This is a genomic window from Glycomyces harbinensis, from assembly GCF_900101745.1.
GTDB classification, from domain to species: Bacteria; Actinomycetota; Actinomycetes; order Mycobacteriales; family Micromonosporaceae; genus Glycomyces; species Glycomyces harbinensis.
Genome location: NZ_FNAD01000015.1, coordinates 1 through 57,671, shown reverse-complemented (window position 1 = coordinate 57,671; position 57,671 = coordinate 1). Strand labels below are relative to the sequence as shown.

The 57,671-nt window shown below is 67.8% G+C and carries 44 protein-coding genes, 2 tRNA genes, 1 rRNA gene and 2 pseudogenes (1 of these 49 running past the window's edge); 23 read left to right on the top strand and 26 right to left on the bottom strand.

Annotation, left to right across the window (positions count from 1 at the left end; all coding sequences use genetic code 11):
- The 6 genes and pseudogenes from BLQ63_RS20885 to BLQ63_RS29990 form a co-directional block, all read right to left on the bottom strand.
- Positions 1-834, bottom strand: the 5' portion of a protein-coding gene (locus tag BLQ63_RS20885; protein ID WP_091039467.1) for a hypothetical protein. It extends 693 nt beyond the left edge of the window; the window shows 834 of its 1,527 coding nt (coding positions 1-834); its start codon is at positions 832-834; the stop codon falls past the left edge of the window.
- Positions 812-4,138: a DEAD/DEAH box helicase gene (locus BLQ63_RS20880; RefSeq protein WP_143015019.1), complete on the bottom strand. Its 3,327-nt coding sequence runs from the start codon at positions 4,136-4,138 to the stop codon at positions 812-814. Before BLQ63_RS20880 ends, BLQ63_RS20885 begins: the two co-directional genes overlap by 23 nt.
- Before the next feature lie 6 nt (positions 4,139-4,144).
- Positions 4,145-5,572 (bottom strand): protein kinase domain-containing protein, encoded by a 1,428-nt coding sequence (locus BLQ63_RS20875; RefSeq protein ID WP_143015018.1) that lies wholly within the window; start codon positions 5,570-5,572, stop codon positions 4,145-4,147.
- The gene (locus tag BLQ63_RS28000) at positions 5,569-6,180 is read right to left on the bottom strand and encodes a vWA domain-containing protein (RefSeq protein WP_177155039.1); all 612 of its coding nucleotides are present in this window, start codon (positions 6,178-6,180) and stop codon (positions 5,569-5,571) included. The genes BLQ63_RS20875 and BLQ63_RS28000 overlap by 4 nt, the downstream gene beginning before the upstream one ends.
- A 207-nt stretch (positions 6,181-6,387) precedes the next feature.
- Entirely contained in the window at positions 6,388-6,897 is a 510-nt protein-coding gene (locus tag BLQ63_RS29380; RefSeq protein ID WP_245681032.1) for a hypothetical protein, read from the bottom strand.
- A gap of 53 nt (positions 6,898-6,950) precedes the next feature.
- Positions 6,951-7,184 (bottom strand): annotated as a pseudogene (locus tag BLQ63_RS29990) (IS4 family transposase); the annotation flags it as partial.
- Between the two features lie 858 nt (positions 7,185-8,042).
- Between BLQ63_RS29990 and drmD the strand changes: the two are divergent.
- From drmD to BLQ63_RS20835, 6 genes are read left to right on the top strand one after another with little or no spacing between them, the layout of a single operon-like run.
- Positions 8,043-11,264: a DISARM system SNF2-like helicase DrmD gene (drmD, locus tag BLQ63_RS20860; RefSeq protein ID WP_091039463.1), complete on the top strand. Its 3,222-nt coding sequence runs from the start codon at positions 8,043-8,045 to the stop codon at positions 11,262-11,264.
- Positions 11,261-15,298, top strand: coding sequence for an Eco57I restriction-modification methylase domain-containing protein (locus tag BLQ63_RS20855; protein WP_091039462.1), 4,038 nt, complete (start codon positions 11,261-11,263; stop codon positions 15,296-15,298). The genes drmD and BLQ63_RS20855 overlap by 4 nt, the downstream gene beginning before the upstream one ends.
- Positions 15,295-19,080 carry a DISARM system helicase DrmA gene (gene drmA / locus BLQ63_RS20850; RefSeq protein WP_091039461.1) on the top strand — a complete coding sequence of 1,262 codons (3,786 nt, stop codon included), beginning with the start codon at positions 15,295-15,297 and terminating at the stop codon, positions 19,078-19,080. Before BLQ63_RS20855 ends, drmA begins: the two co-directional genes overlap by 4 nt.
- Positions 19,077-21,110, top strand: coding sequence for a DUF1998 domain-containing protein (gene drmB / locus BLQ63_RS20845; protein ID WP_091039562.1), 2,034 nt, complete (start codon positions 19,077-19,079; stop codon positions 21,108-21,110). The genes drmA and drmB overlap by 4 nt, the downstream gene beginning before the upstream one ends.
- Positions 21,085-21,699: a DUF4365 domain-containing protein gene (locus tag BLQ63_RS20840; protein WP_091039460.1), complete on the top strand. Its 615-nt coding sequence runs from the start codon at positions 21,085-21,087 to the stop codon at positions 21,697-21,699. Before drmB ends, BLQ63_RS20840 begins: the two co-directional genes overlap by 26 nt.
- Entirely contained in the window at positions 21,699-22,826 is a 1,128-nt protein-coding gene (locus BLQ63_RS20835; RefSeq protein ID WP_091039459.1) for a hypothetical protein, read from the top strand. Before BLQ63_RS20840 ends, BLQ63_RS20835 begins: the two co-directional genes overlap by 1 nt.
- 47 nt (positions 22,827-22,873) lie before the next feature.
- Here BLQ63_RS20835 and BLQ63_RS20830 read toward each other — a convergent pair whose 3' ends face one another.
- The 6 genes and pseudogenes from BLQ63_RS20830 to BLQ63_RS20810 form a co-directional block, all read right to left on the bottom strand.
- Positions 22,874-23,146 carry a hypothetical protein gene (locus tag BLQ63_RS20830; protein WP_091039458.1) on the bottom strand — a complete coding sequence of 91 codons (273 nt, stop codon included), beginning with the start codon at positions 23,144-23,146 and terminating at the stop codon, positions 22,874-22,876.
- A 429-nt stretch (positions 23,147-23,575) separates the two neighbouring features.
- Positions 23,576-23,752, bottom strand: a complete 177-nt coding sequence (locus tag BLQ63_RS28565) for a hypothetical protein (RefSeq protein ID WP_177155037.1) — start codon at positions 23,750-23,752, stop codon at positions 23,576-23,578.
- A gap of 63 nt (positions 23,753-23,815) precedes the next feature.
- Positions 23,816-23,888: transfer RNA gene (locus BLQ63_RS20825), tRNA-Trp, on the bottom strand.
- Between the two features lie 81 nt (positions 23,889-23,969).
- Positions 23,970-24,803, bottom strand: coding sequence for a MetQ/NlpA family ABC transporter substrate-binding protein (locus BLQ63_RS20820; protein ID WP_091039457.1), 834 nt, complete (start codon positions 24,801-24,803; stop codon positions 23,970-23,972).
- Between the two features lie 33 nt (positions 24,804-24,836).
- Complete coding sequence (locus tag BLQ63_RS20815) at positions 24,837-25,490, bottom strand: methionine ABC transporter permease (RefSeq protein WP_091039456.1); 654 nt, start codon at positions 25,488-25,490, stop codon at positions 24,837-24,839.
- A gap of 57 nt (positions 25,491-25,547) precedes the next feature.
- Positions 25,548-26,290, bottom strand: a pseudogene (locus tag BLQ63_RS20810) (methionine ABC transporter ATP-binding protein); the annotation flags it as partial.
- Positions 26,291-26,527: 237 nt separating this feature from the next.
- Here BLQ63_RS20810 and BLQ63_RS20805 point away from each other — a divergent pair.
- From BLQ63_RS20805 to nudC, 3 genes are read left to right on the top strand one after another with little or no spacing between them, the layout of a single operon-like run.
- Positions 26,528-27,829, top strand: a complete 1,302-nt coding sequence (locus BLQ63_RS20805) for a M16 family metallopeptidase (RefSeq protein WP_091039454.1) — start codon at positions 26,528-26,530, stop codon at positions 27,827-27,829.
- Positions 27,826-29,136: a M16 family metallopeptidase gene (locus tag BLQ63_RS20800; RefSeq protein WP_091039453.1), complete on the top strand. Its 1,311-nt coding sequence runs from the start codon at positions 27,826-27,828 to the stop codon at positions 29,134-29,136. The genes BLQ63_RS20805 and BLQ63_RS20800 overlap by 4 nt, the downstream gene beginning before the upstream one ends.
- Complete coding sequence (gene nudC / locus BLQ63_RS20795) at positions 29,133-30,011, top strand: NAD(+) diphosphatase (RefSeq protein WP_091039452.1); 879 nt, start codon at positions 29,133-29,135, stop codon at positions 30,009-30,011. Before BLQ63_RS20800 ends, nudC begins: the two co-directional genes overlap by 4 nt.
- Before the next feature lie 4 nt (positions 30,012-30,015).
- Here the strand turns inward: nudC and BLQ63_RS20790 are convergent, their stop codons facing one another.
- Positions 30,016-30,972 (bottom strand): EamA family transporter, encoded by a 957-nt coding sequence (locus tag BLQ63_RS20790; RefSeq protein WP_177155036.1) that lies wholly within the window; start codon positions 30,970-30,972, stop codon positions 30,016-30,018.
- Positions 30,973-31,252: 280 nt separating this feature from the next.
- Positions 31,253-31,486, bottom strand: a complete 234-nt coding sequence (locus BLQ63_RS20785; protein WP_091039450.1) for a mycoredoxin — start codon at positions 31,484-31,486, stop codon at positions 31,253-31,255.
- 310 nt (positions 31,487-31,796) lie between these two features.
- Between BLQ63_RS20785 and BLQ63_RS20780 the strand changes: the two genes are divergently transcribed.
- From BLQ63_RS20780 to BLQ63_RS20770, 4 genes are all read left to right on the top strand, one after another.
- Positions 31,797-33,944: an ATP-dependent DNA helicase UvrD2 gene (locus tag BLQ63_RS20780; RefSeq protein ID WP_091039449.1), complete on the top strand. Its 2,148-nt coding sequence runs from the start codon at positions 31,797-31,799 to the stop codon at positions 33,942-33,944.
- Between the two features lie 173 nt (positions 33,945-34,117).
- Complete coding sequence (locus tag BLQ63_RS27990; protein ID WP_143015015.1) at positions 34,118-34,516, top strand: hypothetical protein; 399 nt, start codon at positions 34,118-34,120, stop codon at positions 34,514-34,516.
- Between the two features lie 100 nt (positions 34,517-34,616).
- A complete protein-coding gene (locus BLQ63_RS29685) occupies positions 34,617-34,976 on the top strand; it encodes a WhiB family transcriptional regulator (protein ID WP_091039561.1) in 360 nt (119 codons plus the stop codon).
- On the top strand, positions 34,973-35,194 hold the full coding sequence (locus BLQ63_RS20770; RefSeq protein ID WP_091039448.1) for a hypothetical protein: 222 nt from the start codon (positions 34,973-34,975) through the stop codon (positions 35,192-35,194). The genes BLQ63_RS29685 and BLQ63_RS20770 overlap by 4 nt, the downstream gene beginning before the upstream one ends.
- A gap of 73 nt (positions 35,195-35,267) precedes the next feature.
- Here BLQ63_RS20770 and BLQ63_RS20765 read toward each other — a convergent pair whose 3' ends face one another.
- On the bottom strand, positions 35,268-36,572 hold the full coding sequence (locus BLQ63_RS20765) for an ABC1 kinase family protein (RefSeq protein ID WP_091039447.1): 1,305 nt from the start codon (positions 36,570-36,572) through the stop codon (positions 35,268-35,270).
- 301 nt (positions 36,573-36,873) lie between these two features.
- On the opposite strand from BLQ63_RS20765, the gene BLQ63_RS28560 reads away from it, so the two are divergent.
- Together BLQ63_RS28560 and BLQ63_RS20760 are read left to right on the top strand one after the other, a co-directional pair.
- Positions 36,874-37,038 (top strand): DUF5679 domain-containing protein, encoded by a 165-nt coding sequence (locus BLQ63_RS28560; RefSeq protein ID WP_166659568.1) that lies wholly within the window; start codon positions 36,874-36,876, stop codon positions 37,036-37,038.
- 142 nt (positions 37,039-37,180) lie between these two features.
- Positions 37,181-37,711 carry a YgjP-like metallopeptidase domain-containing protein gene (locus BLQ63_RS20760; RefSeq protein WP_091039446.1) on the top strand — a complete coding sequence of 177 codons (531 nt, stop codon included), beginning with the start codon at positions 37,181-37,183 and terminating at the stop codon, positions 37,709-37,711.
- 69 nt (positions 37,712-37,780) lie between these two features.
- On the opposite strand, the gene BLQ63_RS20755 is transcribed toward BLQ63_RS20760, so the two are convergent.
- Positions 37,781-39,145, bottom strand: coding sequence for a zinc-dependent metalloprotease (locus tag BLQ63_RS20755; protein WP_245681030.1), 1,365 nt, complete (start codon positions 39,143-39,145; stop codon positions 37,781-37,783).
- Between the two features lie 46 nt (positions 39,146-39,191).
- On the opposite strand from BLQ63_RS20755, the gene BLQ63_RS20750 reads away from it, so the two are divergent.
- Together BLQ63_RS20750 and BLQ63_RS20745 are read left to right on the top strand one after the other, a co-directional pair.
- Positions 39,192-40,163: a YlbL family protein gene (locus BLQ63_RS20750; RefSeq protein WP_091039445.1), complete on the top strand. Its 972-nt coding sequence runs from the start codon at positions 39,192-39,194 to the stop codon at positions 40,161-40,163.
- Positions 40,164-40,230: 67 nt separating this feature from the next.
- Entirely contained in the window at positions 40,231-43,206 is a 2,976-nt protein-coding gene (locus BLQ63_RS20745; RefSeq protein WP_091039444.1) for a UPF0182 family membrane protein, read from the top strand.
- Positions 43,207-43,399: 193 nt separating this feature from the next.
- Here the strand turns inward: BLQ63_RS20745 and BLQ63_RS20740 are convergent, their stop codons facing one another.
- Both BLQ63_RS20740 and BLQ63_RS20735 read right to left on the bottom strand, forming a co-directional pair.
- Complete coding sequence (locus BLQ63_RS20740; protein ID WP_091039443.1) at positions 43,400-45,109, bottom strand: serine/threonine protein kinase; 1,710 nt, start codon at positions 45,107-45,109, stop codon at positions 43,400-43,402.
- A gap of 177 nt (positions 45,110-45,286) precedes the next feature.
- Positions 45,287-45,538, bottom strand: coding sequence for a hypothetical protein (locus BLQ63_RS20735; RefSeq protein ID WP_143015014.1), 252 nt, complete (start codon positions 45,536-45,538; stop codon positions 45,287-45,289).
- A gap of 367 nt (positions 45,539-45,905) precedes the next feature.
- Here BLQ63_RS20735 and BLQ63_RS20730 point away from each other — a divergent pair, with 367 nt between their 5' ends.
- The gene (locus tag BLQ63_RS20730; protein ID WP_177155035.1) at positions 45,906-46,844 is read left to right on the top strand and encodes a helix-turn-helix domain-containing protein; all 939 of its coding nucleotides are present in this window, start codon (positions 45,906-45,908) and stop codon (positions 46,842-46,844) included.
- 56 nt (positions 46,845-46,900) lie between these two features.
- Here BLQ63_RS20730 and BLQ63_RS20725 read toward each other — a convergent pair whose 3' ends face one another.
- Positions 46,901-47,074, bottom strand: coding sequence for a DUF397 domain-containing protein (locus tag BLQ63_RS20725; protein WP_091039440.1), 174 nt, complete (start codon positions 47,072-47,074; stop codon positions 46,901-46,903).
- Positions 47,075-47,196: 122 nt separating this feature from the next.
- A complete protein-coding gene (locus BLQ63_RS20720; RefSeq protein WP_091039439.1) occupies positions 47,197-48,108 on the bottom strand; it encodes a cation diffusion facilitator family transporter in 912 nt (303 codons plus the stop codon).
- A gap of 319 nt (positions 48,109-48,427) precedes the next feature.
- Here BLQ63_RS20720 and BLQ63_RS20715 point away from each other — a divergent pair, with 319 nt between their 5' ends.
- The gene (locus tag BLQ63_RS20715; RefSeq protein WP_091039438.1) at positions 48,428-48,898 is read left to right on the top strand and encodes a hypothetical protein; all 471 of its coding nucleotides are present in this window, start codon (positions 48,428-48,430) and stop codon (positions 48,896-48,898) included.
- Positions 48,899-48,962: 64 nt separating this feature from the next.
- On the opposite strand, the gene BLQ63_RS20710 is transcribed toward BLQ63_RS20715, so the two are convergent.
- A complete protein-coding gene (locus tag BLQ63_RS20710; protein WP_091039437.1) occupies positions 48,963-49,349 on the bottom strand; it encodes a phage holin family protein in 387 nt (128 codons plus the stop codon).
- Positions 49,350-49,541: 192 nt separating this feature from the next.
- Here BLQ63_RS20710 and pstB point away from each other — a divergent pair, with 192 nt between their 5' ends.
- Positions 49,542-50,426: a phosphate ABC transporter ATP-binding protein PstB gene (pstB, locus tag BLQ63_RS20705; RefSeq protein WP_091039436.1), complete on the top strand. Its 885-nt coding sequence runs from the start codon at positions 49,542-49,544 to the stop codon at positions 50,424-50,426.
- A gap of 122 nt (positions 50,427-50,548) precedes the next feature.
- On the opposite strand, the gene pstA is transcribed toward pstB, so the two are convergent.
- From pstA to phoU, 4 genes are all read right to left on the bottom strand, one after another.
- Complete coding sequence (gene pstA, locus BLQ63_RS20700) at positions 50,549-51,451, bottom strand: phosphate ABC transporter permease PstA (RefSeq protein WP_091039435.1); 903 nt, start codon at positions 51,449-51,451, stop codon at positions 50,549-50,551.
- A complete protein-coding gene (pstC, locus tag BLQ63_RS20695) occupies positions 51,448-52,431 on the bottom strand; it encodes a phosphate ABC transporter permease subunit PstC (RefSeq protein ID WP_245681029.1) in 984 nt (327 codons plus the stop codon). Before pstC ends, pstA begins: the two co-directional genes overlap by 4 nt.
- Before the next feature lie 84 nt (positions 52,432-52,515).
- Entirely contained in the window at positions 52,516-53,568 is a 1,053-nt protein-coding gene (gene pstS / locus BLQ63_RS20690; RefSeq protein ID WP_091039559.1) for a phosphate ABC transporter substrate-binding protein PstS, read from the bottom strand.
- Between the two features lie 208 nt (positions 53,569-53,776).
- On the bottom strand, positions 53,777-54,424 hold the full coding sequence (phoU, locus tag BLQ63_RS20685) for a phosphate signaling complex protein PhoU (protein ID WP_091039433.1): 648 nt from the start codon (positions 54,422-54,424) through the stop codon (positions 53,777-53,779).
- Positions 54,425-54,600: 176 nt separating this feature from the next.
- On the opposite strand from phoU, the gene BLQ63_RS20680 reads away from it, so the two are divergent.
- On the top strand, positions 54,601-55,311 hold the full coding sequence (locus BLQ63_RS20680) for a hypothetical protein (protein WP_091039432.1): 711 nt from the start codon (positions 54,601-54,603) through the stop codon (positions 55,309-55,311).
- A 102-nt stretch (positions 55,312-55,413) separates the two neighbouring features.
- Here the strand turns inward: BLQ63_RS20680 and BLQ63_RS20675 are convergent.
- A tRNA-Lys gene (locus BLQ63_RS20675) sits at positions 55,414-55,489 on the bottom strand.
- A gap of 114 nt (positions 55,490-55,603) precedes the next feature.
- Here BLQ63_RS20675 and obgE point away from each other — a divergent pair.
- Positions 55,604-57,067, top strand: a complete 1,464-nt coding sequence (gene obgE / locus BLQ63_RS20670; RefSeq protein ID WP_091039431.1) for a GTPase ObgE — start codon at positions 55,604-55,606, stop codon at positions 57,065-57,067.
- Between the two features lie 492 nt (positions 57,068-57,559).
- Positions 57,560-57,671: ribosomal RNA gene (locus BLQ63_RS20665) — 16S ribosomal RNA — on the top strand; the annotation flags it as partial.

Sequence of the window (57,671 nt, the reverse complement as noted above, 5' to 3'; positions counted from 1 at the left end):
CGTGCGCCGAAGTGGGGCGAACTCGTCGCCGCGGGAGACGATCAGGTGCCGCAGCATCTGACTCGACTTGCCGCTGAAGGGGCTGAAGGCCAACCAGGTCGAAGCGCCGGCGTCCCCGCCATCGTCCTTGCCCGACACCAGCACCACCGCGACCGGTGCGTAGACCGGTTGCCCGGTGGTGACCAGGGAGACGCGGGAGGCGACCCGTTGCGGCGCCCTCCGGTGCCACTGGCCTTCTCCTGTTCCGCGTGTGGCCGTCCGGCTGCCGAGTGATACGGCCTCGATGATCTCCTCGGCCGACGGTGTCTCGAATACCGTGCCCGGCGGCACCGGCACCGCGATCGGCGTGATCGGCGTCGACCTGCCGGCGCTCGCCAGTTCCACTTCGGCGCGTTCCCGCGATACCCATCTCGCGCCGACCAGGAGCGGTGACGGTACTGCCGCGGGCCACAGCACGCCGGTGAAAGGATCCTGGTAGACGTGGGTGACGACCACTCGTTGTGGATCGAGGAACCCGTCGTCGAGTGCTGCCAAGCCCTTCGGGGTGATCCCCCCGTGCTCGTCGAGGTAGCGCAGGGTCCTGAGCTCGTCTTTCACCAGCAGGGCGAATTCCGGTTCGAGGGCCAGGTGCGACGCGAATTCGTCCAGATCGCGCAGGCCGGCCCGGGCGAGTCCGAGGATCGCCCGTTGGAACGGATTCACGGAGGGGTCGTGGATCAGCGGCGTCACGACCCGGTACTGCAGCACGGGCCAGAGCACCCAGCGGCGCCTGCCGCGGTAGTCGATGCGGTCGGGGACCAGGACCGGGGTGTCAGTGTCGAATGCCGGCGCCATCGGGGCCCTCGCACAGTTCCCGGAAGGCCACGAGCCCTTCGACGAGTGATCGGCGCCGATCGGCCGGGTCGACCGGGGCGCTCGCCCGGTTCGCCATCTCGGCGTCGCCGACCGCGATCAGCAGGCGGCGTTGGCGGCTCATCGCGACGCACATGCGCTGCTCGCTGGTCAGGTGCCCGTAGCGGCGCTTCCCCAATGGGTCTTCGATCGCGTCGTCGGGGACGCTGGAGCGGGTGACCGACAAGAGGACGACGTCGAACTCCATGCCCTGGAACGCATCGATGGTGCCGACCTTGAGTCGGGGCCGGGGCCGCTCCTCATCGGTCCACTGCATCGACGGTATGAGCCTGATCTCGTCCTCGTCATCATGGGGTACGAGGAGCTGTGCATCGAGCAGCGCCTTCTGAATCTCCGCGACTTGGGACTTGTAGTACGAGATGATGCCGAAGCTCAACTTGCGCTCGGCGTCCGCCTCGGCCAGTGCATTCAGCTCCTGGACGACTCGGCGCGCTTCCCGCGGACGCATGAAGCTGTGCTTGAGCCGGGTCTCCGACCCGTCGTTGGGAACGTCGATCCAACCCGCGACTTTTCCGCGGTAGGCGTCGAAGTCATGCATGAGCGCACGGGTCGATTCGTGCGACTGCAATGCCGATTCCGGTTCGTAGAACACGCGGCTGACGAAGGCTCCGAGCGTCGGATGCATCCGGAACTGCTCGTCGAGGGTGATCGTCCGAATCGGGGCGACCTTGTCCTTGAACTTGTCGAACCATCGTTGGAAGAGGCTGGTGCGCAGGAGCGCGGTGTCGGCGACCTTCCCGGTCCGTTCGAGTTCGCGTTCCAGTTTCTGCTCCAGAACGTGAGGGAGCTGCTTGTGGTCTCCGACCAGGATGACGCGGTCCTTAGCGCAGGAGAGGGGGATCATCAGGTCGAGCGGGTTCGCCCGCGCCGCCTCGTCGACGACTACGGATCCGAACACGGGTATCGGGGCTTCGACGACCAGATGCATTGCGCGCGAGTCGGCTTGCTGAACGGTCGAGGCCAGCACCGAGTTGTAGCTTTGCAGGGTCCCCTGGATGAGTGCGAGGTCGCTACCGAGGTCGTCGAGGTATTTCGCGAGGACACCGCTGATCCCCTCAGCGCCGCTCTGGACGGCGTTCTCGGCGGCGTCGAGGATCTCATGAAGCAGCGCTTGTGCTTCGGGATCGCGAGCGGGCACGGAGGGCACTGACGTGTCGTCGGTCCCCAACCTCCTCAAGGTTCGGAGTTGCAGGGCCGCAAGGGCTTCCAAGAGGCGAGGCTCTGCGGGCGCAGTCAGCCCGGCCGCGGTCTTGAGGAGCGTCCGGTCGTCTTCGTTCAGCTGCGCTGCTTCCTCCAGCTTCGGAAGCGCGTGAAGCGCACGGTTGGGTCCGTCGTCGGCGAACGCTCCGGGGGAGGTCCGCAGCGAGCGTGCCGCTCTGACCGCCGCCTGGTGCTGCGCTGCCAGCAATGTGGCCGTCGACTTATTCCGCACCGCCGCTTGGGTGCGGACGCGGGTCAGCCGCTGTCTGAGCGGCGCGTCGAGTGCGCCGCCGGCGAGTCGTTCCGCGCGTTCGAGCAGTTCCACGAGATCACCTTGGGTCGTGGGTGCCTGATCGTAGCTTTCTACGAGCGACTGAAGCTCGGACAACTGCCGGAGCCGCTCGACCTCCGGCAGCATCTGGGATTGGTGCCGGACGCGTCCCGCGATGTCGTCGCGCAGCAGTCTCGCGCTCTGCCTGACCTTCTTCTCATCGGAGTCGACGCGGGCGGGAGGCAGTCCTTTGTTGCGCGCCTTGCGCACGATGTTGTCGACGGCATCGTGCTGGAAACTCGTCACGAGTGTTCGATTGAACGCTCGAGCGGACTCGCCGAGGGCGTCCAGACAGCGCAGGAGCGCGGTGATGAACTGGGTCTTCCCGGTTCCCGGTGGCCCTTGGACGACCAGGATGTCCGGTGTCTGCAAGGCGAGTCTCAACGCCTCCTCCTGCGATTCGGTCGGCGTCCCGCCGCTGAAGCTCTCTCGGATCACGCGTTCCAGCACTCGCGCATAGGGCGACAGCGAGCGCGGAGCGGTCGGCGGCAGGTCCAGACCTTCGATGAGCCTGGCCAGATAGGGCATCTCCGCGGTACCGGACCAGATTCGCTCTCGTGCGGTTGCGCGCCGCTCCTGGCTGATCCGGGTGCCGGTGAGGGCAAGGAAGAGCACGCCGTGGGTGGGCGGATCGCCTCGTCGGTGGTCGCTTCTCGTTGGTGGTGCCAGATTGACGGCCCATCCTGAGGGCCATGGGCGGCAGACGGTGCCGCGGACAGTGCGGCCGGCGCTGCCTCCGCCGGCCAGTTCCGGGGGGCCGTCCTCCGCCGCCTCGAGCTCGATCGAAGCCGTCTCCATTCTCAGGAGGTTGCGCATGAAGCGCTCTGATTCGCTGCCGTGCACGAGGGAGAAGCACCAGCTTCCGTCGGCGTTGGGCTTCCAGGTGTCGTATCTCGCCAAGCCGAGTTCCTCGGCTTCTGCGATTCGGACTTCGCGCTCGAGCTGGTCGTACGCGTTCCACAGCTGTATGTACGACCGCCCGTCCTCGAACAGCCCGGTGAGGGCCGCGCGCAGTGATTCGGAGGACTCGGCTTGGGTACTCGCGTCGACGAATCGCAGAAAGGCATGGCCCAGCTTTGGCTTCGTGTTGCGTCGATGGCTCACCTCGAGGAGCCGCACGATCTGGTACCGGCCGTCCCTCCACGCGACGTCGGCGGCCCATCGCACTCCGAGAAGGGAGAAACCGCGCTGGAGCGTGGCGCCGTGTTCCGACGGAGAGCTGCTGAGCACGAAGCGAAGCCGGTCCGAGCCCCCTATGGCGGGGAGGGTGAACTCCTCGATGAGCCAGTCCTGCACTTCATGGAACCCGACCTTCGGGACGCCCGTGATGTCGCAGATCCGGTCGATGACGGAGTCGCCGACGCCGATGGGCACCGGCTCGTCCGGCATCGCCGCATTCTCGAACAGGTGTGTATGGACGAAGGCGGTCGTCCCTTCGACATCCGCAGGCCAGGAGACCACGTTCTGCTTCGCGTCCAGTACTTGCCGCAGCAGTCTGACGTCCCCGGCGTCCACTTCTGCGTCGACCGAGTACGCGAGGTCGCGGCTGTGGACGCGTAGTCTGCGGTCCCCTGGAAGCGGGCTATGGCGGAGGACCACCTCTGTTGTGTTCTTGCTCAACCAAGTCGGCTTGGGTTGGCGAAGCCTGAGCTGCAGCAGCTTCAGGTTGCCGAAACCGAGCTCATTCGCGTGCAAGTCTGTTCACGCCCTCTCAGCTTTGAACCGGTAGAAGGACAGCATTCGGTGGAACCGGTCGTCGTCGCCGAAGTGCAGTCGCCACTCCGAGCTGATCCGTTCGGACGTGTTCGAACGCGGCATCAGGCGCCGCCCGCCGCCGCCAGATGGCGGCACCCGGCGCACGGGTTCGCTGCCGAGGTTCTCGATATGGACCGTGTCATCGCCGTCCCAGCGCAGTCGAACCGCTGGTGACTCCGCTGCTTCAGCGATCAACCGCGAATGGCGCTGCGTGGCGATCACGGGACGGTCCTTCATCAGCACGATTCCCTCATTCGAATCGACGCGACCCGGTTCGCGTCCTTGCGGGCCGCGGTTGGCAGGGAGATGCGTCCGAACCACGGCTAGGGCGAAATCCGGTCGAGGTGAGTCGCAATAAGGGCATCGTCTGCGGAGCATGTAGTAGGAGCCCCTGCAGCCGGAACGTCGGCACGCCAGGGTCAGGTCCGCTGCGGCGCCCAGCGCGTTCGCCCATGCCCTGGCCGTCGGGCGCTTCATCGGATCATTGAGGCCGGCCTCGAAGGTGTCTTGCAGCAGTCTCCTGATCCTGGCGGTCAGAACCAGGTCCTCCGGAAGGCCGCAGGCTGAGCGGTTCCGGTCGTCACTGCTGTGACCGGTCCACGGCAGCTCACCGCACAGGGCCCGCTGTTCGTTCTCGACGGAGAGATCGGCGAGGTCCCCGATAAGCGGATGGTCCGCACGGAGGGCCTGGTGGACCAGTACCGCCAGTGAGAAGACGTCGCTGAATTGCGAGTTGCCGCTGCGGCCGTTGTACAGCTCCGGCGCCAGATACCTCGGGGTGCCGATCGTTCTCCCCAGCGCCGAACTCTCCACGGCGATGTTGTCCGGATCGATGAGCCATACCTGATGGTGTTCCCGCGATACCGAGACCAAGACGTTCCGTGGCGACAGGTCGCTGTAGACCATGCCTCGGCCGTGAAGTACCGCGAGGACGTCGGCGAGTCGAGCCAGTAGCCGCAGCCGGCGTTCGAGGCCGCCCCCCGACAAGTACCACTCGACGATGTCCCCTTCGGGCGCCTCGCAGAGGGGCTCCATGGGCGCCATGTCTTCGAGGAGGTCCATCGTGTACCCGAGGTGCGGCGATGCGAGTGACCTGATCGGTCGGGCGATCGGAAGGCCCTCCATCGGAAGCCAGTGAAGCCGGTCGAGTCGTTCAGCGAGCGTGTCGCCGAGCCCTTCGGTCTCCTCCTGGCGGTGGATCAGCTTGACGGCGAACCGGCTCTGCCGCACGCGATATACGGAACCCTGGCCTCCGCTGCCGATGGGCTGGTCCTCCAGCTCGAGCGGGTTTCCGTCGATGTCGGCGATGCTCGACGGCACCTGCGCAGTTGCGGGCGGCGAGAGCCGTCGGGCGCGGCCGTAGGCGGTGATCATGCGCGATCGAAGTCCTCGAGGTTCGGCACCGCGAGACTGGGGCGGAAGGTGCTTGTGACGGTGTCGGTGATCCAGCGGAACAGCTCCGGAAGCTCCGATGCCTGATCCGCCCGCAGCACCCCGAATTCGGGCCCGCTGAATTGGGCGAGCACCTCTTCGGCGTCTGGGGTTCGGTCGGTGCCGATGCCCACCGAGAGGCGCATTGCCTTGCCGCCGAGTCGATTCCCGAGCAATTCGTTCAAGGCCGGCTCCCAGTCGTCGGTGGGCACTCCATCGGAGACGAGTATCAGCGCGGGCTCGAACGCCCGCCCGGACACCGATGCAGGGTCGTCCAGGATTTCCCGTGCGAGGTCGAATGCGGCGCCCATCGGCGTCCCGCCACCGGCCTCCATCGCGACCCAGTTCGCCTCGGTAGCCGGTCCTATCGGGAGGTGCACGCGCGCTTCGGCTCCGCCGAACGTGATCGCACCGACGTGGACCTGTCCCCGGACCGAGTCCATCCGGGCGAAGGCCGAGAACATCGACGCGATGCAGCGGTTGAGGACGCCGATCTTGTCCTCGTGCTGGTTGGGAAGCATGCTGCCGCTGACATCGGCGAGCACGATCACCGGAAGCGGACGAGGAGCCCGCCGACTGGTTGCGACTCGGAGCTCGTGGGGGTTCGGTTGATTGGTCATGTCGTGGAGTTGCCTTCCATCCCATTCGGAATGCTGACCGAGAGGGCAGCCGTACAGAGTTTCAAACTGAATGGTCCGTGTCAAGGTTGGAATTGCTGATTCACCCGTTCGTGGGGCCCACGGATATCATCATTCCGGTCATGAACTCACTGGTGATCGCCTCGGAAAACGATTGCGATAAACGGTGTGACTCGGCCACAATTCGCCATCAGCGAAGCCGTCGCCGGGACAACCTATGTTGAATACCATGGATTTCATCCCAATGGAATTACCGAGCGATGTCAGAAGGTAGACAGTCGCCGACGAGTATATTGCGGATGAATTGGACATTGCTTGCTGCAGGAAACTCGCTAACGCCGAGAACGACCTCGTAACTCCAGTTGGCCTTGAGGTCGGCTTTTCGATGTCGAAGAGGTTCTGGGCGGCGATGACCTGGTTGCGGGAGGTCTCGCGGGCGAGGGTGAAGCTGGCCTGGAGTGGACTGATCGCCTCGCCAAGGACCGCGTCGTCGATGCAGCAGCGCAGGGCCTGGCAGAGGGCCAGCAGCGCCCAAACTTCCTGGGTGAGTCCGGTCGGGTCCCTCGCGCGCAGCACCCAGCGGTCCAGCAGACTCGATTTGAGTTCGCAGCAGGCGGTCTCGATCTCCACCGCTGGTGGTAGAGCGCGATGAGGTCGAGCGCGGGATGGGCGTCTGCATCGAGCAGTGTCGTGGCCAGCCGGTAGACGCTGGTGCGGTCGCCTTCGATGGTGATCTCGGCTTCGATCAGTCGCAGCTTGAGCCTGCCGATCAGCACCAGGTGAGTCCCGTGGCCCAGGCCCTGGATCGTCTTCGGTCGCAAGTGGGAAGGGATGCGGGCGAGGACGTCAGCTCCGGTCTGGCGCAGGGCCCTCAGCCATTCCGCGGAGGGAAACCCGCGGTCGACCAGGACCGGCATGCCCGAGTGCAGCGAGGTGACGGCCCGCTGGGCGAGGTCGCGCACGGTGTGGGCGGTCGGGTCGAAGATCGCGTCGATGGGGCTTCGCCCTCGAGAACAGCCGCATTGAGGTCTACCAGCTCGCCGAGGCTCCACGACCTCGGTCCGGTTGCGTCGCATCGCACCCGAACCGGCCGTTGACCTGGGCTACATCAATCGCATCGGCTCCCGCTTTGCCAAACTCCACCTCTACCGAGCCGAATGGTCCGTCGAACTGCGCCGCACGGCGAAGCACCACGCCGCCCAGATCTGGACCCACGCTGCCCGCCACGAAGCGGAGGTCGACGGATGACCCTCCACTTCATTGACCGGCTCCCCGTCCTTGGCATGGCCGAAGTCGACCAGGCCAGCCTCAGCTTCTCGTGGGTCTGGCACCAGCCGAGCCTGCGTGTCAGGTTCGCCGACATGCACAACACGCTCCGCGGCCGAGTCACCCACCTCGACGGGCCTCGCCTGGATCCGCCAAGACGACCCGATCCGAACCCTCGCCGTCCTCGACCACGCCACCAACCTCTGGAGATTGAAGGACCACATGTTCAAGGAGTGCGACGGCTGAACCTTCGGGGAGCCTCGGATACCGGGCGCCGTTCCACTTCCGAGAGCTGCGGCGCGAGATCTCGAACGACGGGTCCGGCTTGGTTGCAACGAGATTGAGAAGGCGGTCCTTACGCAGCCATCGGTCACGGTGTCGAATCTTTCCGTAACTGAGGGGTTCTTCATTCCTGCTGTTCTTGTTAAAGTTGACCGCGGGTCCGGAAATGGCTTCGCTTCCCCTCGAACGCCCTGCCGGCCTGCGGTGATCCTGAAGGAGCGACCCCCGTGGCGAATCAGGCGGCAGAACATCTCCATACCGACACGCAGGCCGAGATCCCCGAACTCGGCCAGGTGGTTTCGGTCCGCGGCTCGACCTGGGCCGTGACCGACGTCCGAGAGCAGTCCGCCCCCGCGGCGCCCGGGTCTGGCCCTCCGCCGAGGACGACCCAGGTCGTCGGTCTGCAATCCCTCTCCGAGGACCAGCTGGGCTCCGAGCTGCGGGTCGTCTGGGAGATCGAAGTGGGCCACGGACTGCTCCAGGCGCACGGACTGCGCGAGAGCCTCAACCCCGAGACGTTCGATGATCCCAACCGGCTCGCGGCCTTCGTCGACGCCGTCCGCTGGGGCACCGTCACCTCCGCCCGCTCCGACGCCTACCAGTCGCCCTTCCGCTCCGGTGTGAACATCGAGGCCTACCAGCTCGAACCCTTGCGTCGCGCCCTCAACTCATCACGGACAAACCTGCTTCTTTCGGACGACGTCGGTCTGGGAAAAACCGTGGAGGCCGGCCTGGTCGTCCAGGAACTCCTGCTCCGTCAGCGCGCTAAGTCCGTCATCGTCGTGTGCCCGCCCAGCCTGCGGCTGAAGTGGCAGGACGAGATGCGCGACAAGTTCGGTCTCGACTTCACGATCGTCGACAGCGCCCTCATGGCGCGGATCAGGCGCAGCCACGGCCTGGCCGCGAATCCGTTCCGGCTTTTCCCCCGGGTCATCGTGAGCATGCCGTGGCTTCCGACGATCCGGGCCCAGCGGCTCCTCCGCGAGGTCTACGCCGACACCCGCGCCGATGAGGACGGACGCCGATACGCCTTCGACGCCCTGGTCGTCGACGAAGCCCACCACGTAGCCCCCGCCAGTCCCAACAGCGTTGCGGGAGCCCGCGGATACGCGGTCGACAGCCAGCGGACGACCGCCACGCGGGCGCTGGCCGAGCGGTGCGAGCACCGGCTGTTCCTCTCGGCCACCCCGCACAACGGCTACAGCGAGTCGTTCACCGCCCTCTTGGAGATGATCGACGACCGCCGGTTCGCGCGCGGCGCCGACCTCGACGAGAACGCGCTCGCAGAGGTCGCCGTCCGGCGTCTCAAGACCCAGATCAAAGAAAAGGACTTCAAGCCCCGCAGACTGGAGTCGATCCATTTCGACCCGACCGCCGACGAGCAGGAGCACTTCGCGGAGCTGGAGCGGATCCTCACCGCATCCGCCCGACGGAACGGAAAGGGCCGCGCCGGGGACATCATGTCGATGCTCCTCAAGAAGCGGTTCCTGTCGAGCCCATGGTCGTTCGCGCTGACCTTGCAGCAGTTCGCCGACGGGTCTCCGGCGGGCAGGTTCGACGAGAACAGGGACTACTTCCAGGACGTGCTCGGCTCGGGCCAGGCCGACGAGGAGGAAGGCGAAGCCGACCATCCCGAGGCGGAGACCCTGCGCGCGGGCAAAGCCAGCGCCCCGCTGTCGGCTGCCTCCAAGGCCGAGATCGATTCGCTCGTCCAGTGGGGACGGGGATTCCAGCATCGTCCCGACTCGAAGCTCTCGGCCCTGATCGGCTACCTCGACGACGTCTGCCGCCCGGACGGGAAGCGGTGGACCGACGAACGGGCCGTCGTCTTCTCCGAGTACGCCGCGACCGTCGACTGGATCAAGGGGAACCTGGAGCAGGCCGGGTTCGGCGACCGGCTCGCCGTCATCCAGGGGTCGACCCCGCACGAGGACCGCGAGCAGATCCGGGCCCGCTTCTCGGCCCGGCCGGAGAAGGACCGGGTCCGCGTGCTGCTCGCGACCGACTCCGCCGGCGAGGGCATCGACTTGCAGGCGCACTGCCACCGGCTCGTCAACTACGACATCCCGTTCAACCCCTCCCGCCTCGAACAGCGCATCGGCCGGATCGACCGGTACGGGCAGCCGCACACTCCGGAGATCCGCCAGTTCCGGCCCGTGCAGACCTCCACGACCTATGCCGCCGACGCCGACTTCATGGGCCGCATCGCCGAGAAGGTCGGCACCGTCGCCGCCGATCTCGGTTCCGTCAACCAGGTTGCCGACATCGACGCCGAGGTCGAGGGCCACTTCGCTTCCACGCCGAACCGCAAGAGGGCCAGGGTCGCACCGGAAATCGGCAGCGAAGTCATCGGTCGGGCGCTCGCGGGCAGCGCTGAACTGAATCGCGAACTGGCCAGGCTCTCCGACGACCACGAGCGGACCCGGGCGGCCATGCACTGGACGTCGGCGAACGCGCGCCGCGTCATCGACACCGCGTTCGAACTGAGCGGCCAGCCCGCGCTGATCCCGGTGGAGGACCACTCCGGCGGAGAAGCCACCGATGTCGACGGCCTCTTCCGCATCCCGAGACTCGACGCGTCCTGGCAGCCGACGCTCGTCGGGCTCGCCACACGCCTCGACCCCGACAACCCGCGACCGATCACCTTCGACGGCAAGATCGCGGCCGCACGCCCCGACGTTGTCCACCTCCACCTCGGCCATGCCGTCATGCAGCGGGCCACCCGGTTCCTGCGGGCCGAACTCTTCGGTGGCGACTCCCTCCTGCACCGAGTCACCGCTACCGTCGTCGAAGGGCTCGATGAATCCTGCGTTGCGGCCATGGGGCGCCTGGTCCTTGTCGGCCGTGGCGGCCTGCGCCTGCACGAGGAGGTGTTCCTCACCGGTCTGCGCCTCAACGGCAGGCCGTTGGCCCAAGCCCGGACCGAGCAGGCGCTCGACCAGGCGCTGGACCGGGAGCGAATGCGCCTGGCTGAGCCCGCCGTCTTGGCCGCGCTCGCCGAGAACTGGAACGCGGAGGACTCCCGGCTCCGCACCAGACTGCTCGACGCGATGGAGGTCAAGGCCAGGAAGCGCAGAGAGCAGGTCCAGGCCGACTTGGGCAAACGCAAGGGCGCCGACCTCGACCGCTCCGAGGAGATCTTCAAAGCGTTCCGGGCCAACCTCAACGACTCGGTGGGCCGGTTGGGGCGAGCTCTGAAAGAGCAGTCCGAAGCCCTCTTCGGCGTCGACCACCGCGGCGAAGCCGACCTGGACAGGGAGCAGGAGAAGCAGCTGCGGGCAGACCTGCGGGCCATGGAGGACCGGCTGCACGACCTCGACCGGCAGAAAGACCTCGAACGCGCCGCGATCGAAGCCCGGTACACGGATGTCCGGCCGCATCTGACCGGAGCGGCTGTGATCTTCGCGTTGACCCCTGAGTATGCTGAGCGGTCGAAGGCGCGCCGATGAAGCAACGCCGACCCGTCAAACCCGAAGAGCTACACCGCCTCTGGCTCGACCTGGTCGAAGCCGAGGGCCCCTTCCTGTCACTGCCGGTGCTCAAACGCGTCTGGCCGGCCGGCATTCCCGCGCTCGCCGCCGGACCCCGCGCGTCACTTCGGGCGGCCCTCCCCGCCTTCGAGACCACCTGGGACCGGCTCGACCGCGAGAAGGACGAAGCCTCCCTCGACCACTACCGCGAAGCCCGCGACACCTGGATCGAGACAGTCATCCGCGACCTCTTCGGTTGGGGCGCTTCGTATGCCGCCGCAGACTTGGCCGCGCTCGCCGAAATCGAGGTGAAGTCCCCGAACCGGTCCGTGATCGTCACCCCGAGCGGCGGGCTCGTCCGCGGCGGGCAAATCGGGGCGCTCACCCTCGTATGCGACCCCGTCGAATCACTCCGCGACGCATACACAGACGGCTGGAACGCCAGCCCGATCGACCGGATGAGCGAACTCCTGCGCACCTCTGACGTACCGATCGGTGTCGTCACCGACGGGCGCTGGTGGGCTGTCGTCAGCGCCCAGCCGAACCTTCGAACCGCCTCGGGCATCACCGACGCGCACCTGTGGATCGAAGAGCCGCAGGCGATCGCGGCATTCGCGAAGCTCCTGAGCCGCCAGCACCTCATCGGCGGCAAAGCAGCCGACCGGCTCAGCGAACTCTTCATCGAATCGGTCGCCGACGCCGCCGACATCACCGAAGCCCTTGGTGTGCACGTCCGCCAGGCAGTCGAACTGCTGGTGCAGTCGTTCTCCGAGTCGGCGCTGCGCGCCGCCAGCAACGGCGAGCCCGATCCGCTTCCGGCAGAGCGCGGCGATGTCTACCAGGCCGCGGTCACCGTCATGATGCGTGTGGTCTTTCTGCTGTTCGCCGAAGAGCGCGGCCTCCTCCCCCATAACGAGCTCTTCGCTTCCGGATACGGCCTCGCGGATCGGTTCGACCTGCTCGACCAGAGGGCCCGGGACGAAGGCCACGGCGCCCTCGGCGGCACCTACATAACCTGGCATCGGCTTCTGGCGACCTCACGGGCGCTGTACGAAGGCGCGGTCTTCGAGAACTTGCGGCTGCCCGCCTACGGCGGATCCCTCTTCGACCCCAAGCGGACCGAGTTCCTCACCAAAGCCGGCCGCAACGGCCTGGCCGTCACCGTCTCCGACCGGGTCATGCTCGAAGTGCTCCAAGCCGTCCAAAAGCCCGAAGTCAAGGGCGAGGCGATGCGGATATCCTTCCGCGAGATCGACGTGGAGCAGATCGGCTATATCTACGAAGGCCTGCTCGGCTACACGGCCGCCAATGTCGAGGAGGTCACCGTCGGGCTCATCGGCAAGGCCGGTGCTGAGCCTGAGATACCTCTGAGTGTCCTCGAAGCGCTCGGCGCGAAGCACCCAGGTGAAGCCCAGCTCGCCGCCGCGATCATCAAATGGACCAGGAGCAACCAAAAGGCATCCGAGCTGCCCAGCGCGAACGCCTTGTCGAAGGCGCTCAAGACGGGGGCCGAGGACGTCGAGACCGCGATCCGCGCCGTCACGATGAACCCCCAGTTCCAGGAGCGGCTGCGTCCCTTCATCGGCGTCATTCGCCGCGACCTGCGTGGGTGGCCGCTGGTGGTGATGCCCGGCGGTGTAATCGTGGTTGAGACCCCGTCCCGGGCAAACGCGGGCGCGCACTACACGCCGAAAGACCTCGCGGAGGAGGTCGTCAGATATGCGCTGGAGCCGCTGGTGTACCGGCCGGGTCCGCACCAGACCGACGACCAGTCGCAATGGGTGTTGCTCGACAGCGATGAGATCCTAGAACTCAAGATCGTCGACATCGCCTGCGGCTCAGGTGCATTCCTGGTCGCGGCGGCCCGGTACCTTGCGGCCAGGCTCATCGAGGCGTGGCAGAAGGAGGAGCCTACCCCCAGGGTGGGGCACGAGCTGGAGATCCGTGCGATCCGCAAGATCGTCTCCCGATGCCTTTATGGGGCCGACATCAACCCGCTGGCAGTCGAGATGTGCAAGCTGTCGTTGTGGCTGGTCTCTCTTGACCCGGACTTGCCGTTCGCGTTCGTGGACGACAAGATCTTCTGCGGCAACTCCCTGCTCGGCATCGTCGATCCGAAGCAGATCGAGATGATCAACCTCGAACCGGAAAGCGCCGAACTGGACTCGATGTTCGACATCGCGATCAACAACCCGGGCAGGTTCGTTGACCGCGTCAACGTCAAAGACGTCCTGATCAAGGTCACCACCCTGCGTCGAAACCTCGCGACCGAGGTCGACGACTCGGACCCGCAGCGCTCTGCGGCGGCGAAACGACGGCAAGTGGTGCGCCAGCGTGAACTCACTGAGAAGCTGTCCGATATCGCGGACGGCGTGATCGCTGCCGGGTTGCAGCTTGGTGGAAAGCCCGGCAAGAAACTCAAAAACGCTTACGAGAGGCTCCGCATTGCGGTAGGACAGGCATACCCGAAGAAGGGCGAAGCCGACCGCACGCTGCTTGACGAGATTCTTGAAGCCGGACTCACGCCTACGGTCGAAACTGACTACAACAGGTGGAAGCCGCTCCACTGGGTACTGGCGGCTCCGGACGTGATGGTCGACCACGGAGGCTTCGATGCCGTAGTCGGCAACCCTCCGTATATCGGCGGCCAGAAAGTTACGGGTGCGATCGGGACTACAACTCGAGACTGGTATGTCAACATACTTGCTGGAGGCCAGAAAGGTAGTGCCGACCTCGTCGCATACTTCTTCCTGCGCGCTAAGGAGTTGTTGACTGAAACAGGAAACTTCGGACTGATCGCCACCAACACGATCGCACAAGGTGACACCCGAGAGATCGGCCTCGACCGACTCGAAGCCAGCGGCTTCACCATCACACGGTCCATCCAGAGCCGGAGCTGGCCGGTCAAGACCGCGAACCTCGAGTTCGCAGCGGTGTGGGGATCATTCGGTTCGGTTTCCGAGGGTGTGAAGCGGATCGCTGATGGAGACCCGACCGACTGGATCACTCCCATGCTTGATCCCGCGCGGGGGCCTGAGAAGCACCCGAATGGTCTTCGGAGGAACTTGAATGCCGCATTCGTCGGCTGCTATGTACTTGGTATGGGGTTCGTGATCGAGCCTGAGGAGGCCGCTGATTGGATTGAGGCTGATCCTGCGAATAAAGAAGTCCTCTTCCGGTACCTCAATGGCGAAGACCTGAACCAGCGCCCCGACAGCTCGGCCCCGAGATGGGTCATTGATTTCAGTCTCAAGACTGAAAAAGAAGCTGGACGCTACGTTCTGCCGTTCAAGCGGACCAGGGAGTTGGTCAGGCCCGAGCGCTTGGGCAAGCCGAAGGCGGTCCGTGAATCTCCTTGGTGGAAATTCCTGCGGCCACGTCCAGCTCTGCGGAAGGCGATCGCAGGTCTGGATGAAGCTCTAACGATTGCCAACGTCAGCAAGACCGTCATGCCCCTGCGGGTACCTACCGACCAGGTTTTCAGTCACATGCTCGTCGTCTTCGCCAGCAATAGCTACTCCACCCAGGCAGTTCTATCCTCAAGCCTCCACCAGCTCTGGGTCATCAAGTACGCATCTTCGATGCGCAATGACGTTCGATACACGCCCTCCGATGTCTTCCTGAACTTCCCGTTTCCGAACGAAACCAACAAACTTCACCTGGTAGGTCGAACCCTCGACACCGAACGCCGAGAGATTATGCTTCGCCGCAGTTTTGGCCTTACAAAGCTCTACAACCTCTTCAACGATCCAGAAGTCAGTCACTCAGTCGACTCCGACGTTGCCCGCCTCCGTGAGATTCACGTCGAGCTCGACCGAGCTGTCCTCGCTGCCTACGACTGGGCCGACATCAACCCTGATCACGGCTTCCACGAATACCGCCGAATGACTCGATTCACCCTCTCCAGAGAAGCCAGGGTCGAGGTCTTCGACCGGCTCCTCAAGGAGAACCATCGGAGAGTCGCCCTCCAGGGCGAGGCCCCGACTGTCGAGGCCGAGGAGGATGAAGAATGAATCGCGTGTCGGTGGACCCGACTGGTGACGGCCGTTCAACCTACGAGGTCAAGCTCTCCCCTGACGGCAAGTCTTGGACCGCCCGCGAGAATCTCACCGACATCCTCGAGCGCGAACTTCTCGGTCCAGCCGGCGGCATCTTGAACGGTGAGTCGCAGAACCCCAGAGAAGAAATCCTTGACGGAACCCCCGACGCCGCATATCTCATCGGCCGGATCGCCCCGTCCAAGATCGAGGCCGGCAAGGCACCGCCGACCGACGCCGACGAGGACCATCCCGCGATGGACATCGGCGACGAGACTGACGCCGAGATCAGCCGTGGTGTACCCATGTCGAGTGTGAATGATGGCTCCGTCGATTCCGACGAGTACACCGTCGACGACATCCCGCAGCAGCGCGGCCTCATGATTCCCGCATCGATGGGTCTGCGGTTTCAGGTGCCACTTGACCTGGAGCGCTTCGAAGTCCGAGCCTCCTGGGGCGTCTACAACGTCCACAAGGATGCCGGCGAAGACAAAGAGCGGACCCCGCAACCGAAGTCCGGTCGTCGCTACAAGCGCGAGGACTTCGACATCCCGACGGAGATCCGTTTGGCCGACCTGGTCCACGGCGAAACCCAAAAACTTCACCTGCGGGACACCGTCTCCCTCCGCGTCGACCGCTATGACGATCCCGCGCGTGGCCGAGCCGCCATCGAACTCGTCTTGTGCAACGACCGCGAGACGCCGCGGAAGATCCCGGTCAACGCCTGGATGTACCAGACGAAGCTAGAAGTGTCGGCGAACGGCGAATCAGTGTTCCTGCCGGTCCGCGACCTCGTGACCGACGCCGAATGGACACCCGATGCTGACGGCGAGATCCGCAGGCTCGATCTCCAATACCGCAACCGGCTCGAATTCGCGCAAGGCCGAACCTGCTCTGCGGGTTGGGAAACCGAGTGGGACCTCGCCCGCGAAGGCGAGTCCCGGGCCCGCCGGGCAAAGCGGGTTTGGACCACTTGGCTGCCTGTCTGCGAGACCCCGCAGACCGCCGCCCAGGAAGTCCCCGGGGTGCTGCTCGACATGTCGAAGCTCGCCGAGGCCGAACCGACCGAGCTGGCATCGGGGCTCCGCCCGATCGTCGACGGCTACCGTGCCTGGTTGAGCGATCGCGAAGGGCAAGCGGCGGAACTGCCTGCACACCTGCGAGACGAGGCAATGGACGCCGTCGCCGAAGCCCGACTGGTCCACGAGGAGCTCGCGGAAGGCCTTGAATTCCTACTCGCGGACGTGGACGCGCAGCGCTGCTTCCGATTCATGAACCAGGCCATGGCCGCACAGCGCATCCAGTCGCAGGTCGCCGCAATCCGCGCCGAGGATCTGTCGGTCTCGATAGAAGTAGCCCGCGACCAGGTGCTCGCAGGGGAGTTCCCACACCACTGGCGCACCTTTCAGCTGGCGTTCATCATCACCCAGATCCACATGATGACCGACCCGACCTGGGAGAACCGGTCCGGGAACCTCGCGCGGGCGCAACTGCTGTTCTTCCCCACCGGCGGCGGCAAGACCGAGGCCTACCTCGGTTTGGCGGCGTTCACGTTCGCGATCCGACGGCTTCAAGGAGTGGTCGAGAGCAAGGCGGGGCCTCTCAACGGCAATGCCGGTGTCGCGGTCATCATGCGATATACCCTGCGGCTGCTCACCTCACAACAGTTCCAACGCGCCACCGCCCTCATCTGCGCGGCCGAATCCGTCCGGCTCGGCGACACCGAGACCTGGGGTACGGAGCCCTTCCGGATCGGTTTGTGGGTCGGCACCAGCGTGAGCCCCAAGCGGTTCGACGAGGCCAACGACGACATCAAGAAGGCCGTCACCAGCAAGAGCGACGCGCACCGACTGACGGTGCTCCAGATTCAACGCTGCCCGTGGTGCGGCGAGAAGATCGAGCTGAGCAACGTCAAACCCGACCCGATCGAACGCCGGGTCCGCGTCTACTGCGGAGACGAGCTTGCCGAATGCCCCTTCTCCGAAGGCGGTGAAGTTGAAGAAGGCCTCCCAGTCCTCACCGTCGACGAGGAGATCTACCGGCTGGCGCCGGCGTTCGTCATCGCCACCGTCGATAAGTTCGCGCGGCTCGCCCGCGAGGGCGAGGCCGCTTCGCTGTTCGGGTACGTCGCGAAGCACTGCGACCGGCACGGCTACGTCCATGCCGACTACGCCAATTGCGACGTGACCGGCAATGGGAGGCACCCGCAGAAGGGCTCGCATCCCGCCGCGCGAGTGCGCCCGGTCAGTCGACTGCGTCCCCCGGACCTCGTCATCCAGGACGAGCTCCACCTCATCACCGGTTCGCTCGGCACCACCGTCGGTCTGTTCGAGACCGCAGTGGACACCGCAGCCGAGTGGGTGACCGCGGACGGCAAGCTCGTGCGGCCCCTGCTCGTCGCCTCCACCGCGACCGCCCGCAACGCCCCCGACCAGGTGAAGGCGCTGTACGGACGGGGCACGACGATCTTCCCTCCGCAGGTCATCGATGCGGGGGACACGTACTTCTCGAAGGAACTGCCCGTCACCGAGAAGACCCCCGGCCGCCGGTACATCGGGGTGTCGACCACCGGAGTCCGGCTCACCAGCGCCGAGATCCGGGTTTCCGAAGTCCTCATGGCCGCTGGTCAGCTCCTGCTCAACACCGGGCAGGCGAACGAGGCGGACCCGTACATGACCCTGGTCGGTTATTTCAGCGCCACCAGAGAACTGGCCGGCATGGCCCGCTTCCTCGGCGACGACATCCAAACGCTGCTTCAGCAGGGCCGCGAGTGGTCGAAGCTGCCACGTCGCACCGGCACCGCGGGCGGGCACCTGCACGCCGCGGAACTCACCTCCCGAATCGCCAGCTCTGATGTCGGAGCCTCTTTGGACCAAATGGCGTTGCCCTTCGACCCGGCCTTCGACTCAACCACGGCGAAACGGGAACGGGGGAGAGCGTACGGGCAGGGCAAGACGCTCGCTCAGCGCGACAGGCTGCCGCTCGACACGGTCCTGGCCACATCGATGCTGCAAGTCGGCGTGGACATCACCAGGCTAGGGCTCATGCTGGTGGTGGGCCAGCCGAAGAACACCGCCGAGTACATCCAGGCGACCTCACGTGTCGGCCGCGACCCGGGCCGCCCCGGTCTCATAGTGGCACTTGGGAACTGGGCTCGGCCACGCGACCTGGCGCATTTCGAGACCTTCCGGCACTACCACGAGACGTTCTACTCCCAGGTCGAGGCGCTGTCGGTGACACCGTTCTCGCAGACCTCCCTCGACCGGGGGCTCGACGGGGTGCTCGTCAGCGCCGCCCGCGTGCTTCAGGCCGACCGGCCCATCGGGCTCTCCCCTGAACGGAGCGCGGGGCGCATCGAAACTGAGCAGGAGTTCGTGCTGCGGCTCATCGACGTACTGTGCGATCGCGTGGCCCGCGCGAGCGACGTCGACACCGCCACCCGGGCCCGGGACCGGTTGGAGAAACGGCTAGGCGACTGGCTGAGACGCCGCAAGCAGCTCCATCTGGAGCGCAGAGCGCTGGTCTACGACCGCGTGAGCGACGAGTCCCGAATGGGCTCGTTGATGATCAGTCCCGAAAACGCCCGGTCGATGGCGGACCGCAGGGACATCGGACCGTTCACGGTGCCGAACTCGATGCGCGAAGTCCAGCCTGAGATCAACTTGCTCGTCAGCCCCATCAAGGAGAACCTCTTCGACCGGGGCGAGGACGACCCGGATTGGGAGGCGCAGCGACCGCCGAAAGGGGCATCGGCATGACCGACCCGCAGTCGAGATTCGCACAGGTGCCGGAGGACCGCACCCTGGATCCTCTCGGCGACGCCGACGTCGAGCGGAGCGCCGGCCGAAAGCGGAACTACGCGAAAGTGGGGTCAGGGCGTCCTTCGTCCCTGCTGTACACGTACGGGCCCGGAGCGGTCATGGACCTTCCCCACTTCACCGTCATGCCCTCCGGACTCGACGACTGGAACCGCATCTGGGCGAGGAGGGACGGCGACCCGCTGGTCATCGAGGCACCGCAGCTGCGCAAGGCGGTCTCGGTGCTACTGAGATCGCCGAGGATCGAACTCCGGCCTTTCCCGTGGCAGGCCGTGGCGTTCACCGGATCCGAGGAGGGCAAGGACCTCGGCGTGCCCGCCCGCGTCTTCCCGCAGTGGTTGCGCTGCACCGGCTGCGACAACCTCGGATTGATCAGCCAGTTCTCCTATGTGAACGTGAAACGTCACCGGCCGGACCAGGCCCGGTTCTACCACGAGAAATGCTACGGCCGCCACAACCGGCCCCGGAGCAGGCCGAGCGCGCAGACGGCCGTCCCGGCCCGGTACCTGCTCGCATGCAAGGACGGGCACCTCGACGAATTCCCCTACGACTGGTGGATCCACAGGGGGGATTCGTGCCCCTCGGGGATCGAGCATCCGCAGTTGCGGATGACCGACCGCACCGCGGGCAAGGGCGCGGCGGCCACGATCGCCTGCACGCAGTGCGACAAGAGGCGTCCCATGAGCGAGGCCCAGGGCGAGGCCGGCGCCGAGAAGCTCCCGCGCTGCCGAGGACGGCACCCGCACCTCGGAACGTTCGAGCGAGGCGGCTGCGGAGTGCAGCCCAAACTGATGCTCATCGGCGCTTCGAACCTGTGGTTCGGCGCGACCCAGTCCGTTATCGTCATGCCCCAGACCGAGGCCGATCGAGCGGACAGCCTGGCAATGCGGATGTGGAGCGCGCAAGGAGAGGATCTCGCTGAGCTGCGCGGCAACCCGAAGCTGATCCGGATGATCCTCAAGACCCACATCGACCTGGAGGAGGTCGACGACCAGACCTTGCTCGCCGCCGTTGAAGAGGCGCTGGCGCCGGCGGTTCCGGAGGAGGAGCAGGAGAAGCGGCGTGGTGAGTGGGATCCTGTCGATCTACTCGTCCCCGAGTGGGAGTACCTCCTCAAGGCGGATCCGCTCGGCCCCGGGCATGACGACGTGAGAAGCGGCCTCACATTGTCAGAGCGGAGTTGGAACCGCGAATGGCTGGGTGGAAGCCTCGGCCGGGTCCTGGCGGTGGAGAGCTTGCGGAAGGTCAACGCGCTGCTCGGCTTCACCCGCATCGACGACATGGACCGGGTCGCCGACTTGGAGGAGCGGCTCGTGCCGCTCACTCGCGAGCACCCGGATTGGACGGTGGCGACCGAGGACCGCGGCGAGGGGATCTTCCTTCAATTCGACGAAAGCCGGGTCTCGAAGTGGGAGACGAAGGTCGAGGACAGTCAGCTGTGGAAGGCGCACCTCGCGTCCCATGACCAGAACTTCCGCAACAGGTTCTCAGAGACCGCCAAGAAGGTCGAGCCGAGTTCCCGGATGAAGCCGCCCAGGTACTGGCTGTTGCACACGTTCGCCCACATCCTCATCCGAGAGTGCTCGCTCACCTGTGGCTATTCAGCCGCCAGCTTGAGCGAGCGACTCTATGCCTGGCCGAAGTCGGAAGGTCGGGCCGCCTCGGCCGGGCTGGTCGTCCTCACCACCGCCTCGGACTCCGACGGCACCCTCGGGGGCCTCGTGCAGTTGAGCGAGCCGAACCGACTGCGGAAGATCATCGAGCACGGCCTTTACCGGGCCAAGCGCTGCTCGTCGGATCCGCTCTGCGCGTCGCGCACGCCCAAGCCCCCCGAGGACTTCCTGCACGGAGCCGCCTGCCATTGCTGCGTCATGGCCTCGGAGACTTCGTGCGAACGCGCCAACCGGTTCCTCGACCGCCGGTTCCTTATCCCCTTGCCCGGGCATGAGCAACTCGCCTTCTTCAATTGAGGTTGCGATGGTGTCTCAAGATCAGTCGGCGCAGTCGCCAGGCTCCGAGCTCTACGAGGGCATTAACCGCAACCACCATCAAGGTGATTTCGGCGAGATCGCCGTCGAAGCGCTCTGCATAGCGGCGGGTCTCAATCTCGCGAAGTTCAAGCGTGATGACGGCACCGACTACATGATCAGGAGAAGTGGGGCCAAGCGTCGTACGGCCCCGTACCTTGACGTGCAGGTGAAAAGCTGTAGCGTGCTGAGGGAAGTCGGCGATTTCTGGCGTTACGATCTCGACGCCCGGGCCTTCGAAGATCTCAGCATGGTCGACTATCAAGGGCCGCCCGCCTATCTCTTCCTTGTCAGAGTTCCGAAGTCGCAGAGTAGATACACGGTTGCCGCCGAAACCGGGCTGCATCTTCGGGCGGCGACCTATTGGCTTTCACTGGAGGGCGAGAACGACGGTGTGCGCCGCAGCACCACCAGAACGGTGTCGGTGCCCCGCGCCAACCTGCTCACGGCCGATGCCCTGGCCAAGCTTTTCGATAGGGCCGCGAAGGGTCTCGCCCCGACTGTGTCAGAGCAGCCGAGAGGGGGAATCTGATGGACGAACAGTATCAGCGGGTTGACCCCGAGGTCCTCGTCTCCTATCTGAAGGCCCAGCGCTGGAACGCTGTCGCGACCTGGCGTGGAACAACCGTGTGGGAGCGGGGGTCGGAGTCCGACCAGGTGCTCCTGCCGCAAGAACCGCACAGCCCATCCGGCCGGAAGTTGCTGAGCCGAGCGGTCGGCGACATCGCCGTGATCGAGGACCGCCCCGTCTCGACGCTGCTCGCCGAGCTGGCTCAACCGCGCGCGGACACGCAGCGCTTCCGGCTGCTGCCCGCGACCCCTTCGGGCACCATCCCGCTCAGTCACGGCCGCAAGGCGATTGAGGCGATCTATCAGGTCTTGCGAGACGGCGCCAGGACCGCGTTCGAGGGACCGAGCCTGTTTCACCGCGAAAGACCCAATGAGGCGGTAGGGACACTCCTTGACAGGGTCCAGCTCTGCCTCACCGAACCGGGCAGTTATGTATTCGCCACCAAGATCTGCGAACCCCCTTCGACCAGTGAGGATTCGCCTGCGAACCTGCTCGCCGAACTTGCGCCCGAGCCGGAAGGGCCTTCCGATCATCAAGTCGCGGTCGACCTTCAAGCGGCCGTCGTCAAGGCACATGGCGTGGCGACGACCCTGGCAGAAAACGGCAGGATCCCCAACCCTGCTGAACAGGGCGTCTCAGGCAATCTCTGCAAGGCGCTGTCGGATCTCGGAGGCGAGGACCGAAACCGTCCGTTCGACATAGCTTTCACCTGGGGCTTCGGCCATGCTCGGCAGCCTGTGAGCGTGCCGCTGCATTTCACCGACCGGATGGCCGCCGAACTGCTCACTTTCGGGACGCGTCTGGAACGGCTCTCCCGCACGGGTCCTGCGGTAGTCCGGGGTCGGGTGATCAGCCTGCATATCGAGGAGTTGACCAAGCGCCGCCGCATCCAGATCAAGGGTGTCGCGTCCAGGGAAGACGATCAGGAGGAACTGACGCTCTGGGTGTTCATCGCCGAAGAGGACTTCGAGCTCGCCGTCGCGGCTCATCGCGACAATCGGAACGTGCGGGTCGAAGGCGAGATCGTCCACGAGAACGGCGGCTATCGGATGCACCTCGGGCGGAATCGCTTCATCGCGTCGGCGTAGTGGCCCTGTCGCAACAGCGACGAGGGCCACGGCGTTCTTCCGATTTGTCAGAGCTGGGCGACGCGCTCGAGCTGGCGTGCCCGCAGCGCGGTGAACATGGGTTTGCGTGACGGGGGACTCCGCCATGCCTCCGTGGAGCGCCGCGGTGACCGCCGCCGCAGAAGCGGAGGTGTCGATCGCGGAGATGCCGCGGCGATGATGTCGAGGATCTCGTCGGCCGCGACCGCCACGAGCGCCGGGCCGGCGGTCTTCCCGTCATTGGAGAAGCCCCGCGCGAGGTCGCTGTCGTCGATGACCTTGTGGTCCGTGCAGGTGCTCACGCGACGTCCGTAGCCGGTGCTGTCGATCGCAGGTCGCCGTCGAGAAGCTCGGAGACGCTCCGTGTGCGTCAGCGTGGACTCGAGGGCGACCGAAGCGTCGTCCTGGGAGAAATAGCTGTAGGCCGTAGCCAAGCCGTATCCGGCCGACGGCCTGAAACGGCAGCCGCCGGGTAAGCCAATCGAGAAATCTCGCCGCCAGGCCGCGATTCGAGGGTGCGGTGCGAGCAGCCGCACACTTCCCTCGGGAACGAGAACGGCCGGACCCGATAGGTCCGGACCATCCTCAAACCTGCGACGAACTGCAAAGCAGATCCGCGCCCGGCGTCGAACAAGGCAAAGTCACATCGTTCCCTTGGCAAACGGAACCAGCGAGTTTTCTTCGGTCCCGTCGAAGTCGTGGGGAAGCTCAGCGCTCGTAGGCCGGCTGGCTCATCCGCCAGTTGCCGGGGCGTCGGGGTCGGTGCTCGACCAGTACTCGACCACCGCGTTGACGAACTCCTCGGGGGTGAGGCGCCCGTTCGCGTCGCGGTCCAGGTGGGGCTCGCCGAGGCCGAAGCGCAGCGAGAACTTGGAATCAGTTTCGACGAATTCAAACGTCGCTGGCATGGCCCGAAACGCCGAAAACCGGGCCGAATATTTCGGCCCGGTGTTCGAATAATGCTGGTCTTGCAGGGGTGACAGGAATCGAACCTGCAACCTTCGGCTTTGGAGGCCGCTGCGCTGCCAATTGCGCCACACCCCTTTGCCAATCCGGTTCCCCGGCCTGGCCGCAACCATCTTACGTGCCGCTTCCAGGCCGGTGCAACCGGGTTGGACCAGGCTCCTAGGAGGCCGGGACGACCGAACCGTCAGCCCAGGTGTCGAGGATGAACTGCTTGACCTCGTCCGACTGGAGCAGCTCGGCGAGCTTGAGGATGTCCTCGTTCTCGGCGTTCGCCTCGGTCGTCACCAGGTAGTTCGCGTACGGGTTCCCGTCGGGGGACTCGCTGTGCAGCGCGTCCTCCGCCGGGCTCAGGTCCGCCTCCAGGGCGTAGTTGCCGTTGATCACGGCGGCGTCCACGTCGGGCAGGGACAGCGCGAGCTGCGCGGCCTCCAGCGGCACGAACTCCAGGTTCTTCGGGTTCTCCGCGATGTCGTCCTCGGTTGCGAGCGTCGCGTCAACGCCGTCCGCGAGGGTGATCAGACCCGCATCGGCCAGAAGCGCCAGAGCGCGCCCGCCGTTCGAGCCGTCGCCCGGGATCGCGATCTGCGCCCCGTCGGGGATCTCCTCGACCGACGCGGCCGACTCCGAGTACAGGCCCAGCGGCTCGATGTGCACCGCGGCCACGGTCACCAGGTCCGTCCCGTTGGCCGTGTTGTACTCGTCCAGGTAAGGCTCGGTCTGGAAGAAGTTCGCGTCCACCGAACCGTCCGACGTCGCCACGTTCGGCTGCACGTAGTCGGTGAACTCCTCCACCTCGACCGTGATCCCGGCGTCCTCGGCCAGGTTCTCGGCGATGTAGTTGAGGATGTCCGCATGGGGCACCGGCGTCGCGGCCACGACCACGGTGCCGCCGGTCTCGGTCGGCTCCGACGCGTCGTCGGCACCGCAGGCGGTCAGGGCCAGAGCAGTCGCAGCGGCGACGGAACTGCCGATCAGGGCACGGCGATTGAACATAGTCTTCTCCTAAGGAAAGGTAGGGAAATTACTTCAGCGGCGGTCGAGGGTGCGGGCGCACCGGTCGCCGAGAATCTGGAACAGCTGCACGAGCACGACGAGGATCACCAGCGGCCAGATCATGAACTCCGTCTGGAAACGCTGGTACCCGTAGCGGTAGGCCAGGTCGCCCAGACCCCCGCCGCCCACGATCCCGGCCATCGCCGAATACGAGACGACGGCGACCAACGTCACGGTGAACCCGCGGATCAAGCCCGGCGTCGCCTCGGGCAGCACTACCCGCCACACGAGCGCGGGCGTCGACGCCCCCATCGACCTCGCCGCTTCGATCAGACCCGGCTGGACCTCCAGCAAAGCGCCTTCGACCAGCCTCGCAAAGAACGGAACCGACGCCACGGTCAGCGGGACGATGGCCGCCTCCGTACCGATGCTCGTGCCCGTGATCAGCCGCGTCAGCGGCACGACCGCGACCATGAGCAGCACGAACGGCGCACTGCGGCCGATGTTGACGATCAAGCCGAGCGGCGCGTTCACCACCGCGATCGGCTTGGGTCCGGTTTTCGACGTGATGTACAGGATCGTACCGAGCAGTAGCCCGCCCAGCAGCGTGAACGCGCCCGCCACGGCGACGATGTGCAAGGTCTCCCAGAACGCTTCGGTGAGCAGTTCGACCAGGCGGTCGTTCACAGCGACTCACCCCCGGGCACGATCGGCGCGGCCGAGTGCGCGACTTCCTCGCCCAGCAGCCGGGCCGCCAACCGGCGGGCCTGACCGCCCAGGCGCGAGCCGGGGCTCGCGAGCAGGTCGGGGACCCCGCCGGTCTCCACGAACCGGCCCTCCTCCATCACCGCGGCGCGGTGGCAGATCCTCGTGATCACTTCCAGCTCATGCGTGATGAGCAGGATCGTCAAACCCAGTTCGCGGTTGAGCCGCGCCAGCAGGTCGAGGATCTCATCGGTGGTCTCCGTGTCGAGCGCGCTCGTCGCCTCGTCCGACAGCAGCACGGCCGGGTCCGAAGCGAGCGCACGGGCGATCGCCAGGCGCTGGCGCTGGCCGCCCGAGAGCTGCCCCGGGTAGGCCTTCGCCTTGTCGGACAGGCCGACCAGGTCGAGCAGTTCGAGCGCCCGGGCGCGCCGGACGGCGCGCGGCGTCCCGCGGAACCTGAGTGGCAGCCCCACGTTGGCGGCGGCGTTGCGGTTCGACAGGAGGTTGAAGTGCTGGAAGATCATCGCGGTCTTGGACCGCGCGGCGCGCAGTTCGCGGCCGCGCAGCGCCGTCAGCTCGGCGCCGTCGACCTCGACCGTCCCCGAATCGGGGCGCGTCAGGAGGTTGGCGGTGCGCAGGAGCGTGGACTTGCCGGCGCCGGAGCGTCCGAGGATGCCGAAGATCTCGCCCGAGGCGACGTCGAGGTCGACCGCGTCGAGCGCGACGAGATCGCCGAAGCGTTTCACGACGCCGGACAGGCGGATGCTGGGTCTCGGTTCCATGAGGGAATCAGATCGCTTTCGCTGTGGGTGATCGCCGCTTCGGGGCGCGGCGGTGCAGGAGCCCTCAGCTGGCGCACATTCGACAGCACGAAGCCGCGGCGCGGTGGGCGTCGCTGAGGCGTTCGGAGTGCTGCGAGTTCATAGCCTAGAAGTCAAGCAGGAATTCGTGCCGATTCCAAGCCCCTGTGACGAACGCCGCGTACTTGGACGGACACCGAGCTGAGATAGGGTTCGGCCATGACTGTTGCGACGATTCCCGCCCCGGCGTTCGCGATCGAGCGGTTCAGGCTCGCCAACGGGCTGCGGGTGGTCCTCGCCCCGGACCCCGGGGCACCCGTGGTCGGGGTCGCGGTGGTGTACGACGTGGGCATGCGGTCCGAGCCCGAAGGGCGCACCGGCTTCGCCCACCTCTTCGAGCACATGATGTTCCAGGGCTCCCACAACGTCGGCAAGGCCGAGCACATGCGCCACGTCCAGTCCGCCGGCGGGACCTTCAACGGCTCGACCCACATCGACTACACCGACTACTTCAACCTCCTGCCCTCCAACGGCCTCGAACTCGCGCTGTTCCTGGAGGCCGACCGCATGCGGGGCCCCGCGATCACCGAGGAGAACCTCGCGAACCAGGTCAGCGTGGTCAAAGAGGAGATCCGGGTCAACGTCCTCAACCGCCCCTACGGCGGCTTCCCGTGGATCAAGCTCCCGCCGGTCATGTTCGACACCTTCGCGAACTCGCACGACGGCTACGGCGCGTTCGACGATCTGGACGCGGCCACCGTCGAAGACGCCCAGTCGTTCTTCGACGCCTACTACGCCGCCTCCAACGCGGTCCTGAGCGTCGCGGGGGACTTCGACCCCGTCGAGGCCCGCGCGCTGGTCGAACGCCACTTCGGCAACGTCGAGGCCCGGCCCGCGCCGGTCCACCCGCCGTTCGAAGAACCCGACCTCACCGCCGAGCGCCGCCACTCCTACGTCGACGAGCGGGCGACGCTCCCGGCCCTCGCGGCCGCCTGGCGCGTCCCCGACCCCGTGACCGACCTCGACGCCTTCCTGCCGTACGTGGTCCTCGGCGAACTCCTCACCGACGGCGACGCCTCCCGCCTGGTCGAGCGGCTCATCCACAACGACCGCACCGCGACCGCCGTCGCCGCGCACACCACCTTCATGGCCGAGCCCTTCGCCTCCCGCGGACCCACGGCCATGCTCGTCCAGGCGTTCCTGCCGCCGGGCACCGCCGTCGACACCGTCCTCGGACAGGTCGACGAGGAGCTCGCGCGCGTCGCCGAAGGCGTCGAGGAAGCCGAGCTCGACCGGGTCAAGGCCCGCGTCGCCGCTCAGCTCCTGCGCGGCGACGACTCGGTCATGGGCCGCTCCCGCCGCCTGGCGACCGCCGAGATCTTCCACGGCGACGCCGCCATGGCCACCCGCTTCGCCGCCCTGCTCGGCGAGGTCACCGCCGCATCCGTCGCGCAGGCCGCCGCCGCATTGACGCCGCAGCGCCGCGCCGTCCTCGAAGTCGTTCCCGGAGGAGCCCAGTGAGCAACGTCGTCCCAGGTCTCGCACCGGAAGTCCCGCTGTCCCTGCCCGTCCCGGTCGAACGGACCCTCCCCAACGGCCTCCGGGTGCTGCTCACACGCCGCCCCGGCGTCCCGCTCGCCGAGGTGCGCCTGTCGATCCCGGCCGCGCACACCGACCTCGCCGTCGCCGACCTGCTCGCCGCCGCGCTCTTCTCCGGCACCGAGACCGCCTCGATGACCGAGATCGCCCAGCGCCTCCAAGGCGTCGGCGGCGCCCTCGGCGCCGGGGCCGACCCGGACCGCATCGCCGTGTCCGGCAACAGCCTCGCGACCGGACTGCCCGAACTCCTCGAAGTCCTCGGCGACCTCCTCAAGGCCGCCGACTACCCGGGCGGGCCCCTCGCGACCGAGCAGGCCCGCATGATCGACGGCCTCTCGGTCGCCGAACAGCAGCCGGACTTCCAGGTCAACCGCGTCCTCGACGCCCGCCTGTGGGGCGACCACCCGTACGGCCACCAGCAGCCCACCGCGGCCGAGGTCGCCGCCGTCGAGCGCCAGGCCGTCCTCGCCCTGCACGCCTCGCGCATCCACCCGGCCGGCGCCCGCCTCGTCATCGTCGGCGACATCGACACCGACGCCACCGGCGCGGCGGTCGAGAAGGCCCTCGGCGACTGGAACGGCGCGGGCGAACCGCGCCGGATGGAGCCGCTGCCCGAGGCCGTTCCCGGACCGCTGATCCTGGTCGACCGGGCCGGGTCGGTCCAGTCCGCGCTGCGCGTGGCCTACCCGGCCGTCGCCCGCACCCACCCCGACAACGCCGCCCAGCACCTGGCGAACCTCGTCTTCGGCGGCTACTTCTCCTCCCGCCTGGTCATGAACCTGCGCGAGACCAAGGGCTACGGCTACTCGCCGCGCTCGCGCGTCGACCACGCCCCGGCCGGATCGATCCAGCTCGCCGCGGTCGACGTCGCCACCGAGGTCACCGGCCCGGCGCTCACCGAACTCCACGGCGAACTGCGCGGCATGGCCGAGCGCCCGCCCGGCGAGGAGGAACTCGACCTCGCCCGCCGCTACGCGCTCGGCTCGGTCAAGCTCGCCACCGCCACCCAGGCCGGCGTCGCCAACTACATCTCCGTGCTCGCCGCCGCGGGACTGCCGCTCTCCTGGCTCGCCGACCACTCCGAACGCCTGCGCGAGGTCACGCCCGCCGACCTCCAGCGCGTCGCCGCCGAACGGCTCGACCCCGACCGCGCGGTCACCGTCGTCCTCGGCGACGGCGCCGAGATCCGCGACGCCCTTGCCGAGTTCGGGGAGATCGAAGCGCGATGATGCAACCGCCGCTGTCGATCGACGTGCTCGACCGCTTCGGCGAGCACCGCGGCGACGACGCATGGCTCGCCGCCGCATGGGAACAGGCGCAGATCGTCGTCTGCGACCCCGACAACGACCGCATCGACGGCGACGACGAGGGCCTGCACTACTACGACGCGGCCACCGCCCCCGAAGGCGTGCGGATCTACCTCGGCGGCGAGGACCCGCCCGTGTTCGCCGTCCTCGCCGACCTGCCCGACGGCCTCCCCGGCCGCTGGATCAAACCCGACTGGGACCGCCGCGACCTCGCGATCGCCGTGCAGGCCATCGGGATCGCCAACTGGCACGCGACCTACCGGTTCCACCCGACCACCGGCGAACCGCTCGCGGCCCGCCAGTCGGGCTGGGAACTCGCCGCCTCCTCGGGCCGCCCGGTGTTCCCGCGCACCGACCCGGCCGTGATCGTCCTCATCGACGACGGCGCCGACCGCGTCCTGCTCGCGCAGCACGCGCGCTACGGCGGCGCGCCCAAGGCCGGCACCGCCCGCACCAGCCGCTACGCCTGCGTCGCCGGATTCGTCGAACCGGGCGAGTCCGCCGAGGCCGCGGTCCACCGCGAGGTCGGCGAGGAGATCGGGATCAAACTCGACCGGCTGGAGTACGTCTCCAGCCAGCCGTGGCCCTACCCGCGTTCGCTCATGCTCGCCTACCGGGCCACCGCCGACGCCTCCCAGCCGCTGACCCTTCAGGCCGAGGAGATCGCCGACGCGCGCTGGTTCACCCGCGACGAAGTGCGCGAGATGTGGCTCGAGACCGCCGACGGGACGCCGAGCGCGGTCCGGATCTCCGTGGCGCGCTTCCTGATCGAGCGCTGGCTCGACGAAGCGGAGTGAACGCTCAGACCTTGGTGACCGCGGCCTGCTCGACCGCTTCCGCGTCGCCGGTCTTCACGGAGACGGCACGCTGCGCGGTGAAGACCCCGGCGACCACGACGAGCCCGCCGATGATCTGCGGCGCCGTCAGCGCCTCGCCGAGCAGCGCCCACGCGGCGATCGAGGCCACGACCACTTCGGCGTACCCGATCCCGCCGGCGACCGGCGCCGAGATGAACCGCAGGCCGCTCAGTCCGAGGCCGTAGGCCAGCGCGGTGCAGACGATGAGCATGACGATGCTGGCCAGGCCGGTCGTCTCGACGCCGCCGAGGGTCACCTGCGAGGACAGCACCGCCCAGTCCATGGCCCACGGGGTCGCGAGCGGGGCGAGCGCGACGGTGCCCACGGTGAACCCGACGGCGAGCAGGACGCGCACGTCCACTTTGGCGGTGAGCTTCTCGCCGGAGAGGAAGTAGGTGGCCTGGCAGGCCGCGGCGGCCGAGCCGGCGAGGAGGCCGACCGCGTCCAGGCGCAGGCCTGACCACACTTCGACCACGATGCACAGGCCGACGATGCTCAGCAGCACGCCGATGATGGCGGCCCTGGGCAGGACCGTGCGGCGCACGAAGCGGACCCAGGCGACGACCACGATGGGGCCCATGAACTCCAGCAGGAGCGCGATGCCGACCGGCAGGCGCTCGACCGCGATGAAGTAGAAGGCCTGGACGGCCGCGACGGCGGTGATCCCGAAGAGCGCCAGGGCGGCCCAGGGGAGGCGTCCGCCCCCGCGCAGGACCTTGACGAGCGGCCAGGCCGCCGCGATGACGGCGATGAGGCCGACGCCGCAGATGCGCAGCCAGGTCACCTGGATCGGGGTGAGCCCGGCCTGGATCACGACCTTGCCGAAGGGGCCGCACACGCCGAAGAACAGTGCGGCACTGAGGACGAGGGTGATGCCGAGGGCGGCACGAGGTGACGACATGAGGGCTCCACGGGTCGACCGGCGGTTGGGCGCGGCGGTGCCGGGGACCGGTTCGGACCTGGGGGTCCGGCCGTGGCCGACGCGCGGGATCGATTGAGGGGCGAGCGAACCGTACACCGGCGCGACGGGTAGAGAAAAGGCCCGGGACGGATCCATCCCGGGCCTTGAATGCTTAGCGACCACCCCTCGAAGTCGCTAAGCAAGCTTGACGAGTCAACTATAGGGCATCGTACCGGCTTTGTGTCCTAAACGTGACCATAGTCTCGGCATGTGGCACAGGTCAAGCAGCGAGCTTCGCCTTCACCTGCGCGAGAGAGGGATTGGTGAGGGCGGAACCGTCCTCGAACTTGACCGTGGGCACGGTCTGGTTGCCGCCGTTGACCCCCATGACCCACTCGGCGGCCTCCGGGTCGTCCTCGATGTTGACCTCTTTGAAGAGGACCCCCTCGCGGTCGAGCCCCATCTTGAGCCGCTTGCAGTAGCCGCACCAGGTGGTGCTGTACATGGTGATCATCGTTCCTCCTTCTCCATCGACAGTAACGCGATACCGCTCCGGGGCATTCCGCCGCCGCCCGCCCCGCCGCCGCGCCGCCCGCCGCCGCCGGACACGTTCGGGTGACAAGCGGGGGGAGGGCGCCGATTGTTGTCGTACCCGCGCGGGAGAGTGGGACTACCTTTTCCCCCGGGTGGGTGGGGGCTGGGGACGGTGTTCGTCGCCCCCCCGCGAACCTTCCGCCCCTCGTTCCCCGCGACGCACCCGCCTCCGCCTCATTCGGGTCCTGCGGCCCTTCGGTCTTGTCGGTCGCCTCTGCCACACTGGTCGGATGACTGCGCGAGATCGGGCCATCGAACAGCTCCTGGCGGGACTCGACCCTGAACAGCGCGAGGCGGTGACCGCCGAACCGGGACCGGTCTGCGTCCTCGCCGGCGCCGGCACCGGCAAGACCCGGGCCGTCACCCACCGCATCGCCTGGCGGGTCCTGCGCGGGGACATGCGCGGACAGCACGTCACCGCCGTCACCTTCACCGCGCGCGCCGCCGGCGAGATGCGCGACCGCCTCCGCGGCCTCGGCGTCGCCGGCGTCAACGCCCGCACCTTCCACTCCGCCGCGCTGCGCCAACTCCGCTACTTCGGGACCCGCCGCTTCGGCGGCCAGCTTCCCGAACTGGTCGACTCCACCCTCAAGTTCACCGCCATCGCCGCCGCCCGCGCCGGACTCCAGACCTCCCGCGCCAAGAACTACGACCTCACCACCGAGATCGAATGGGCCGCCTCCTCGCTCATCGGCCCCGACGACTACGTCAGCGCCATCGCCGCGATCGGCCGCGACGCCCCCGTCGCCGCCGAAGACGTCGCCAAGGTCTACGCCGCCTACATCGAGGCCAAGCGCCGCGCCGGCGTCATGGACTTCGCCGACGTCCTCGCCTACACCGCCGACCTCATCGACGACGTGGACGCCGCCGCCGACCAGATCCGCAGCCAGTACCGCTTTTTCGTCGTCGACGAATACCAGGACGTCACCCCCCTCCAGCAGCGCCTCCTCGACGCGTGGGTCGGCGACCGCGACGACATCACCGTCGTAGGCGACGCCAGCCAGACCATCTACTCCTTCACCGGCGCCACCTCCAAGCACCTCCTCGACTTCACCCGCCGCCACCCCGGCGCCGCGCTCGTGCGCCTCGTCCGCGACTACCGCTCCACCCCGCAGGTCGTCGGCCTCGCCAACCAGATCATCGGCGAATCCAAAGGGCGCGAAGCGAAGATGCGCCTCGAACTCATCGGCCAGCGCCCCGACGGCCCCGCCGTCACCGCCGAGGTCTTCGCCGACGAGGCCGAAGAGGCCGACATGATCGCCCGGCGCTGCTCCAAGCTCATCGCCGACGGCACCAGCGCCTCCGAGATCGCCGTCCTCTACCGCACCAACGCCCAGTCCCAGGCCTACGAGGAGGCCCTGTCCTCCTACGGCGTCCCCACCGTCGTCACCGGCGCCGCCCGCTTCTTCGAGCGCGCCGAAGTGCGCCAGGCGGTGGTCGCCCTGCGCTCCGCGGCCAAGACCGACATCGCCCAGCTGCCGCTGCTCGAAGCCGTCCCGACCGCGCTCGAAGCGGTCGGCTGGCGCCCCGACGCGGCCCCCTCGGGCGGCGCCCAGCGCGAGGCCTACGAAGCGGTCGCCGCCTTGGCGGCCCTCGCCGAGCAGTTCATCGAGCACCACCGGGCGAACCCCGACGAAGAAGGCCCCGAGCCCGACCTTGACGCGTTCTGCGCCGAGCTGTCGCGGCGCGCCTCTGAGCAGCACGCTCCGGCCGTCGAGGGCGTGACCCTCGCGAGCCTGCACGCGGCCAAGGGCCTCGAATGGGACGTGGTGTTCCTCGTCGGCCTGGCCGACGGCACCCTCCCGACCACGTTCGCCCGCACCGAGGCGGCCCTGGAGGAGGAGCGGCGCCTGCTCTACGTCGGCATCACCCGCGCCCGGGTGCGCCTCCAGCTCTCCTTCGGACTCGCCCGCAACTCGGGCGGGCGCGAACGCCGGCTGTGCCGCTTCCTCGCGCCCCTGGGACTGGGCGGCTTCCCGCGCCCGCCCGCACCGGGCGAAACCACCGCGAAACAGCGCACCCCCAAGAAGGCCAAGGTCCTCAACTGCTCCGGCTGCGGCAAGACGCTGACGGACGCGCGGGACCGCAAGCTGGGACATTGCGACGATTGCCCGGCCACTATGGATGAAGGCCTGTTCGAGCGGCTGCGCGAATGGCGCGTGACCGTCGCCAAGCAGGGCGGCAAGCCCGCCTTCACGATCTTCACGGATGTGACCTTGATCGCGATTGCCGAGCGCTGTCCGGGATCCGACACCGAGCTGGCCTCGCTCCACGGCATCGGAAAGTCCAAACTCGACAAGTACGGGCCCGCTGTGTTGCACCTGGTCAACGGTGGGGAAGTCGAGGAGGCCGTCGCGATGTCCACGGAGGCCTCCTGACGTGGCGAACAAGCGGCAAAAACTTTCTCTGCGGACTCGCGGAAAAAGACGTTGCGCTCCCGAGGATGACGGGCGTAGCGTTGCTGAGGCCGGGTGAGGTGTGCGCCTCAGCACCGGCAAGTAGGAGATGAAGACCAATGTTGACCACGGAACCCGGAAAGGAGGGGTAGACGATGTTGCTGCTCACTGAAGCCACGCAGACCGATCTCAGCGCCAGCGTGCGCGAGTCGGCCGTTGCCGTTTATCGGAACATCGCGCCCGTCTCCACGCCGGTCCGTGGCACCACTCTGCCCGCTGCCGTCCTGATCACGGCTCTGGGCACCGCCGGCTTCGTCGGCAACACGGATATGGGCGTCGAGACCAAGCTCGGACGCGGTCGTGCAGTTGTCGGCCTCGGCTGGCAGCCGATCAACGGCTCCGAGAAGCGTCACGGCGTCACCCGCGGGAAACCGCCTCGAGAACATCGAAAGGGCTTACAGAAGCCCTCTCGGAACTCTCGAGGCCGCGAATCCCGCAACCGGGATCGCGGCCTTTTTGTTTGGCTAGAACGCCAGGTCGCGGCCCTCCAGTAGAAGACAGACGAGACAGATTGCGAAGCAATTGAGTCCTCAACCAGCACTGACGCGACCGAACGTCGAAATGACCAGCAAGATGCGAGAGGAGACCGAGCCCATGACCGACACCCTCATCGGGCCCGAGCTGCGAGACCAGGCCCGCGAGACCGGCGGCGACCTGGCCTGCCGCGAGTACGACGCGGACCTGTGGTTCTCGGAGCAGCCCACCGAACTCGAGTTCGCCAAGTCCCTGTGCGCCGACTGCCCGGTGCGCCTGGCGTGCCTGGCCGGCGCCCTCGAGCGCCACGAGCCCTGGGGCGTGTGGGGCGGCGAGATCTTCGAGAAGGGGAACGTCGTGGCCCGCAAGCGGCCCCGCGGCCGGCCCCGCAAGGACGCCGCGCTCGTCGAGCAGGCCGCGCAGGCGGAGCTCGCCGCGCGGACGAAGGAACTGGCCCTCGCGGGGGTGGCGGTGTCATGACCGTCGACTACCTGAGCCGTCATCTCAAGCGTGATGTCGGCGCGAGCGACCTCGAACTCCTGATGGACGAGCAGATCGAAGCGGTCCGGCCGATGCCGGCGAAGCCCACGGCGTTCGGACGCGTCGGACGCCTGCGGATGCGGAGCCTGTGGAAGGAAGCCGGTTACGCGCCGACGCCCCGACACATCGGGCGCCACCGCCGACGAGACCGGCTTTGACCACGCGACCACCGCGTTGGCTGAAGGGGTCCTTCCCTGAGAGGGGAAGGGCCCCTTTTGTTATGCCCGCCTGTTACGCCCGGCGGTTCGGGTCGGTGCCCTCGGGGTCGGCGAAGCCCGGAAGCCACGCTTCGAGGATGTCCCGCCACCGCGCGGTCGCGCCGAGCTGGCACAGCACCCCGATCGACCCCATGGTGACGCGGTGGATGAGCAGGTACGACGGCGGGAAGCTCAGCTGCTTGTTCAGCTTCGCGGTCTCCGAGCCGCTGCCGGTGAGCCGCGTGCTCTCCTTGCGCAGCCACTCGCGCGAGAACTGGAACTCCTCGCCCGCGATCGGCTCCAGCATCGGCTGGAGCAGTTCCAGCATGCCCCGCGCGTCGATCTCCAGGCTCGGCGGCACGAAGCCCTCGCCGCGCAGCCCGGCCACGACGTCCTCGGCCTTGCCGTCGAGGGTCAGGCGCGTGAGGCGCCCTACCTGGACCGGCATCCCGCCGGGCATGCGCGCGGCCGCGCCGAAGTCGTAGACGATCAGCCGCCCGTCCTCTGCGATCGCGAAGTTCCCCGGGTGCGGGTCGGCGTGCAGGAGACCGGCGCGCTTGGGCGCCGAGAAGTGCAGCGTCGCCAGCCGCAGTCCGGCCGCGTCGCGCTCCTCCTGGGTCCCGTCGGTGATGACCGCCGACAGGCCTCTGCCCGCGATCCACTCGGTCACCAGGACCTCGCCGCTGGCGTGCACCACCTCGGGTACCACGATGAGCGGGTCGCCGCGGAACGCGTCGGCGAACTGCTGCTGCGTCGCGGCCTCCAGCTCGTAGTCGAGCTCTTCGAGGAGGCGCTCGCGCAGTTCGACGGTGATGCGCTTCACGTCGAAGTTCGGTTGCAGCACTTTGAACATGGGGGCGATGCGCGAGAGGTGGCGCAGGTCCGAGCGGAGCGCGTCGCCCGCGCCCGGGTACTGGATCTTGACGGCGACCTCGCGGCCGTCGCCCCACACGGCGCGGTGGACCTGCCCGATGCTCGCGGCCGCGGCGGGGGCGTCGTCGAACTCCTGGAACCGGTCGCGCCAGTCGGCGCCCATCTGCCGCTCCAGCACGCCGTGGACGCTCGCCACCGGCAGCGGGGGAGCGGCGTTCTGGAGCTTGGTCAGCGCCTGCCGGTACGGCGCGGCCAGGTGCTCGGGGAGGGCCGCCTCGAAGATCGACAGCGACTGCCCGAGCTTCATCGCACCGCCCTTGAGCTGCCCGAGCACGCTGAAGACGTGCTCGGCCGTGCGGCGCTGCGCCTGCTCGCTGAGGATCTCGTCCGCCAGCCCGGTCACCCGCTTGCCCAGCCCGACCGTGGCCCGGCCCGCCAGCCCCAGCGGCAGCGAAGCGAGCTTCATACCGCGCGAGAAGGCGCGGCGGGGGAGGTCGTCACCCGAATGGGCGGGTCCATGCCTGTCGCTCACGTTCCCAATGCTCTCACGCCGGAGCAACGTTTCGGCGCCACAGTGCTCCGCCGACCCGCCGAAACAGCGGCGCCGGCCCGCCTGGGGGCCCCGCGCCCGTCACCCGCCCGGGTGAAGCGGCGCGGCGGGGCTTACACGCGTGAAATCTGTGGCATTCTGAGGTCAGACGGTCGCAGAGCGTGACCGTCGCAACAGTGCCTCGCACGGCGAGGCCGCGCACACCAGGGGGAAACCAGTGGCTCAAGCTACGGAGACTTACAACGGCTACTGCGTCAAATGCCGTGAGAAGCGCGACTTCGAGGGCCACGTCGTGGTCTCGGATTCGGGCCGGCGGATGGCCAAGGGGACGTGCCCGACGTGCGGCACCAAGATGAACCGGATCCTCGGCAAGGCCTCGTGATCCCGCCTCGAGCGACCTGCCCCTCGCCAGATCCCATATTCCGGGAGATCGGCGGGGGGATTTTCTTGGCATACAACCGTTACCGGCGCAATCGCGACATCCACGTTATGTGATTGTCACCCCCACGGATTAATGTGCGTTCATGGCGCGCAAAGTGCATCCCCCCGTAGAAGTACGGCGCTCTCCCCGGCGCCGCGCTACCGTAGCGGCCTACGAAGAACGAGGCCGCGTGGTCGTCATGATCCCCGACGCCTTCTCGGAGACCGAGGAGCGCGAATGGATCGACCACATGCTCGCGAGGCTGCGGCAACGCGAGTCCCGCGACGGCAGGGCGTCCGACACCGCCCTGCGCGACAGGGCCGTCAGGCTCGCCCGGCGCTACTACCCCGAACACCCCGAATGCGCCGCGCCGCGCAGCGTCCGCTGGGTCGACAACCAGCAGCGGCGCTGGGGCTCGTGCACGCCCTCGGACGGCACGATCCGCCTCTCGCGGCGGCTCACGATGATGCCCTCCTGGGTCATCGACTACGTGCTGCTCCACGAACTGGCGCACCTGGTCCACTACGACCACTCGCGCCCGTTCTGGGACATGGTCGGCCGCTATACCAAGGCCGAGCGGGCCCGCGGCTACCTCGAGGGCATCGCCGACGCCGAGGCCTCCGAGCGGCGCTGAGCCAGAGAAAGGGATCGCCGACCGCCGAGGCGGCCGGCGACTTGCGTCTGCCCGCGGGAACGAACCCCGCTACTTGTCCTCGGGCTCGTCGCCCTCGTCCTTGGGGTCGTTGACCGCGAGCTGGTCGAACATCGACAGGTCGAGGTCTTCGAGCGCCTCGGAGACCGTCGCGAAACCCTCCGGGTGCTCCAGGTCCGCCGCCGACGGCATCAGGTCGGGGTGCGCCCAGACCGCCTCTCGACCCTCGACGCCCCGCGCCTCGGCGAGCAGCTGCCACAGCCGCGTCGCCGCCCGCACCTTCGCCGGGTCGATCTGGAGGCCCACCAGGGCCTCGAACGTCTGCTCGGCCGGACCGCCGGTCGCGCGGCGCCGCCGGGCCGACTCCATGAGCCGGTCCATCGTCGGCAGGCGCTCGCCCACCGCCTCGGTCACCACGACGTTGATCCAGCCGGTGATGAGCGCGAGCGTCGTCGCCAGGCGCGCCAGCGCCGCCTTCTGCTGCTCGGTGTCCTCGGGCTTGAACACCTCGCTCAGGTCGAGGGTGGCCGCCGCCTCGGGGTCCATCGGGTCCATGTCCGACATGGCCTCCTCGATCGCGGCCTCGTCGATGCGGATCTCCCGCGCGTAGGCCTCCAGCGCCCCCAGCAGGTGCGCGTGCAGCCACGGCGCGTGCGTGAACAGCCGGTGGGCCGCCGCCTCGCGCAGCGCGACGAACAGCCGCACCTCCTCGACGGGCAGTTCCAGGCCCTCGGCGTACGCCTTGATGTTGCCCGGCAGCAGTGCCGCGACGCCGGTCTTGCCCAGGGGGATGCCGACCTCGGTCGACGACAGGACCTCGCCGGCGAGCTTCGCCAGCGCCTGGCCCATCTGCGCCCCGAACAGCGCCGAACCGACGCCCTTCATGAGGTCGGCCATCGGGCCGAGCATCCCGGCCATCTCCTCGGGCACCAGGGTCTGCATGGCCTCGCCCATCTGGGCCGCGAGCGGCTCGGCCAGCTGCTTCCAGGAGTTCTCGGTGCGCGCGATCCACTGCTTGCGCGTCCACGCGTCGGTCGCCGTGACGCCCGAGGGCCAGTTCACGGCGGAGTCGAGCCACAGATCGGCGAGGCGCACGGCCTCGGTGACCTGCGCCTGATCGGCGGGGCCGACGACGTTCTCCGCCTCCAGCTCGGACTCGGCGAGCTGCTTCGCCAGCTGCCAGTTGACCGGACCGGACGACATCGACTGCGACATCATCTGCTGCAGCTGCTGCATCATCTGCTGCACCCGCGGATCGTTCGGGTCGGGCATGTCGCCGCCCAAGTTGCCGAAGCCGAAAGGAATATCGGAGCCCATGCGCCAACCGTACGTCAGGGGAGGGGTCCCGGGCCACGGCCCGCCGATCTGGAAGCGCCGCGTTCGCTGCGGGCCGAAACCCGCTGTGGGCTGCGGCATGTAGGCTTCCGCCCATACCGGGTCCCGGGTCGAAAGGATCGCCCAAGTGCGAAGGCGTGGAATCACCGTCCTGTTGGGCGCCGTACTGGTGGCACTGCTGACCTGGCAGTCGCTCTCCATGGACGTCGCCTACGTCGTCTTCAGCCCCGGCCCGACCGAGGACGTCCTCGGCTCTGAGGAGGTCGAGGGCGTCGAGCACCAGATCATCAGCGCCGACACCGAGTTCGACTCGGCCGGGGAGCTGCGCCTGACCACCGTCCGCGTCAAGCAGTCGGTCACCCTCGCCCAGGCCCTGCGCTATTGGCTGTCCAATGAGTACGCCATCATCCCGCGCGACCTGGTCTACCCGCCCGGCGAATCCGAGGAGGACATCGCCGAGGAGCAGGAGGCCGACTGGGTCGAGTCCCAGTCCAACGCCGAGCAGGCCGCGCTCGCCTATCTCAAGGAGCCCGTGTCCATCTCGGTGGTCGCCGACTCCGGGGGGCTGCTCGCGGGCGACGTCCTCACCGCGGTGAACGGCGCGGCGGTCGCGTCGCTGACCGATCTCGAGGATTACGCCGACAGCGAAACGACGGTCACCGTCACCCGCGCCGGCGCGCCCGTCGAAGTCCCCGGCGTCGTCCTCGGCGAGGCCGAACTGGAGTCCACCCACGCCGACCCGTACGGCATCGAGATCGACACCGAGGCGCTCGACATCGGCGGCCCGTCCGCCGGCCTGATCTTCGCGCTCGGCATCGTCGACCGGGTCACCGAGGGGGATCTGACCGACGGGAAGATCATCGCCGGGACCGGCGAGATCGATCCTGAAGGGAACGTCGGCGGCATCGGCGGCATCCAGCAGAAGATCACCGGGTCGGCCGAAGCCGGCGCCGAGGTCTTCCTCTCGCCCGCCGTGAACTGTTCCGACGCCGTCACCGCGGCGTCGGGCGACATGACTATTGTCAAAGTCGAGACGCTCGCAGACGCGGTCTCGGCGCTTGAGTCCCTAGCGGCCGGCGAGGAAGTCACGACCTGCTGACCTCACCGGCGCCGCGAGACGAGAAGGAGTAGCTGTAGTGGCGAACCGGACGCCCACCCCCCCACGGATGAGCCGACGAGGACGCTACGTCCTGGTCATGCTCGTGGGCGCCATAGTCCTCCTGTCGGTGCTCGGCTGGCTCGTGAGCCTCCGCACCGACTACCTGTGGTACGACTCCGTCGGGTACACGGAAGTGTTCTCGACGATGATGTGGACCAGGCTCGGACTCTTCGGCGCCTTCACCCTCGCGATGGCCGCCTGGTGCGGCCTCAACCTCTACCTCGCCTACCGCTTCCGGCCCGACACCTGGCCGGCGACGAGCGAGCAGGAGGGCCTGGAGCGCTACCGCGAACTCATCTCGCCGCGCGCCGGCTGGTGGATCGGCGGCGTCTCCGTCGTCGTCGGCATCTTCGCCGGCATGTCCGCCCAGAGCCGCTGGGAGACCTGGCTGCTGTTCCGCGAGGGCGGCGACTTCGGCTGGACCGACCCGGTCCTGAAGATGGACGCCGGGTTCTACGTCTTCGAGCTCCCGTTCTGGCAGTTCCTCATCGGCTTCGGGTTCGCCGCGGTGGTCGTGGGCATCCTCGCCTCCCTGAGCGCCTACTACCTCTACGGCGCCCTGCGGTTCTCCGGCACCGGCGACCGCATGACCAACGTCGCGCGCATCCACCTCTCGGTGCTCGTCGCGCTCTTCCTGGGGCTCAAGGCCGTCGCGTACTACTTCGACCGCTTCGACTTCACCACCCAGGACAACCCCGTCACCGACATCGTCGGCGGCGGCTACACCGAGATGACCGCCCTCATGAACGCCAAGAACGCGCTCATCTGGGTCTCCGTGATCGCGGCCGTCGTCATCCTGATCTTCTCGTGGGGCTTCACCCGCTCGCTCGCCCTCCCCGCCGCGGCCCTCGGCCTCGTCGTGGTCACCGCGATCGCCGCCGGCGGCATCTACCCCGCCGTGGTGCGCAACTTCCAGGTCGAGCCCAACCGCCCCCAGCGCGAGGGCCCCTACGCGCAGCACACCATCGACGGCACCCGATACGCCTACGGCATGGAGGACCTGGAGACCACGACCTACCCGGTCGCCTCCCAGCCCGACGCCGAGGCCATGGCCGCCGACCAGTCCACGGTCCCGTTCGTGCGCCTCATCGACCCGTTCGTGGTCTCGGACGCGTTCACGCAGGCCCAGCAGCCGCGAAGCTTCTACGACTTCAACGAGAAGCTCGACATCGACCGGTACACGTACACCGACGAGAACGGCCAGGAGGTCACCCAGGACTTCGTCGTCGGCCTGCGCGAGCTCAACCCGAGCCAGCTCACCGACGAGCAGCAGGACTGGACCGTCGCCCACACCGTCTACACGCACGGCTGGGGCTTCGTCTCCGCCTCGACCACCGAGAGCGACTCGGGCGCCCCCTGCTTCACCTCGGGCGTGCTCTCCGACGACGCGGGCAACTGCCAGATCGGCAACGACATCATCGACGTCGAGAAGCCGCAGATCTACTACGGCCTCCTCAACGACGAGTACGCGATCGTCGGCGTCCCCGACGGCGACACGCCCCGCGAGTACGACCGGCCCATCGACGTGGCCGTCAGCGACCAGGACGACGCCGAAGTGCCCGCCGAGGAGATCGGCGACGACCGCTACACCACCTACGAAGGCGACGGCGGCGTCGACATCGGCTCCATCGGGCAGCGGCTGCTCTACGCCTGGGAGTTCCAGGAGCCCCGCTTCCTGCTGTCCGACCAGATCAACGACGAATCGCAGCTGCTGTACAACCGGAACATCCGCGACCGCGTGCAAGAGGTCGCGCCGTTCCTGACCGTCGAGGCCGACCCTTACCCGGCCGTGGTCGACGGCGAGATCGTGTGGATCGTCGACGGCTACACCACGACCAACGACTTCCCCTACTCCGACAGGGTCAACCTCGCCGAGGCGACGAACGACACCTACTCCGGCCAGGGCGTCGCCAACCAGTCCTCCGAGGAGATCAACTACATCCGCTCCTCGGTCAAGGCCGTCGTCAACGCCTACGACGGCTCGGTGACCCTCTACGAGTTCGACGAAGAGGACCCGATCCTCGAGGCCTGGAACTCGATCTACGGCGGCGACCTCATCGTCCCCAAGGACGAGACCCCCGAGTTGCTCCAGGACCACTTCCGCTACCCGCAGGACCTGTTCAAGATCCAGCGGAGCCTCCTCCAGCGCTACCACGTGGACGAGTCGCGGACGTTCATCGAGGGCGGCGAGGCCTGGGCCACGCCGTCGGACCCGTCGCAGAACTCCGAGGTCACGCAGCCGGCCTACTACGTCTACGCGACCTATCCGGAGCAGGACCAGCCGTACTTCCAGCTGACCGGCAGCTTCACGCCGAGGAACCGGCCGAACGCGATGGCCAGCCTCATGTCGGGCTACTACGACGAGAACGGCGATCCGCAGCTCAAGGTCTACGACGTGGTGGGCGGCGACGACCAGTCGGTGAGACAGATCCACCAGATCATCACGTCCACTTCGGAGGTGGTGACGACGCTGCGCGACGCCCAGCAGGCGGGCACCACGGTCGAATGGGGCAACCTGCTCGCGCTGCCCGTTGGCGACGGCATCCTCTACCTCGAACCGATGTACCTGCGCCGACAGGCCGGCGGCGAGGGCGAGGACCTGCCGCGGTTGACGAACGTGGCGATCAGCTACGGCGGTTACGTGGGCTTCGCCCCGTCGTTCGAGGACGCCGTGGCGATGGTGGTCGAGAAGTACGTCTCGGGCGCGCCGAGCGAGGCCGAGCAGACCGAGGGGGAGGACGGCGAGGAGACGCCGAGCGAGACCCCCTCGGAGACGCCGACGACCGAGGCGCCGACGACGGAGGCCCCGGCCCCCGCCGATCCGCCGGAGGTCGAGGCCGCGATCGAGAACGTGCTCGCCGCGCAGACGGCCTATGAGGAGGCCCAGGCCTCGGGCACGAACGAGGAGGAAGGCCGGGCGCTCGACGACCTGCTCGCCGCCCTCGACGAACTCGAAGCCGCGAGGCAGGCCGCGGGCCAGTAACGCATCAGCGACGACGAAAGCGCCCGGCGGCCATTCGGCCGCCGGGCGCTTTCACCTTTGGTCACGCTTTCGGGTGACCGACCGCCGCCGGCCCCGTGTTCCTGTCACACCCGGAGGGGAGGCTTGCCGATACGGTCCCCGGGTGGGTGGGGGTTAGGGATGGTAAGTGGTGCGGCCGGCCGATCGCCGCCCGCTACTGCTCGCCGCCGTCGGGCCCGGGCGTCTCTTCGTACTCGGATTTGCAGGCCTCGGCGTCGGCCGCGCGCCGGACCGTGATCTGCACCGAAGTACCGGGGTCGACTTCGCTTCCGGCGCTGGGGGACTGGCGCACCACACTGCACTTCATCTCGCCGTCGCCCTCGTACTCGACCGCGGTGTTGAGCCCCGACTCCTCGATCCGCGAGCGGGCGTCGGCCTCGGACTGCGCGACCACGTTCGGCACGGTCGACTTCGCGGGCGGGGACGGCGAGCTCGACTCGCTCGGGCTCGCCGGCCCGCTCGGGCTCAGCGACGGCCCGGACGTTCCCGCCGGACCCTCTTCCGGCGCCGAAGCGCCCTCGTCCGTGGCGGACTCGCTGGGGCCGGGCGGCCCGGTCCCGCCGTCTTCGCCGCCGTCCTCGCCGTCCCACGGGCCCCCGTCGCCGTCCTGGCCCTGGAGTTCCGCGTCGCCCGGACCCGACTCGTTGGCAGGCAGCGTGCCGGCGTCGTCGGCGTCGCCCCACGGCAGCGTCGAGGCGATCGCGCCGACCGCGACCAGGCCCGCGAGCGTCCCGGCCAGCGACAGCCACAGGGCCTTCCTGCGCGGGCGCGACTCCTCCTGGACCGGCTCGGGCACGGTCGGCGCCGCGGGCGGCGCGACGACATGGGCGCCGGTGTGCGCGCCGGTGAACGGCGGCAGCGTGTGCCCGCCGGTGTGCGGGTTCTGGGGCGACAGCGCCCGCACCGCGGTCCCGGCCGCGGGGCGGCGATGCGCCCCCGTGTGCGATCCGGACGGCGGGCTCTGCTGCTGCCCGGGCATCGGCCGGGTCCGGGCCGGACCGGGAGCGCCGCGGCCGGTCAGGATCGCCTCGCGCGTCCTGCGGCAGACCTCGGCGAGCGAGGCCGCGTCGGGCCAGCGCGCCGAAGGGTCCTTCTGGAGCGAGCGGCGCACGATCTCGGTGACCTCGAACGGGATCTCGGGCGGCAGCGCCGGCGGGGCGTTGCGCAGGTGCGCCGAGAGCACCCCGAGCGGGGTGTCGGCGCGGAACGGCGGCGAACCGGCCAGGCACTGGTGGGCCACGACGCCGAGCGAGTACAGGTCGGAGGCGGGGGTGAGGTTCTCCCCGGCGGCCTGCTCGGGGGACATGTACGTGACGGTGCCGAGCACGACGCCGGTCGTGGTCAGGGTGAGGTTGTGGCTCACGCGGGCGATCCCGAAGTCCACCAGGACGACCGAGCCGTCGCCGCGGACGAGGATGTTCCCGGGTTTGATGTCGCGGTGCACGATCCCGGCGGCATGGGCGACCTGGAGCGCCTCGGCGACCCCGCCGACGACGCGCAGCGCGTTCTCCACGGGCAGCTTGCCCCACAGGCCGAGCAGGCGCGAGAGCGGCTTGCCGTCGACGTACTCCATGATGAGGTACGCCAGCTGGGCGTCCTCGTCCTCGATCTCGCCGTAGTCGTAGACCTCGACGACCCCGGGACCCTGCATGACGGCGATGGCGCGCGCCTCGCGGCGGAAGCGCTCGCGGAAGCCGCGGTCGTCGACCAGGTCGGCGAGGAGGACCTTGACCGCGACGGTCCGCCACAGGATCGTGTCGGTGCCCTCCCAGACGTCGCCCATGCCTCCGCCGCCTATGCGGCGTTCGAGCCGGTACCGCCCGTCCAGGACATCGCCTGTCTTGAGGTTGCGAGTGCTCAGCATCGGGCCGGCTTTCCCCTTCGCGGCGTAGCTAGCAAGCCGTAAATTCGCCTAAGAGTCGGATCATCTCTGAGGTCTAACGACCGGGGGCGGCCGAGGCTACGCGCTGGGTCGGGCGAACTTGGGCCCGGAAGGGGGAATTGCGACGCCGCGTACCGTGCGCGGCGCCGCGTCCTGGGGCTAGTGCTTCTCGGCGTCGACGCCGCTGAGCGCGAGGACGCGGGAGGGTTCGGTCGGGGCGGGCGCCTCGGTGCGCCCGGTGACGGGGGGCCCGCCGACGGCCTGGCCGAGCTGTCCGTCCCAGCACGCCCACGAGTGGCACGGCCAGGACTGTCCGCAGTGCGAGCACACGGGGTGCTTGACGCCCCGCTGGTCCAGCGCGGGAGTGTGCCGCTTCCACCAGCGCGCCTGGACACGCCAGAGGCTCGGCACCAGCACTTCCCGCGGAGGCTCGTCCGGCGGGGGATTCTCGAGTGTGTACGGGCTGCGCAACGCGGGCTGCCTTTCCGGTGTTCGAATCGTTCCGAACTCCTTGCGGCCCTGAATGATCGGGCTCGGGAGTCCGGATGGGACCTGGTCGATGCCGAGTCGCGGTGTCGAATCGGTACAGTCGGGGGAGGCGGTAGCCCCTCCGTACAGTAGAATTGCACATGCAGATTTTGGATGCAAGAGGTATAACCGGATCGGGTGGCTATTCCCCCAGCCGCGAGTGATCGCTGCAGACGTTACCCGGGCGAGCGGCCGGAAGCCCGCAGCCGACGGTGCGTCCTCACCGATTCCGGAGAGATCAGGGTGTCAAATGGGAACAGCGAACGACCACGCTGAGAGCGATCTGCCGAAGAAGTTGGGAGGCAAGGCGATGCCTTCGAGCGGCAGCCCCACCGTCCGCCGACGCCGCGCCGGGAAGATCCTGCGCGAGCTGCGAGAGAAGTCCGGTAAAGACGCCAACGACGCGGCGGACGCCCTGGAGGTCACCAGCTCCACGATCTACCGCATGGAACTGGGCCGGGTGGGCATCAAGCCCCGCGACGTCCAGGCGCTGGTCGAGGTCTACGGGGTCGAGGACGCCGACCTCGTCGAGGAGCTCGTGCGCCTGGCCCGGGACGGGCGCAAGCGCGGCTGGTGGGCCCGCTACTCCGACACGATCTCGCCGCCGTACGCGACCTACGTCGGGCTCGAGCAGGACGCCTCCAGCCTCAACCTGTACGACGGCCTGATCATCAACGGCCTCCTGCAGACCCGCGAGTACGCCAAGGCGACCTTCAGCATGGTCCCGGAGCAGTCCCAGCGCTACCGCGAGCAGCGGATCGACCTGCGCATGGAGCGCCAGCAGCGCCTGCGCGGCGACCTGAAGATCTGGAACGTCATCGACGAGGCCGCGGTGCGCCGCGTCCTCGGCGGGCCGAAGGTCATGATCGACCAGCTCCAGAACCTCCTGGAACTGGGCTCGCTGCCGAACGTGCACCTCCAGGTGCTGCCCTTCGAGGGCGGCGCCTACCCGGGGATGCTCTCCTCGTTCACGATCCTCGGCTTCGGGCCCCTCGAAGGCGAGGTCGACCCCGGCTACCGCCACCCCGACGTGGTCTACATCGAGGGCCACAACGGCGACGTCTACGAGGAGGGCGCCGACGTGCAGCCCTTCCACGAGATCTTCGGCTACCTCCGCTCGGCCGCGCTCGACCCCGGGCGCAGCCTCGAGTTCATCGAGCAGCAGGCCCACCACCTGAAAGCGCTCTGAGACGCGACGCGAGGGGGCGGCCATCAGTATCGATGGCCGCCCCCTCGCCCGTCCTCTTACCTGCCGGATGTCCGCAGCAGTGAGAGCCAGTCGGCTCGGCTGGCGCGCAGGATCGGGCTCACCGTCAGCTTGGTGTCCCTGATCTCCACGGCCGCTTCCGCGAGCCTGGCCTCAACGCAGGCCCCGTTGGGGCCTGACCTGCTGCTCTTCCTCCATGCGTGGGTCAACATGGATCTCCTCCTTCCAAGGAGCATTTCGAGTCCCCAGGACGGAACCGAGCTTAACCAGGGGGAGGCAAGGGGAACGTCGACTATCCGTCACTATCAGGTTTTGGACAGAGACCTCGCGGCCTTCACCAATGCGGTGTATCGCAGACCCGGTCCGTACTCCCGGGCTCGATTTGGACCGTCGCGTGCGCGATGCCGAAGCGTTCTGCCAGCGTCCGCTGGGCGTCGCCGAGCACGGACCCGGGATCGGCGTCCGACGACAATGCGAGGTGCACGGTCGCGACCTCCATGCCCGAAGTCAATGTCCACAGATGGAGATCGTGAACCTCATTCACTCCATCGAGTGTCGCGAGGGAGTCCTCGACCGCTTCGACGTCGACCGCCTTGGGCGCCTGCTGGAGGAGAATGCGGAGCGCGTCGCGCCCGAGGCGGTAGGCGCGCGGCAGGATGAACAGGCCCACGCCCACGGCGATGAGGCTGTCGACCGCGTACCAGCCGGTGAAGAAGATGACGACCGCGGCGATGATGACGCCCACCGAGGCGAGCGCGTCGCCGACCACTTCGAAGTAGGCGCCGCGCACGTTGATGGACTCCTCGGCCGCCGAGCGCAGGAGCAGCAGCGAGACGACGTTCGCCGCGAGGCCGAAGACGGCGACCGCCAGCATGGGGACCGAGTCGACCTCGGGCTGGTCGCCCAGGCGCCGCACGGCCTGCACGATCACGAATCCGGCGACGCCGAACAGCAGCACCGTGTTCGCCAGGGCCGCGAGCACTTCGAGCCGGTACAGGCCGAAGGTGCGGCGGGGGCCGCCGCCGGCGCGCCGGACGGCGATGATCGCGGCCAGGGCCATGGCGATGCCCAGCGCGTCCCCGGCGATGTGCGCGGCGTCGGAGAGCAGGGCGAGCGAGTGGGTGTACCAGGCGGCGACCGCCTCGACGAGCATCACCGCGACCGCCAGGCCGAGGGCGAGCCAGAGCCGCCCCCGGTGGCGCGCGCCCAGTGAGGCGGCGCCGGCGTGCGAGTGGTCGTGGCCCATGCGGGCTCCTCCTTCGTTGCGGTGCGGTCGGCTCGCGCGATCGCGTCCGCCCTGGTCCCGACGGAAGGATCCCCGCCGAAATCTCATGCTAACATGCGTACTTTTGCATATTATCAGGACCGGGACCTCGATTCGCGCGAAGCCCGCTTGATTCGCCAGGTCCGGGGTACCCGGATCCCATGGCCGGCCCCCGATGCCGCCCGCGGCATTTTCCCGAAAGTTCACGGAAATGCCGTACCAGGGGGACTTTCACAATTGGAGGGCCGGAATGGAATAATATTCGGACAAGCATCAGCAGCACTGGTCACGGGGGGTGACGATGAAAGACGCCATTGAAACCTCTGCCATCGCGTTCATCACGATCGTCGCGATCGTTCTAGTTTTCGCCGCGGTCCTCGGACTGCGCTCCGCCATCGAGACCAGGCGCCGACGAAAAGCCCGCGCCCGGACCGACGCCGAAGCCTGGACCGAGCTCCTCGGCAACCAGCTCCACATAGCACCGGCCTCGGTCGGCGACACCGAGGCGGCCGCGGCCCTCGACCGCGCGCGAAAACTCCACTACAACGCGGTGGCGAAGCTCAAGACCGCCAAGAAGACCAAGCAGTTCGAACGCATCCGCACCTACGCGCTCGCCGGGCTGCACAACCTCAACATCATGCGGCGGCGCCTCGGCAAGGCACCGGGGCCCCAGGGTCCCATTCCGTTCAACGCCGCCACGGCGAAGACGTCCAAACGCGACGACAACACTCGCGACGCCGCGACGGGACCGTCAACCGGACTGCCCTTCTGACAGGCGGGAACGAACGAAAGGGGGGCGACTCGTGTTCCGAGTCGCCCCCTTCGCCGTACCCCGGCTACTCCGCCGGCTGCGGCTTCCGCGGCGACAGCAGATCGAAGATCCACATCGCCAGCCACACGATGATCGCGCCCCAGAACGCCGACCAGAAGCCGTCCACATGGAACCCCAGTGACAGCTGCTCCGACACCCAGCCGGTCAGCCAGAACATCAAGGCGTTCACCACCAGGCCGAACAGACCCAGCGTCAACACGTACAGCGCGCAGCCGACCAGCATGATGATCGGCTTCACGAACGTGTTCACCAAGGTGAAGATCAGCGCGACCAGCACCAGCGAGAAGAACTTCGCCAGCGTCGAGTCGCCGTAGAGAAAGATCCCGCCCACGATCCACGTGGCGAGCCACAGCGCCAGCGCCGTGACGATGAGCCGCACCAGAAACCTCATGGCGCCAGTATCGCCGTCCGGACGCCCTCCCGTCCAGTTTCCGCCAACTGGACCGATCCGGCGCGAGACCGAACCTGGCCCGCGCATTCACCGCCAGTTCACCGAAGGTCGAGGTCGAGGCCATTCGCCGCGCCTATATTCGCCCCAGCCCCACCATCGCTTCCACACCTGCCCCCGGCAGAAGGAGACACCATGAGCGACCCGGCCCTGCCGGCAGTCGGCCGCACCGTCGATCCCCGTCGGATCGGACCGGCCCCCCAGTCGGCGCCCCAGCGCCACCCCGACGGCCTCGGCAACCCCACGGTCTACGACATCAAGGACGTCAGCGTCTACTACGGCTCCTTCCGCGCCGTCAAGGACGTCAACTTCACCGTCGCCAAGAACGAGATCACCGCCCTCATCGGGCCCTCCGGCTGCGGCAAGTCCACGCTCCTGCGCTCGCTCAACCGCATGAACGACCTCGTGCCCGGCGCCCGCGTCGAAGGCACCGTCGCCTACCACGGCAAGAACCTGTACGACGCCGGCGTCGACCCCGTCGAGGTCCGCCGCCGCATCGGCATGGTCTTCCAGAAGGCCAACCCCTTCCCCAAGTCGATCTACGACAACGTCGCCTACGGGCCCAAGATCCACGGCGTCCCCCGCTCCGAGCGCGACGGCATCGTCGAGGACTCCCTCAAGAAGGCCGCCCTCTGGGACGAGGTCAAGGACAAACTCAAGCAGAGCGCGCTGGCCCTCTCCGGCGGCCAGCAGCAGCGCCTGTGCATCGCGCGGACCATCGCGCTGTCGCCCGAGGTCGTCCTCATGGACGAGCCGTGCTCGGCCCTCGACCCGATCGCGACCGCCCGCATCGAGGAGCTCATGGTCGACCTGGCCCGCCAGTTCACGATCGTGATCGTCACCCACAACATGCAGCAGGCCGCGCGCGTCTCCGACAAGACCGCGTTCTTCTCCACCGAGGTCAACGAGATCAGCGACACCCGCACCGGCGTCCTGGTCGAGTTCGACGACACGCAGCGGATCTTCACCACCCCGTCCGACGAGCGCACCGAGAACTACGTCACCGGCCGCTTCGGCTAGGCATCGCGCGAAAGGAGGGCCCCGCCGGCCGGCGGGGCCCTTTTCCTATGCGCCGCACGTCGAAAGCGCGGCGGCCCCGCACCTTCCGGTGCGGGGCCGCGGAGAGACCAGTCGGGTTCGCGCTAGCGCTTGTCGATCGCGAATCGCGACGCGATGATGCGGGCCACGATCGTGAACAGGAAGACGATGGCGATCAGGGTCAGCGCCGCGCCCCAGGCCCGGTCCTGCGAGGCCGCGAACGGCTGGCTCGCGTTGCGGAAGATCTGCGCGGCCAGGGTCGTGTTCGCGCCGTCGAACAGGTCCGGCTTGTACACGTAGGTCAGGCCGACCGTGACGATGATCGGCGCGGTCTCGCCGGCCGCGCGGGCGACCGCGAGCAGCGAACCCGAGGTGATGCCCGACGAGGCCGCCGGGAGCACCACGCCGAGGGTCGTGCGCCACTTGCGCGCGCCCAGGCCGGAGGAGGCCTGCCGCAGCTCGTCGGGGACCAGCCGCAGCATCTCCTCGGTGGAGCGGATGACGATCGGCAGCATCAGGCAGGCGAGCGCGAGCGCCCCCGCGAAACCGGTCCGGTCGTCGATCACGGTCACGTAGCCGACGTAGATGAACAGGCCCATCATGATCGACGGGACGCCGGTCATGACGTCGGCCATGGTGCGGATGAACCGCGCCAGCGGCTTGTTCTTGCCGTACTCGTTGAGGTACACCGCGCCGAGCACGCCCACCGGGATCGACAGCAGCGCCGCCATGCCCGTGATGGCCAGCGTGCCGACGATCGCCGGGCCCATGCCCGGGCCCTCGGTGCGGTAGTTCCGCGGGATCTCCTCGATGAACCAGTCCAGGCTCCACGTGGAGGCGCCGCGGGAGACGACCTGCCAGGCCACCAGGGCCAGCGGCAGGGCCGCGATCAGGACGCACAGGGCGATGCCGAGCGTCGCCCCCTTGTCGGCGAAGGACCGTCGCAGCGACAGGTTCTTCCCCGACAGGTCCGGAGGCGTCATGCCGCCGTTCGTGAGCGTCGTCATGAGTGGGCACCCTTCATCTTGAGCTCGGCGCGCCGGACCACGACGCGGGCCAGGAAGTTGATCAGGACGGTGATGGCGAAGAGCAGGACGCCGATCCCGATGAGCGCGTCGGTGTGTAGGCCGCCCGACTCGCCCCACTGCTGGGCGATGACCGCGGCCATGGTGTTGCCCGGCGCGAACAGGTTGGCGTTGATGCCGATCGAGCCGCCGATGACCAGCGCCACCGCGATCGTCTCGCCCATGGCCCGGCCGAGGCCGAGCATCGAGGCGCCGACCAGGCCGCCGAAGGAGTGGGGGAGGATCGCGCCCTTGATCATCTCCCAGCGGGTGGCGCCGAGCGCGTACGCGCCCTGCTTGTCGATGTCGGGCACCGTCGCGAACACCTCCCGCGAGATCGAGGTGATGATCGGGATGCACATGACCGCGAGGATCAGGCCCGCGGTGAAGTAGTTGCGGCCGGTGTTGGTCTCGTTGAAGATCGAGTTCAGGCCCGGGACGGGCGCGACGACCCCGGCCCACCACTGGTAGATCGGCGTGACCCACGGGATCAGCACGATGCTGCCGACCAGGCCGAACACCACCGACGGGACGGTGGCGAGGAGGTCGACGATGGTCACGATGTACTTGCGGCTGCGGCGGTGCGCCACCTCGGTGATGAACAGCGCGATGCCGATCGACACCGGCACGGCGACGATCATCGCGATGACGGAGGTGACCAGGGTGCCGTAGAGGAAGCCGAGCGTGCCGAAGATTTCGTCGCTGGGCGACCAGCGGGTCCCGGTGATGAACTCGACCGGGTCGAGGACGATGGCGGGCCAGGCCTGGAACGAGGTCGTGACCAGGATCAGGCCGAGGACGATGAGGACCGTGAGCCCGGCGAAGGTCACCAGGCCGGTGAACCCCTTGTCGGCTCGGCGCGAGCGGGCCTCGCCGCCGAGGTCCACCTCGGGGGGCGTTTCGGGAGCTGCCGTAGTGGTCAAGAGAGTGACTCCGGTTTCGTGAGCGGAACGGCCGAAAACCCCATCGGCGATTGGGCCGTTGGGGTCATCGGTTCTCCGGTGTACTTAGGCAATCGTCTCGTTGAGGGCGTCGAGGGCCTGAGTCCGCAGCTCTTCGGGGAGAGCGGCGAAGTGCGCGTCGGCGGCGATGTCCTGGCCGTCGGTGAGCAGGTAGGTCACGAATTCCTTGACACCGGCGGCGATGTTCTCGTCGTCGTACTCGGTGCGGATGAGGATGTACGTCGGGGCGACGATCGCGTAGGAGTCGGCGCCGGCGGCGTTCAGCGGGTTGTACGACAGGTCGTCGTTCACCACGGCGCCGGCGAGGGCGGCCGTGGAGGCGTCCAGGCTCGGCTGGACGAACGCGCCGTCGGCGTTCTCGATCGCGGCGGTGACGAGGCCGGTCTCGGTCGCGTCGGCGAGGTCGACGTAGCCGATCGCGCCGTCGGTCTGGGTGATGACGGTGGCGACACCGGTGTTCTTCTCGCCGCCGATGGAGCCTTCGGGCCATTCGATCTCGTCGGCCGCGCCGAGGGTCCACGTGTCGGTGGCCTCGTCGAGGAACGTCGAGAAGTTCTTGGTGGTGCCCGAGCCGTCCGAACGGTGCGCGACGGTGATCGCGGTGTCGGGCAGGGCCAGGTCCGGGTTGGTGGCGACGAGGGCGGGGTCGTTCCAAGCGGTGATGTCGCCCTGGAAGATCCCGGCGAGGGTCTCCTGGTCGATCTGGATGCCGTCGAAGCCCTCGAGGTTGTACGACACCGTGATGGGGGCGGCGACCGTGGGGATGTACTGGAAGGAGCCCGCTTCGGGTCCGTCGTCGTCGCCGACCAGGGAGTCGGTGCCGGCGAAGTCGTTCAGGTCCTGCCCGAACGCCTCCTTGCCGGCGCTGGAGCCGTCGGCGCTGTAGGTCACGATGAGGTCGGGGTTGACTTCGGCGTAGGCCTCGATCGCCGCCGCATAGAAGGCGTCGGGGAAGCTCGCACCGGATCCGGTGATCTCACCGGAAACCAGGTCGCCGTCGCCGCTGGCGTCGTCGCTGTCACCGCCGCAGGCGGCCATGCTCATGGCCAGGGCGCCCGCGGTAATGGTGCCGAAAATGGTCCGGCGGTTCAGTTTCATGTTCACAGCTGGTCTCTACTCCGTCTCCCGGACTCGGCCCGGGTCACTGCTTCACTGTTCGAGTCCCATGAAAGCCAGACCCGGTGTTCACCTGCTGACTTGTAGTTGAACTCAAGGTGAACGACTGAGCGCGATTCGCAACGGGATCGTCGCTCAAGGCTGTGAGCAGGGAGTTTAACCGAGTCTCGGCCCGGCTGTGATCTATCCGTTATGAACGGTCGAGGTGGACGTCTCCGGTGACCAGGTAGACCACCTGGTGCGAGATGCGCACGGCGTGGTCCCCGAACCGCTCGAAGAATCGCGCCAGGAGCGCCGCGTCGACCGCCGTCTGGGGCCCGTACGCCAGGGTCGGCAGCTGGTCGTGGATGCGCTGCTGGATCGCGTCGAGCTCGTCGTCGTCGAGCCCCATCTGCGTCGCCTGCAGGTGGTCGTGCTCCTCCAGGATGCCGACGAGCTTCTCCGAGATCCGCACCGCGGCCGCGCCCATCGCCGCGAAGTCCAGCCGCAGCGAATCGGGGATGACGGCCGCCGGCGCGCGCAGCAGCACCGACTTGGCCACGTGCTTCGCCAGGTCGCCCATGCGCTCCAGGTCCACGGAGATGCGCACGGCGCCCAGCACGAACCGCAGGTCGGTCGCGACCGGGTCGTACTGCGTCATGAGTTCCACGATCCGGTCGTCCACCTGGAACTGGAGCGCGTTGACGTGGTCGTCGCCCGCGACCACGGCCTCGGCGGCCTCGGTGTCGCCCTCCAGCAGCGCCGTGGCCGACCGCTCGATCGCGTCCGCGACGCGGCGGGCCATTTCGATCAGGAGCTCGTTGAGATCGTCGAGATGCTGGTGGAACGCGTTCGCCATAGTGGACCAATCTTGGGGTGGGAGGGGTCGGATACGCGCAGCGTAATGGGCACCTCAAGTCTAGACGTGGGTGGCCCCGTCCTGCCTGGGCGAACGCGGAAACTCCGGGCGTACCCCGGTTGACCATCGGCGTTAGAGTGGGGAGCAAGCACGAACGACTCCATGGAGCAGATCAGATGAGTTACCCCTCGCAGCCGGGCTATCCGACGCCGCAGTACGGCCAGCCCCAGCCGCCCGGTCAGCAGCAGAACAACCTGTGGCTCATCGGCGGCGCGGTCGTGGTCATCCTCATCATCCTCATGACGGTGGTCCTGCTGATCGTGCAGCAGACCGGCGACGACTCCCCCTCCGGCGACGGCGGTGAAACGGGCGGAGAGACGGGCGGCGATTCCTCGTACGAGGAGCTCCCGCCCGCGGCGTTCGAGTCCGAGACCTGCGACCAGATCGACATGGCCGCGTTCGAGGAGGCCACCGGCGACTCGGTCGACCCGGAGTCGAGCTCGCACTCCTCGTCGAGCTACGACAGCTACGACAACGTCTCGTGCTACTTCTACACGTCCTCGAACTACTACTCGATGAACGTCAACCTCTACGACTACGAGACCCTCGAAGAGGTCCTCGACTTCGTCGAGTACGACGCCGAGATGTACGGCGAGGACGGCGACTACGAGTACGAGGAGTACACCGCGAACGGCGACGCCGGCAGCCTCTACAGCCTCGTCTCCGACCCGGAGTACCAGACGACGTACCTCCACGTCGCCCTCGGCAGCCTGGAGACCGTGGTCTCCATCACCTACAACGCGAACGACGTCGACCCCGCGAACGTCAAGACCGCGCTCGAGGACGTCCTCCTCCAGGTCGACGCGCTCTTCGCCGACGTCCAGTAACGCAGGCGGACAACGCGAAAGCCGCGGCGGCCCGAGGCCGCCGCGGCTTCGTACACCGCTCCGGGGAAAACCAAAAGAGGCCCTGTGACCAGGACCTCTGTGTGGTGCGCCGCCAGGGACTCGAACCCCGAACCCGCTGATTAAGAGTCAGCTGCTCTGCCAGTTGAGCTAGCGGCGCTTGATGATTGAGTTCAACCCAGCATTTTCGCCGGTGTCCCTCGCACGAGGAGAAACTTTAGCATGTGCTGCGGCCACCGGCTCCCGGGGTCCCTGCGGTGGTTACGCTTGAGTCGTGACAAGTTTCGTAGACCGAGTGAATCTCCAGGTCATTGCCGGCAAGGGTGGCAACGGCTGTGTGTCGGTCCACCGTGAGAAGTTCAAGCCGCTCGGCGGCCCCGACGGCGGTAACGGCGGCCATGGGGGTGATGTGGTCTTCGTCGTAGACCCGAACGTGCACACACTGCTCGACTTCCACTTCCAGACCCGCCTGCAGGGCGGCAACGGCAAGCACGGCCAGGGGTCCAACCGGGACGGCGCGTCCGGCGAGTCCATCCGGGTCGCCGTGCCCAACGGCACCGTCGTCTACTCCGACGGCGAGGTCCTGGCGGACATGACCGGCATCGGCACCGAGGTGACGGTCGCCGAGGGCGGCCGCGGCGGCCGCGGCAACCGGGCCCTCGTCAGCTCCAAGCGCAAGGTCCCCGGCTTCGCCGAGCTGGGCGAGTCCGGCGGCGAGTTCGCCGTGACCCTCGAACTCAAGAGCGTCGCCGACGTCGGCCTCGTCGGCTTCCCCTCCGCGGGGAAGTCCTCGCTCATCGCCGCGATGTCGGCCGCCCGGCCGAAGATCGCGGACTATCCGTTCACGACCTTGACCCCGAACCTCGGCGTCGTCTCCGCGGGAGAGGTCACCTACACCATCGCGGACGTCCCGGGCCTCATCCCGGGCGCCGCGGCCGGCAAGGGCCTCGGCCTGGAGTTCCTGCGCCACATCGAGCGCTGCGCGGTCCTCGCGCATGTGGTCGACACGGCCAGCCTCGAATCCGACCGCGACCCGGTCTCCGACATCGAGGCCCTGGAGCACGAGCTCACCGAGTACGGCGGCCTCACCGACCGGCCCCGCATCATCGTCCTCAACAAGGTCGACCTCCCGGACGGCCGCGAACTGGCCGACTACGTCCAGGGCGACCTGGAGAAGTTCGGCTGGCCCGTCTACTCGGTCAGCGCGGTCAGCCGCGAGGGCCTGAAGGAGCTGAACTTCGCCTTCGCCAAGGAGGTGGTGCAGTTCCGCGACTCGCAGCCGCCGATCGAGGCGACGCGACTGGTGATCCGACCGGCCGCCGTCGACGACTCGGGCTTCGAGATCAAGAAGGTGACCCCGGCGTTCGAGGGCGACGTGGAATTCATCGTCACCGGCGCCAAGCCGGAACGCTGGGTCCGCCAGACGAACTTCGAGAACGAGGAAGCCCTCGGCTACCTCGCCGACCGGCTCGCGAACCTCGGCATCGAGGACAAGCTCGCGAAGCAGGGTGCGCAGCCGGGTTCGATCGTGCGCATCTCCGACTACGAGTTCGAGTGGCAGCCGACCGATCCGGATGTCATTGCGACCGTCAGCCCCCGCGGGACCGACTCCCGGTTCGAGATCAACGATCGCAAGGGCGCCGACGAACGGCTCGCCGAGCGCAAGGATCGCCGTTCGGAACTGCTCGAGCGAGTCGCGAAGGAAGAGGAAGCGAGGGGCAAACGCCGCAAGCGTTGAGCCCATTCGCGGACTGAGCTGCAAGAACACGGGGTTCGCAAGGGTGTGGCGCCGAGCACGTACCCCCCTTGCAAACCCCGGTTATCCATCCCGTAAATTTGTCTTTGCCCGAGGGGGAAACGGACAGGAAAGCCGAAAGGCCCTGGCCCAGACCAAAGGGTAAAACTCCGAACGAATCGATCGGGGGGCCAATACGGCCCGAAAACCGGTCTGGTAAGTTATTGGAGCCGCTCCAGTCGGAGAGGGAACTTCTTAAAGTTTCTATCTGGCTAGAGGCGTGTTGTTTGAGAACTCAACAGGGTGTTTGGATGGTCAGCGTGTGGGCCGGCTGAACGGGTGTGGCACTAGGTTGTCGTGCTGGTTTGGTTGGTACTGTTTTTGACTGTCTTTTCCTTGGAACATCGTGAGGTGTTTCGTGAAAATCGGTCAGGAATCGCTTCGACACATACCAAAGTCGCTGGTCCCGTCAAGGGGTTAGTGCGCAACAGGTTTTTGTTGGAGAGTTTGATCCTGGCTCAGGACGAACGCTGGCGGCGTGCTTCACACATGCAAGTCGAACGGAAAGGCCCGCTTGCGGGTACTCGAGTGGCGAACGGGTGAGTAA

Bases quoted from the DNA above. Each gene is read 5' to 3' on its own strand.
- BLQ63_RS20875 (WP_143015018.1), bottom strand. From the start codon at position 5,572: ATGATCACCGCCTACGGCCGCGCCCGACGGCTCTCGCCGCCCGCAACT.
- BLQ63_RS20855 (WP_091039462.1), top strand. From the start codon at position 11,261: ATGAAGCAACGCCGACCCGTCAAACCCGAAGAGCTACACCGCCTCTGG.
- drmA (WP_091039461.1), top strand. From the start codon at position 15,295: ATGAATCGCGTGTCGGTGGACCCGACTGGTGACGGCCGTTCAACCTAC.
- drmB (WP_091039562.1), top strand. From the start codon at position 19,077: ATGACCGACCCGCAGTCGAGATTCGCACAGGTGCCGGAGGACCGCACC.
- BLQ63_RS20840 (WP_091039460.1), top strand. From the start codon at position 21,085: ATGAGCAACTCGCCTTCTTCAATTGAGGTTGCGATGGTGTCTCAAGAT.
- BLQ63_RS20835 (WP_091039459.1), top strand. From the start codon at position 21,699: ATGGACGAACAGTATCAGCGGGTTGACCCCGAGGTCCTCGTCTCCTAT.
- BLQ63_RS28565 (WP_177155037.1), bottom strand. From the start codon at position 23,752: ATGCCAGCGACGTTTGAATTCGTCGAAACTGATTCCAAGTTCTCGCTG.
- BLQ63_RS20820 (WP_091039457.1), bottom strand. From the start codon at position 24,803: ATGTTCAATCGCCGTGCCCTGATCGGCAGTTCCGTCGCCGCTGCGACT.
- BLQ63_RS20805 (WP_091039454.1), top strand. From the start codon at position 26,528: ATGACTGTTGCGACGATTCCCGCCCCGGCGTTCGCGATCGAGCGGTTC.
- nudC (WP_091039452.1), top strand. From the start codon at position 29,133: ATGATGCAACCGCCGCTGTCGATCGACGTGCTCGACCGCTTCGGCGAG.
- BLQ63_RS20790 (WP_177155036.1), bottom strand. From the start codon at position 30,972: ATGTCGTCACCTCGTGCCGCCCTCGGCATCACCCTCGTCCTCAGTGCC.
- BLQ63_RS20785 (WP_091039450.1), bottom strand. From the start codon at position 31,486: ATGATCACCATGTACAGCACCACCTGGTGCGGCTACTGCAAGCGGCTC.
- BLQ63_RS20780 (WP_091039449.1), top strand. From the start codon at position 31,797: ATGACTGCGCGAGATCGGGCCATCGAACAGCTCCTGGCGGGACTCGAC.
- BLQ63_RS27990 (WP_143015015.1), top strand. From the start codon at position 34,118: ATGTTGCTGCTCACTGAAGCCACGCAGACCGATCTCAGCGCCAGCGTG.
- BLQ63_RS29685 (WP_091039561.1), top strand. From the start codon at position 34,617: ATGACCGACACCCTCATCGGGCCCGAGCTGCGAGACCAGGCCCGCGAG.
- BLQ63_RS20770 (WP_091039448.1), top strand. From the start codon at position 34,973: ATGACCGTCGACTACCTGAGCCGTCATCTCAAGCGTGATGTCGGCGCG.
- BLQ63_RS20765 (WP_091039447.1), bottom strand. From the start codon at position 36,572: ATGAAGCTCGCTTCGCTGCCGCTGGGGCTGGCGGGCCGGGCCACGGTC.
- BLQ63_RS20760 (WP_091039446.1), top strand. From the start codon at position 37,181: ATGGCGCGCAAAGTGCATCCCCCCGTAGAAGTACGGCGCTCTCCCCGG.
- BLQ63_RS20755 (WP_245681030.1), bottom strand. From the start codon at position 39,145: ATGCCGCAGCCCACAGCGGGTTTCGGCCCGCAGCGAACGCGGCGCTTC.
- BLQ63_RS20745 (WP_091039444.1), top strand. From the start codon at position 40,231: ATGAGCCGACGAGGACGCTACGTCCTGGTCATGCTCGTGGGCGCCATA.
- BLQ63_RS20740 (WP_091039443.1), bottom strand. From the start codon at position 45,109: ATGCTGAGCACTCGCAACCTCAAGACAGGCGATGTCCTGGACGGGCGG.
- BLQ63_RS20730 (WP_177155035.1), top strand. From the start codon at position 45,906: ATGGGAACAGCGAACGACCACGCTGAGAGCGATCTGCCGAAGAAGTTG.
- BLQ63_RS20725 (WP_091039440.1), bottom strand. From the start codon at position 47,074: ATGTTGACCCACGCATGGAGGAAGAGCAGCAGGTCAGGCCCCAACGGG.
- BLQ63_RS20720 (WP_091039439.1), bottom strand. From the start codon at position 48,108: ATGGGCCACGACCACTCGCACGCCGGCGCCGCCTCACTGGGCGCGCGC.
- BLQ63_RS20715 (WP_091039438.1), top strand. From the start codon at position 48,428: ATGAAAGACGCCATTGAAACCTCTGCCATCGCGTTCATCACGATCGTC.
- BLQ63_RS20710 (WP_091039437.1), bottom strand. From the start codon at position 49,349: ATGAGGTTTCTGGTGCGGCTCATCGTCACGGCGCTGGCGCTGTGGCTC.
- pstB (WP_091039436.1), top strand. From the start codon at position 49,542: ATGAGCGACCCGGCCCTGCCGGCAGTCGGCCGCACCGTCGATCCCCGT.
- pstA (WP_091039435.1), bottom strand. From the start codon at position 51,451: ATGACGACGCTCACGAACGGCGGCATGACGCCTCCGGACCTGTCGGGG.
- pstS (WP_091039559.1), bottom strand. From the start codon at position 53,568: ATGAAACTGAACCGCCGGACCATTTTCGGCACCATTACCGCGGGCGCC.
- phoU (WP_091039433.1), bottom strand. From the start codon at position 54,424: ATGGCGAACGCGTTCCACCAGCATCTCGACGATCTCAACGAGCTCCTG.
- BLQ63_RS20680 (WP_091039432.1), top strand. From the start codon at position 54,601: ATGAGTTACCCCTCGCAGCCGGGCTATCCGACGCCGCAGTACGGCCAG.